The organism is Nocardioides sp. CCNWLW216, assembly GCF_037120545.1.
GTDB lineage: Bacteria > Actinomycetota > Actinomycetes > Propionibacteriales > Nocardioidaceae > Nocardioides > Nocardioides lianchengensis.
This window is the reverse complement of record NZ_JBBBBJ010000007.1, coordinates 115,344-173,014: the sequence shown is the minus strand read 5'-3', so window position 1 is coordinate 173,014 and position 57,671 is coordinate 115,344. Positions and strand designations below refer to the sequence as shown.

The window sequence follows — 57,671 nt, the reverse complement described above, 5'->3', positions numbered from 1 at the left end:
GAGAGGAATTGCGCGAGATCAATCCCCTCTCGGGCCATCGCGTCAACGCCGCACTAGATGCTCTGGCCCCGGTCATAGTGGAACGGTCGGGCGAGGGCCGGCTCCGCATCTACCACGAGTCCTTCGGTCGGTTTCTGCGCCAACGTATGCAGGACGACGCCGAAGCGCTTGATGCGGTACTTGGTTCAGTCGCTATTTGGCTCCAGGGCCGTGGGCTGTTCCAGGAGACCCGTGCTTTCCGGCACCTGCTTCCCCTTCTGGCCCGGGCGGGACGACATCAGGAGGCTGTGGCCCTCGTTGACGACGATTTCGTCGTCAACGCCGTCGCGGCCGCGTTCCCGGCCTCGGCGATCAAATCATGCCTGGCGACAGCTGCGACGAGTGCGGTGCGCTGCGGTGACTGGGCCTCGGCGGTTCGCTGTGTGGAACTTGGACGTGCGGCGGAGACGTTGCAGGAGGAACGGTTCGAGTCGACCGTTGTCCCGTTCGCTGATGTGGTCGTCGACTTGGTTGGCGCCGATGCGGTCTCGGATCGGCTGCTGCACGACGGGCGAACCGTCATGGCCGGGCGGGCGGGCCTGCAGATGTGTGCTGCCGTGGACCGGCTCGGCGCAGTGCCACCCTGGCGCGAGTACATGGGCGCCTACTTGTTGGAGTCCGAGACGGACAACACCAGTTACGGCGCGGATTCCGACCGGGCGGTCGACCTGGCGTGGTTACGTGGCCGACTCAGACTGTCCTTCGCGGCATCGGCTCCCCGGCCTCAGATATCGGCCTCCGGCCACCCGGCGCCGGTAGGGCAAGATGACTTGGACGGGCCCATCCGCTGGGAGGCGGTGGCCGAGGGGTACGAGGACCAGCAGCTCGCACCAGGGAAGCTCCTGCGGCTCATCAGCGACATCTACGGAACCTCAGAGGCGGAGTCCTTTATGGACCTGCTGGACCGTCCCGGCCCCTATTGTCTCGCCATGGCCGAGGCCGTGGCCGCCGGGCGAGTCACCGGGTCATCGTGCACCGCTAGAACGTGGGCGTGGGCATCGGTCGGTCACGGGTTACCGGATGGCGTGCTGGCGCGTGTCATCGATCTGGGGCTGGCAGCGGATGACCTAGACGTCGCGGCCCTTCACAACCGGCAGGAATTACTGGATCTAACCCGCGAGGTGCAACAGCGCTCGGTGAGGTGGGAAGACGCGGTCCTGCCTACGTGGTTGGACAGGCTCACTTCGGCAGCGCGGGTCGACCTCGGGGGCCTGAACGTTGTTGAGGCGCTCATCGTTGGTCCTGGCTGGTACCGATGCTGGTTACGCTTCTGCGTCTCCCTTGCCAGGGCCAGGAACGTTGATGCGGCTGAGCGCGACGATGCGGTCACGAGCGCGCTGGATCTGCTGACTGTCGACGTGCGGCCGTTCGCTGGCGACCCGCGAGCCTGCGACCTCTACCCGATCCATGGACTCGTGCAGGCCACCGTGCGTGACGCCGTGCGCCTCATCTCCGACGACGACGTGTGGGAACGCGCGGTCGGCCTGATTCGCAGGGTGGGTGCGGACATCTCCACAACCCTGTCCGGCGAGCTCGGCGGCCCGCTGCCGTCTGACTGGGTCATCAACATGACGATAAGGACAGCGCCCACATCGAAAGGTGCCTACGTTCGGTCGCTGGTACGTGCACGGACTGCGGAAACGGAGGCGACGTTCTACAGCGACATCGCCGAGACGCGGCTTGTTGCGGCACGAATCGAGCTGGCCGCCGGTGAACGCGACGCGGCCGGTGGCACGTGGACCCAGGCATGCCGCTTGCTGGCTGCCTACGGCTGGCGCAAGGACGTGACGGTTTACGAGCTTCTTGACCCGTTCCCGGCACTCATCGACGCTGACCCACGACGGGCACGAGCGCGGCTGCCTGCGTTGCAGGAGATCTGCGAGCACGTGATCATGCACACCGACGGCAAGGGAACTAGCGGGGCGCCCGGTCGATGGTGGGACCTGCTGGCTGCGGCCGACCCTTCAGGGCTCGTTTCGCTAGTCGCACCCGCGCTACATGCCAGTTGCAACGATCCTGACGACGTCCTGCAGGAGGGCCTCACGGAGGTCTGGCGCAGGTGGGCTGCGCATGCCGATCCGATCGTTGCCGGCGCGTTGCGTCTGACGATCAGCCCTGCCCTCGACAGTGCAGATCCCGGCTCCATGGCAAAGATTGCCCAGGCAGCATCGACGGACCCGGGCGCCCGCCGGATCCTGGCTTCCTGCCTCGCACGACTCGACGAACGGCCGCCCCGATACTCATACACCAACAGCGACGACCTCGTGACGTCGGACAACTTGGCCGTCGCGGCCGTCAATGACGCCGTCGGGGCAGCCCGCGCCATCGTGAATCCGATGCCCGCTGTGACCACGCCAGCGAAGGGAGGCGCAGGATCGGGGACCAGGGCGACGACGCAGGGGCGCGGGCAGGCCGAGAATTTGGCCTCAATGATCCTGCCGGCCTTCCCGGACGGCCCAATCGGGATGGCACGCGCTGTCCGCGCTTGGCAGACGCGGCCCTACTCCGAGGCCTCCGAGGCCTGGGTCATCGACCGGGCAACGAACGTGCTTGGGTTCCGGATTCTCGAGATGGCCCAGGACAGGCGCCACGATGAGGCAGCGGTCTATCTCCGACAGATCGCTGACGGCAACGGCCTCGGACGCGAAAGCGACGTTCTCGCCGCGCTGGCCGACGGGCTCGAACTGCGAGGCGAACCCACCCTTGCTGCGATCGCAGGCACCCTCGCATGGACCCGGGCACGCGGCCGTGGTGGCTGGCTCGCCTTCGGAGGCGCAACTCACCTGGAATCCCTACGCAAGGCGACGTTGGCTGACTCCGACACGGTCCTGATGGTCGTCGGCGACGAGGTGGCCCGAGCCATCCGGAGCGATCGCAGTGCAACCTGGGGGATCACCCAGGCACTCGTCCTTGCCTTCGTCGAAGATGCGCTGGACCAGGCTGGAGCAGGCTCATACGACATCGCCTTCGAGTGCTTTGACGCCGCCCTGGGCGTGGTGGCCGCCCGGACCCCCCGCATCCATAACCACGACGACCCGGACCTCCCCTACGACCCGCCGTCACCGGATGACGGCCAAACCGTGCCCGGCGACATCGACGCCGTGTTCGCCGCAGCGACGATTGCGGGCCTGGCCCGGCCCGAGCGCGAGGCCAAGCGCCGGGCAATGCTTGCGACCGAATATCTCCTGATCGAGCGGCCCAACACCGCAGCCGACGGCATCGGGTACGCACTTGGCCACCTCTCCGACCCGGCCACCCTCACGTGGCTCCTTTGCCTGCTCACCCGGCACACGACCCCCGGATCGCCGGTCCTGGCCCCGAGCAGGGACGCGCTGACCGCCCTGGCCGATGGTCCGCAACTGACCGTTCGTGTACTCGCCCGCAGCCTCCTCTACCCGCCACCTGCACCGGGTGCCCCGGAGCCGGCCGACCCCGAACTCCTCGGCACACCCCCCGGCTTGTGGACACCCTCCGGTGCGCGTGTGGAGGCGCGCGGTGACGACGGTGCGGCCCTGGAGATCGTCAATCAGGTCGCCGGCGCGCGCCTGACAGCTGCCGAGGCACTCCTGCCCGGCCTGGGGGCGGCGGTTGTCCGCCGGGTAGCGGCCGCCTTCGACGAGGAGCCGCTCGTCCGCCGGATGCGACGTCAACTCCGCGCCCTGCAAGCCGACCGCGGCAGGACGGGTACTTGGCCGGACGCATGGCTGGCCATCAACGAGGCAACCGAGGCCGCGCTCCAAGGCGTCGCGGCCGGTGTCAGATCAGCAGATCTTCGCCAAAGCCGCCTGCGCGAACCCGCGTCGCGGGAGTCTGAACTCGCTGAGGCTCTCCTTGATCGGCCGACGCTCGCGCTTGAGCTAGAGGCGACCCGGCAACCTCGGCCACCGATCGTCGCGCCGCCGAGTCACCTCGACCCGGTGTGGAACGAGATCTTCGCGGCTATCCCGGCTCCCGAGGCTGGCGATGCCCAGACCGCCGCCGAAGCGCATGGGCTGCGCGGCACGACCAACACGAGGCTGATCACTCGTTTCGACGAGCTCGACGACTTCGGCGACGGCTGGCGCATCCTAGGTTGTGCCGAGGTTCTCCGCTCGTCGGAGGGCCGCAGCGCCGACGACGGGGAGGTGCTGGTAGTCCGCTACAGCGGGCTCGAGGTCCGTGAGGCGGGTGAGCGGGCGGGCTTGGACTACCCGCCGTTCGCCAGTGCGGGCCTGGGGCACTGGCACCGGGACTGGTCAATGATGGCTGCGACACCCGGCGCTGCCGCACCCCTGGTGGGTCTGGATATGCACGTGGGCGCCGACTCGGACAGTCGGGAGGGGCTCGGGGTGCCGGAACGCGTAGCCACCCCCAGTGCAGTGTTGCTAACTGCGTTGAAGGCCGCAGTAGATCATGGTGGACGGTTCGCGCTTCACGACGGTGCAGGAGCCATCGCCGCGCTCAGGACGTGGCGGTCGCTCTACGAGACGAGCGACTACCACCAGCCTTGGCCGCGGCTCACTGGGACCGCGCTCGTCATCAGGGAGCGCGGCTTTGCCCTGCTTGCTGCTGCGATGCCCCGGCTGGTGCTGAGGGACTTCATCAGCCGCGGCGATCTGTGAGTCGGAGGCTGAGGCGCAACCCATGACCAGCGCGCAGCCGACCGACGGCACCAGCACCTACAGCTGGAGGTGCTGGTGAACGCGACTGCGAGGAAGACGTTGACACGGCCGCCGAGATCATCCAACGGTTGCCGACGGCGACCTGGCCAACCTTCTCCAGCTTCGCTCCGCCGCGGTCGGCGCGCTGACCTCCACCTGCTCGATGAACCCAGTGCCCCTTCGAGGGCGACGGGCACCAGCTGGAGCACGCCGACGTGATGAGTCAGGTCACCGATCAGGCGCTGCGCCGGCTGTCGACGGTCGTCCCGGACCAGGAAATCTTTGACTTTCGTCACTCCGCCAGGAAGAGCCTGACAGGATCTTGCTCGCCAGAGATTCCAAGCGTGAGGTGGGCCCATGTCGGGCAAGCAGCGGACCGTGTACTTCTTCGAACCAGTGGTGATCGACAAGAAGGGCAACGCCAAGTCGATCGCGGCCGGCTTCTGGAAGGACATCCACACTCACATCGGCACCTTGGATGAGGACGACCGTCGGACGATCTACCGCGGACGGAAGCTCGAGGGTGAGGCGACTTTCACGAAGAGTCCCGCGGCGGAATACCTCTACATCGCAAAGCTTCGACCCGGAGCCGACTGGCCTGATGTCCGGGGCGTCGACGGCACCCACGGGACCTTGGCCTCCACCGGTGCCGTCGGTGCGCTTCTGGAGCCGGCGTACCTCGTCGAGGTCAGCAACACCAAATACTGCGCCGTTCTACGGTCGTCCGGCGGCCCCTCGTTCTCTGCCCTAGAGTCATGGCTCAGCATGGCCGGCGGGTACACCGCGACTGACTCGACGCTGGAGCTTCGTCCCTTTGTACGAGAGGACCAACTGGAGCGGCTCGCCGTGGCGCAGGGTGCCACGAAGATCCGGTTGCGAGTCGAGCCGCACGCTCTCGAAGATGCTGAGCCGACCAGCGACCTGGGGCGTGCGATGGCAGATGCTCAGCAGGCCGTAGGTGGCGGCGTTTCCGTCGAGATGACGGTCAGCTTCGGGCACGTCAGGCCCGATGGTCCAGCCGCAAGGCAGCTCACCGACGCGGTCAGCGACATCCTCAGGGAGGGCGGTGTCAAGCACGCATCAGCGACACTCCTCGTCCCGGGTGAGGACGGTGAGCTCGAACGCGACAAGATCGACTTCGTCCGGGACCGTGTCACGTTCATCGAGGAGGTGGGCGAGTCGGAAGACGAAGAGCCGTCGGCACCTGTTGTGATGGCAGCCATGGCCGAGGCTATTCAGGAGTTCAAGAAGCAGCTGTAGAGTCGACCGGGCGGGGGTCTGGAGGTGTGGCAAGTGCGTAGGACGCTGCACGACCATCCGTTCAGCATCGACATACTCCTAGTCGGATTCGTCACGCTTCACTGGCTGGTGACCGTCCCGCCGATCCTGTCGAAGTTGAACATCTCGCGCGTCCCAAGCCCGTGGTCATCCCTGGCGGGGACCAACGACTCCTCGGTCCGAGACCTCTACATCGCCATGTTCGGTCCGTCCGCCATTGTCGCCGGATTTGCCGGCGTCGTGGTGGTCTTCGGACTCAGCAGCGACGCCCCGCGCTTCAGGAAATTCCGCGCCGACGCTGGGGATTCTCTCAAGCGCACGTGGGTGTCGAGCAGCCTGTCGGGCTTCGTTGCCGGGTTTGCTTTTGTCGCAGCCACGGTTGTCAATTTCGCTGGAGCTGAGCCTTCCGCGCCGTTCCTGTTCGAGTTTGGCCTTCTCGTTCTTGTTCATGGTGCAGCCCGACTTCTCTGGATCCTGCGGGCCCTAATTGGTATCAAAGCCACTGACGACCTCGTCGCGGTGGCGAAGGACGACGAAGTGCCGCTCGACGACATGCCCTGGAGACGGACAGGCTGAGGCGGTCTCTTGATGGTCGGCGGCCTCTCCAATTGACCTCAGGAGCGAGTTTCTCTCCCGGGTTGCCGCGGGCATGATCGCTCTCGTGACCGATGACTCGGGCTGGCTGACCTGGACGCAGGCCGCTGAGCTGGCGGGCTGCCCGGTCTCGACGGTCGAGCACTACGCCCGCATCGGGCGCATCGAGCGCCGGCAGGTCCGCGGTCGGGGCCGGGGAAGTCTCGAGCGCAGGTCCGTGGAGGCGTTCGCGTCCTGGTGGCGCGAGGAGGTCGCGCGTCGGAAGCGGCGTCGGGCAGACCATGAGAGCCGGCGCATTCGGCCTCCGGAGCCTCAGGGTTGGATTCAGGCCACCGAAGCGGCCGAGCAGCTCGGCTTCGCCCACAGCGACCACGTAGTCTGGCTGGCCCGCCAGGGACGGCTAGAGGCCCGCAAGGTCAGCACCCGCTGGTGGGTCCGCCAGGCCGAGGTCGCGGCGTACGCCGGCGAGCGGCAACAGTGGGTCTCCTGGATGAAGGCCGCGATGATGGTCGGTTGCAGCCACGAGACCATCCGCAGAGCCGTCGCGGCCGGACGCATCGAGAAGCGCGACGTGCACCGGACGCGGGCTTCCCTCTCCCTGAGCTCGGTGCTGGAATTCCGAGAGACCTTCAGCCGGTAGAGCGAGCTGATCTGCGATCGGCCAGCGATACAACGTCGCCGCCTCCTGATAAAAGGTCGTCCCACCCCCGGCAGCGCTGCAGGTGGGAGCTACCCAGGCGCTCGCTCGCAACTGCGATCGCGACGGGGTCGACCGCCCGCCAGCGTGTTTCTCGAGCGCCCCGACGAACCAGATCGGCTTCTCGTTTGAGACAAGCACTGGCTCGCCGGTGTTGCAGCCGCGCTTCGAGATCTGCTTGTGGAGAGCGGTGGCCTGGTCCGCCTCGTTGACGCCGGGGTGTTGGAACCGCACGACCAGGGCTTCAATGCTGATGCCCCAGTTGCGCTTTAGCTGACTGAGCGTGTTCAGGGTGACCCGGCCGCCAAACGCTTCGAGATCTTCGACGATTGGACCAGCTGGCGCGAGGAAGGCCGCGGCGAACCGGTGTGCCTGCCGCTCAATCCTGCGGCATCATCTGCAGTCGCCAGCCGGGGTTAGCTTGCAGGGCAAGGTGCCAAGTTGATGGACGACTGTGAACCGTTGGCGGTCGCCGGGCACCCCTCCGCGACGGATCGGGCTGTTCGGTCTCCGCCCCTAGCCGCCTACGATTGTCATGGCATTCATATGACTGTGAAACCAATCACGGCGTAGTCTGAGACGTATGTACTTCAACCAGCCCTTCGGTGGAGTGATGCCGGGTGCTCGTGGAGCGGTACTCGCGGTTCTGCTGCGCACTGGTGAGCCGCTGACCGGCCGGCAGATTCACGGCATCGTCAGTGACGAGCACAGCTTGTGGTCAGTTCAGGAGGCGTTGAAGGCACTCACCGACCTCGGTCTGGTCACTTCCCGCACGGTGGGTAGGGCCGGCATTCACGAGATCAACGAGGCGCACGCATCGGTGGCGCCGTTGCGGGCGCTTCTTGATCCAATAGCGTCGCTACGTGCAGCCGTCTCCGAGGCGGTTGGCTCGGAGGTGGAGGCCGTGCTGCTCTTCGGGTCCATCGCCCGTGGGGAAGCCACGGAGGCCAGCGACGTCGACCTCGCGGTGATCGCCGCTGCCAGTTGGGGCGGGCGCGTCGAGCTCGAGGACACCGTGCGAGCGCGACTAGGCAATGACTGCGACGTCCTCGTGTTCACCCCGGCCGAGTTCGCAGAGAGGGCGCAGGAGGCTGAGCCGGTGGTGGCCGACATCGTGCGCGACGGCGTCGCCTTGGTGGGTCGGAAGCCGGTCCTCAGCCGTGGCGCCGCCTGATGGCGACGGCTGAGCAACGCAACCACGCCAGGAACTACTTGAAGAAGGCCGAGGAGTACGTCGCGTCCGCTGCGGCCAATCTCGCGGCCGGGCGGTACACGCCAGCTGCCGGTGACTCGATCCACGCCGGCATCTGCGCGAAAGATGCCATCGTCACGGTGCTGACCGGTTCCACTCGCAAGGGCACCGACCACGCCACAGCAGCCAAGGAGCTACGACGAGCGCTGGGTGCCCGACCCGCCGCATCGACTGCCGAGCGCGCCTTACGCGAGCTGCTCGCGGTCAAGGGTGACGTCGAGTACGGCACCAACCTCATCACCGGCGCAAAGGCCGAGCCGCTGGTACGGAGGGCCGACTCGTTGGTCGAGCTGGCAACCGAGATCGTCCGGCTCGGCGGATAGAAGAACCACGTCACGGAAGGCTCGCGGACGATGAGTTCTCCGTTCATCCGGACTCTGGGGCCAGTGCGAGCAGTCGTCGTGAGTCGGCGGGCCTCCCCCGCGCAACCCCGGATTGCCGGCGTCCATCGCGGTCACCGCCGAGCCGAGGGGATGCGCCGCAACGCGGCTTCGAGTTCGTCGAGTCGCAGCCGGATGGAGCGGCGCCCGCATTGGTAGGCGGGGATGGTGCCGTCGCTGATGCGGCGGCGGATGGTCCGGGTGGACAGGGACATGATCTCCGCGGCTTCGTCGAGGCTGACGTAGACGGGGAGTTCTCGCTTTCTAGTCACGGGGCTTCTCCTGGCTGGGCGTGTGAATCGAGCGGCTGCTCGTGGTGGCGGAGCTGAGGAATCGGCGGGTCTCGGCGACCGTGACGTAGAGGCGGCCGCAGCCGTTGAAGCGGGCCCAGCGGGGGCCGACGCCGCGTTGGCGCCAGTCGCGGACGGTGCGTTGGGGGGTGCGGATGAGGTCGCAGAACTCTTCGAAGGTGAGGAGTCCCCGGTCGTCCCAGTCGTCGGGAATCTGGATGGGGTGCATGAACTTCCTTCCGAGAGAAGGGATGTCGTCCTGGCGATCGAGTGGGCGGTGCGCGACGTCGCGGCTCGGGGGTGGACAGGAAGGTGCTCAGGCTGCCTCAAGGACCTCACCAGTTTCGTACCCCTGGCGTGGTGAGCGGGAGGGGGTACGCACTGTTTGTGCAGGTCAGGGCGCGTACCCCCGAAAGTTTGAATTGATTCTGGACAGATGCCGCTCCCAGGCTTTTCAGAAGCCGATCCCGGGTTCGCTGCCGGGGCGCTCCGTGTGGTGAGCGGGGTGGTGAGCGGGGTGGTGAGCGGGGTGGTGAGCGGGATACCACGGCCGGCGCGTGCGGTTGTCGGACTCGTCGCGGTGTTGCCGGAAGGCGGCGGCCTGGACTGCTGCTCGGGGTCCGTAGCGGTCAATGTCGTCGGCGGCGCGGGTGGCCGCGTGGGCGGGTCCGAGGTCGGCGCGGTCGCGGTTGAAGACGTTGATCCATTGGGCGCGGGCGTCGGCGGCGGATTCGGCAACGATGTGGGCGGTGTTGCTGTGGCGGCCGCGGGTCATGCCGACGTACGCCGACGCGGCGCCCGTGGTCTCGCCGATGAGCAGGTGCGCGTGGTCGACGGTGTCGCCCTGGGCGCCGTGCACGGTGGTGGCGAAGGCGAGCTCGACGTGGCGTCGGGCGTACTCGGCGGGCAGCCTCCGCTCGCCGCACCGGCCGCGGACGAGGAGGGAGCCGTCGTCGCCCACGGCTGCGACGGTCCAGGTGTCGCGGTTGGCGACGCCCAGGTCGCGGTCGTTGCGGCGGGTGGCGACGCGGTCCCATTCGCTGAGTTGTTCGCCGGCGGACGTTGTCAGGGTCGCCGCTTCGGCTGACTCGACCGCGCCCTCGTCGGCGAGCCGTAGGTCGCGGATGGCGGCGTTGAGCAGACCCACCTGCTCGCGGGTGTCGGCGATGAGCAAGGGAGCCGCGCGGAGGTCGCCGGCGGCTGCCTGTGTGACGGCCGCGAGGCACTCGACGTCGGTCGGGTGGATGACGATCTCGCCGCGGTTGACGAGAGTGTCGAAGACGTCGCCGCTGCGTTCGCCGGTGCGCATCTGGAGGGTGAGGTCGGCGTAGGTGTCGTCGACGAAGCGGTGGACGGTGTCGAGCTCGACGCAGGCTTCGTCGGCGGTCCAACGGATGGCGAGGTCGAAGGCACCGCCGCGGCCGACGGCGGGCAGCTGGTGTCGGTCGCCGACGAGGGCGACGCGGGCGCCGGAGTCGTCGGCGACGGTGAGCAGTGCGCACATGACGTCCTGGTCGAGCATGCCGGCTTCGTCGACGAGCAGGACGTCACCCGGGACGAGCCGCGCGAGTGCGTTCGGGCTCGGGTGGTCGTCGGGGTCGAGACGGTGCCAGCGTCCGTCGTCGTCCCAACGAAAGCCGTGCTGGTGCACGAGCCAGGCGGCTGAGAAGGCGTCGCACCCGACCTGCTCCCCCGCGACCTGCGCGGCCTTGAGGGTCGGGGTGACCACGACCAGTCGGTGCCCTTCGCTGTCGAGACCCTCGCTGGCCGCCGCGAGGGTGGTGGTCTTGCCGGTGCCGGCCGCGCCCTCGACGACGACGAGTCGACCTGTGCCGAGGAGTGCGCCGACGACTGCTCGTTGGCCTTGGTCGAGCTGTCGCCGGGCGATGGCGGATCCGATCTGGGCTGGTGTCCCGGGGTCCTCGGAGCGGGCGACCAGGCGGGCGACGATGTCGGACTCGACTGCGAGGACCTCACGCGAGGTGAGCGCGCGGACGTGGTCGGGTACGTCGTCGCGCTGCAGGAGCGGACGCGACGCGGCGACCGCGCGAGCGGTGAGGTCCTCCCCCAGCTCGCGTCGTACGACGCCGTCGACGATCACCCCGACATCGGCGACGATCCGCTCGCACTCGCCACGGAGGTCGGCGGCGTTCCAGCTGGAGCGTCGAGCTCCGAGCCGCGCCAGCGCGAGCTCGGCCACGGCGTCGCGATTGATGCACGCGATCGGTGTCGCGGCCGGGATGTCCGCGACCAGGTCGGTGGGTGGCGTCGGTGGATCGAAGCCGAGGCCGCGCAGCTCGTCGACCCACCGCTGCGCGAGGTCGGCGCCGGATAACGGCACGACCTTGTCGGGACGCGCCTCCGCCCATGCTCGGCGATCCCATGCCTGTCGCTGGCGTGGTCCCGGATCGTGGCCGGGGTGGTCCGCGCGCCACGCGGCTTCGTACTTGTCGACGTTGCGGTTGATCTGCGCGGCGCGGGCGCTGAACCTGCCGGCGTACGGCGCGAGCTCGGTGATCTCGCCGGAGCTGGCGTCGAGGGTGTAGCCGTGCGCGGCGAGGGCGCGCCGAAACTCGGGGTCACAGGCCACGGCGGCATGCCCGATCCCGTTGATCGCCTCGATGCTGTCGACGACGCCGACTGAGTGCAGTCCGCGCCATGCGCCGTGGGCGAACACGCGCGCGTTGATCTGCAGGTGGAGGTGGCGGTGTGGGTCGCCGGCCCGGGAGGTGTGGTGTCGTACGACGGTTGCCTCGATCCGCTCGACCGGCACCTGCACCTGTCGTCCGCGCGGGCCGATGCGCGTCGTGGCGTGGTCGGCGACCCAGCTGATGATCTCGCCGGCGGCGCGTTCCTGGGCGGCGTCGTACGCGTCGGCGATCGCGGGGTGGATGGCTGCGGCGAGCGACCACGTCTTCGGCCCGTTGACTACGACCTCGACGAACCGGAGTCCGTGCTCGTCGGTGCGGAGCCGGCCCTTCGCAGCGCCGGTGGCGACGTCGTAGCCGGCGACCCATCGTTCGTAGCTGTCGCCGTCGAGTGTTCCCGCAACCTCGGCGCCGGCGTCGGCAGTCGGTGTAGCGACGTAGTGGGTGGCGAGTCCGGTGCCCTCTGCCAGGTAGTAGTCGTCGACGCGTGACCGGTCAGCCTCGACGTAGGAGCGTGCGGCCGCAGCGACGCCGCGGTAGAACTTCACCCCGCCGTGCACTCCGTCACTCACCGCCCGTCACTGGTCGTCACTTAGCCTCGAAATGGCGCTCGGCCCGTCCCAGGGGGAACGGGCCGAGCTTGTGATCTACGGACCTTGGTAGCATGCGTGCCGCAGAGTTCCTAGAGGCTTAAATGCCTTCAGGAGCTTGACGCCTCGGGTCCGTCATCGCTCGTCACTGACGGTGTGGTGTCCGGCCAATTTCTGAGATGTCGTGGTCGAGACGCTGTGCGTTCTCTTGCGACTGAAGCACTGTTCCCGACGATGAGCGCATGCGTCTGCGGCACGCCGGTACCTGTCGATTGTGTGCGCGCGAGCTCCCTGTCGCGTGCCGGGGCAGACAAGAGTCTCAACAGACCCCACACGCGACGGGGTGCCCTCGGGGCTGGGCTGTGGGTCTTAGGCGACGGTGACGTCGGGCAGGGCGTGCGTTCTGACGTCGTCGAGAATGGCCACGATGTCGTCGACCTGATCGTCAGTGAAGAGCGTGTCCGGACCGTGTGGGGCATGGTCGGTGAACGGCGACTCGTAGAGCCGCGCCACCTCCATCATCCCGTTGGCGGTCAGGTGCTCCACGATCAACTGGATGAAGCGAAGTTGGTTGGTCGAGAACGAGGTCTCGGAGAGGTAGCGGTCGAACGCAGCGGTCGCGGCTTCACGGTCCAGCCCTACTAGGGACCGGACGAAAAGGCCAAGACCGTGAGCTTCCTCGCGGGCCATGGCGATGTCGGTCTCGGTGCCCGCACCGGACTCCAGCAGCATCGCTTCTAAGGAGGTGAGGTCATCCTCGGTGAGCTGGAGGTTGCGGCGCAGCCGCTGCAACGCGAGGTGGTCCTCGTGATCGCGCAGGTAGGCCCGTGCCTTGGCGCGGAAACGTTCCCAATTGGTGCCGGGCACGACCCCCGGGAGGTCGACGATGCTGGAGTCGCCGAGCTCATCCTCGAAGTTGGAGTAGATGATGGCCCGCTTGGTCGAGTCGACGAACCGCACCAAGCCCCGGACTCGCCGTCGAGCCAGCTCGAGCATCGGCAGGGTCGCATCGACCCACCACTCGTCGCCCGCGAGTTCGTCGAGGAGCTGTTCCTGAGCCTTGACCGACGGGATGGTGGTCTGGCCGAGCAGGGCCGAGCTGATGTCTTGGACCTGCTTGCGCAGGCGTTCGTACGTGAGGGCGTCGCTCTCCAGTCGAGCGAGTTGGAGACGCAGGAGGATTAGGTCGAAGCGCTTTGCGTCCTCGTCCTCGTCGCGGTGTGCGGAGGGCAGCCCGGCTAGGTGGCGGGCGATGTCGCCGGCCTTGTCGGTGTCGAGGCGCTTCCACGAGGGCCACTCCGCGTAGGTCGCGACCCACTCCCGAGCTGGGCGGACCAAGAAGTTGTCGACGTTCATGCCGGCGACCACCTCGTGGAGCGACCAGGCGATGTCGACGCGTAGCCCGCGCTCCGACGTCTCGCCCTCCCCTACCTCCGGATCGTCCTCGGTGTCACCGGGGGTGTGGTCGAGGGCCGCGACCAGGCCGAGGCGGGCCTCGAAGAGGCGCTCGGCAAGGGACTTCTGCACCGAGCCGCCGACTTCGGGGAGGTCTTGGCTGAAGTACTCCAGGTTGCCGCAGACGTCGAAGACGTAGAAGTTCTTCTTGTCCTCACCAGGCCCGTACAGGTCGGGGCACAGGCGGGTGCCGCGACCGATCATCTGCCAGAACTTGCTCTTGGACCGGACGGCTTTGAAGAAGACGAGGTTGACGACCTCAGGGACGTCGATGCCGGTGTCGAGCATGTCGACCGAGATCGCGATGTGCGGCGCGTTGTCCTTGATCGAGAAGTCGTCGATCAGGGACTGGGCGTAGGTGACGGAGTGGGTGATCACTCGGGCGAAGGCGCCGCCGTGGTGGGGGTAGGCGAGGTTGAAGCGCTGCTCGATGAACTCGGCGTGCTTCTGGTTCTTGGCGAAGATGATGGTCTTGCCCAGGCGGTCGCCTCCGGCGACCTTGTGGCCGTCCTTCATTACGGCCGCCAGGACCTTGTCCACGGTGTCGGCGTTGAAGAGGAACCGGTTCAGCTCTTCGGCGGTGATGGCGTCGGGGATCTCACCGTCTTCGCTCCACTCGTAGGAGTCCCAGTCGTCCTTCTCCTCCTCGGAGAGCTCGTCGTAGCGGATGCCCTGGCGTAGGAACTTGGTGGACATGGACACCCCGACCGGGGGCACGAGGTTGCCCTCGGCTACGGCCTCGTCGAGGCTGTAGGCGTCGGTGGGGACGCCGTCCTCGAGGTTGAACAGGCCGTAGGTGTTGCGGTCGACCTCGTCCTTCGGCGTCGCGGTCAGGCCCACCAGGAGCGAGTCGAACCAGGAGAAGATCGCGCCGTACTTCTGGTAGACCGACCGGTGGGCCTCATCGATCACGACGAGGTCGAAGTAGCCGGGTCCGAACAGGCGTCGGCCGCTGTCGATGTCGTTGATGAGGTTGAGCATCGTGGGGTAGGTCGAGACGTAGACGCGGCCGTCGTTGTTCTTCTCGGTGACCAGGTTGACGGTCGTGACGTTGGGGAGATGGGTCTTGAACGCATTGGCCGCTTGACGGACCAAGGCGGTGCGGTCGGCTAGGAAAAGCACTCGCTTCACCCAGCCGGCTCGCATGAGCTGGTCGACCAGCGCGATGGTGACGCGGGTCTTTCCCGACCCGGTGGCCATCACTAGCAGAGCATCGCGCTGCTTGGCGGTGAACGCGTCCCCGACGGCGCGGATGGCGCGCTGTTGGTAGTGCCGCCCGACGATCTCCTTGGTGATCGTCGCGGTGGCCAGTGGCAGTCGAACGGTGCGGCGTCCCACCATGAGCTCGAGCTCGGCGGCGGTGAAGAAGCCCTCGACCTTGCGGGGTGGATAGCCGCTGGCGTCGTCCCAGAGCCAGGTCTGGTAGCCGTTGGTGTAGAAGATCACCGGGCGTCGGCCGGTCATCTGCTCGAGGCAATCGGCGTAGAGCTTGGCCTGCTGCTGGCCGACGGCCGGCTCGACCGTGGTGCGCTTGGCCTCGACTACAGCCAGTGGAAGACCGTCTGCGCCCCAGAGCACGTAGTCGACGTACCCGGTGTTCTTGTCGTTCGGCATGCCGATGACCTCGAACTCGCGGTCCCGGTCGTCGGTGAGGAGCCACCCCTCCTCGCGGAGCAGTTCGTCGATGATCAGCTCGCGGGTCTTGGCCTCGGAGTAGTCGCGCGTGTCCGGCAACGCGTTCGCGGCCTGAGCCGCCTTGATCTGCGTACGCAGCTTCTCGATCTCGGCGTCCTTGGCCGCGGCAAGGTCGTCGCGCTCAGCCAGCGCCTTGGTGTGCGCGTCGTCCTGAGCCTTGAACTTCTCTGCGAGCTTGACGACGTCGGCGCGGCTCAGCGGAGCGTTCTTGCCCGCCACCGACGGGTCGAACACTGCGCCGGTGGGGACGGAGGCGGGATCCGTGGAGTAGCGGAAGGCAGTCCACAACACGATGTGGTGAAGCTCCCTCAGGACGTCGACCGCTGCCTTCGCCGGGATCGGCTGGGTGTCGTGCACAGCCTTGTTGCCCAAGCTACGGATTAGGTTGAGCTTCTGCCCGATCCCCACACCGACCCGGTTGCGGAACTCTGCCTGGTTGATCCGAGCGGCCAGATCGTTCTTGTACGGCCCCGGCAGGCTATCCACGTCGTAGATCAGCCCGACCAGCTGCTCAGCAGCACGCCGCGCGTAGATGCACGCCGTGCGGGGGTCCGAGGCGAGGTACCCCTCTGCGCGCACGCAGTCCTGATGGACATGCGGCCACTCGGCCCTGACAAAGTCGAAGTTGCTGGTCACGGCTCTCCCCCGCATGAGTCGAGGCCCATCATGCACGTCAGCAGCGGTTGAAGCGGGGACATCTGGCAGATCTAAGACCACGATCCACGCACCCCGCTGCTCGCCCTCCCGGCCTGACGCTTGGACGCCGATCCGATCGACGCGTACGTCGTCAGCCTCCGCCCGGGCATCGATGTCCGACCGCTCGCAAGCACCCCCTCAGGGCCCCCACAGTGGACTTGATCAGGTCGTCCAGGTACGGCGCTGCCCGACGCCCTTGATCGGGCCAGGTCATGAAATCGAACTCCACCTGCACCCGGCACCGAGCCGGCGAAACGCACCCGGAGAACGACTCCCGGACCGGTCGCTTCCAGGACAGTTCGTTCGCGCCGACGAAGTAGCCGGTGGGCCGGCCCACCCCAGTGCATGCGGACGCGGAGAGAGGTTTGGACGCTGGATGAGGACCGACCCCTTTGACGCATGGGGCCTGAGACGATCGGACCCGCTTCATCCCTGGTCGCTGTCGAGGTCGAAGTGTTCAGCGAGTTGCTCGAGGGTGAACTCCTGGCGGAGCTTGCACGCGCTGTGCTGGCTGGCGAACATGCCTTTCTCCCAGAACCCAGCCTCAAGGGGCCGAGCATCGAGCCACTCGACCGCCACGACCCACTCGGCGTTGTCATCATCGGTCGCCGGGTCACCCGAGTAGGTGCCTTCCAACGGTTGGGTATCCAGCGGCGCCCAGTCGCCGGCCACCCGAACCTGGGCGTCCTCGAAACGCGAGGCGGGAGTCAATACCCGCCCTACCGCCACATAGCGCATCGGCGGCACGTTGACCCAGATGCGCGCGTCCTTCGGCAAGGAGCGCATGTCCTGCGACCACATCTTCCCGCCGCCCCCTGAGACGAAGCCGTACTGGCACGCGTCATTCCATACGCGGTCGCCGCCGCCGAAGGAGACGTACCAGTCCTGGCCGTTCCACGCGGCGCGCTTGCTCTTCTTGCTTCCCGTGGTCGCGGTCGGTGTCTCATCGTCCGACGCGGTCAGCCAGGAGCGGGCCAGGTAGCGACGGCCGTCGTCCTCGAGGTAGGAGAAGAAGACCGCGTTGACTGGCACACCGAAGTCACGAAGGTAGTTGACGATCCGCTCGGAGCTGGCGTCGAGTTCGGCAGCCACGATGGTGAGGCTGAGGTCGCCGTTCAGCTCGTCGGGCGGCGCGCTTCCGAAGACGTCCTCGAAGGCGGCCTCGAACGGCTGGTCGAGATGCTTAGTGGCCATGTCGATGATGTCGTCGCGGGACAGAGTCGAGGCCCACGAGCCGTAATCGAGCACCTGGGCAACGACCTCTCGTGGAGTCTTGTCGCGCTTGAGCTCCAGCAAGTTGAGATTGCCCTCGGCGTCGATCGCCAACAGGTCGAGACGTGACCCGTACGGCGTGATCACTTCGCTGCCGATGACAAGCAGGCGCTCCCCCAGCAGCGAAGGGTCGCGCTTGAGGAACTCGTGCAAGTCCTTCTCTGCGGGGAGCACCGAGGTCGTCAACGGCTTCGGCTCGTCGCCGTCGATGCGCCACATCCTCATCTCAACGGGCATCGGTCACAGTTCTCCTTTGAAAGCACGGGACTGGAGGGAGGCGAAGAGCTCTTCCATCTCGGCCAGTTCCCGCGTCGCTGCGGAACGCTGAGTCTCAAGCGCCGAGGTCGTTGCGTGAAGGCGAGAAAGGGCAGGGGGAGAAGGAACATGGATGGGATAGTTGCGCAGCTCGACTGGCGAAATGTGCGGGATCGTTGTCTCAGTCGGCCGGCAATGGCGTTGGAAGCTTGGGCTAGAGAGCGCGGCCCAGATCAGTCCTTGGAACTCCTCAGAGGATGCCCGGATGCGTGCGACGCGTTGAACCAGGAGCGATGGCAGATCAACTTTGGAGACGCGAGCCATCTTCTGACCTTCCGTGATCCATGGGCGGTCGAGTGCGAGCACGATGTCCCCCTCCGACAAAGCGAACCGGTCAAGCCCTCTGACTTCGTCGCTAGACCAGCACCGGAGATCACTCCAGTCGAGGCGTCCGGGAAGAACGTTGGCGCCGCGGCATAGGCGAACGCCTTCAGCGACGAACCTCGCGCTTGGGAAGGCGAACCCTGTGAGAACGTCCGCAATGTCACCGAGCACGGCATCAGAAGACTCGGCGAGCACGGGGCTTAGTGCCTCCGATGCGATCGACCTAGTAAGAGAGTCAAGGTGGGCGAGGCATTGGCGGCGCTTGGCGCGTAGGGCGTCGGCCTGGTCCAGGATCGCGGCGATGCGGCGCTGCTGGTCGAGGGGTGGGAGGGGCAGCGTGAGTGCCCTGAGCTTGGCGAGGTAGATCCCCGCCTGCGACGACTGATTGGTCGATCGCCGCATCTGCTCTTGAAAGTCACGGGACTGAGTGACATGGAGCAGGTAACGCCCGTCCAGGCGGGTCGCGCTAGGCCTGATGACCGCAACGCTTCGCTGGAAAACCGCCGACGGCCGTTCATCGAGTATCGCTGCTCGACCAATTGTCCCCACAATCGTCAGCAATACGTCACCTTTTTGCGGCGTCACACGCTTCTCGAAAGCGGACAACTCGGCCTCAGACGTGAAGCGATTCGTCTGCGTCAGCAGCCGGCCGCCTTTGACATTTTGGGCGCTCAGAACTGGGACTCCGGTCGGGGTTCTCAACGGCGACGCGTGAGTGCCGTCTGTGATGAGATCCGTAACCTCTCCCAGCGTCGCAACATTCACGAGAGCATGGCCCTTAGGTCAGCGATGCCCTGCTGGATCTCGGCGTCAATCTTTTCGAGGTCGGCGATGATGTCGAGGGGCGCCCGGTGTTCGATCTCGTTGTGGACGACCTCCTTGTACCGGTTTAGGGACAGGTCGTACCCCTGGGTGGCGATGTCGGCCTTGTGCACGCAGAAGCTCTGTTCGGTCCGGGCTCGGTCCCGTTCGTCGCCATCACGCTTCGCCCAGCGCGCAAGCACGTCGGGGAGGTTGTTAGCTTCGATCGGGTTGCGCTTGTCGTCCAGACTGAAGCCGTCTGCCTGGACGTCGTAGAACCAGACGTGGTCGGTGCCGCCGGAGTTGGTCTTGGTGAAGAACAGGATCGCGGTGGAGACCCCGGCATACGGCCTGAAGACGCCAGATGGGAGCTTGACGACGGCGTCGAGCTTCTGGTCCTCGACGAGGATGCGCCGCAACGCCTTGTGTGCCGTTGAAGACCCGAAAAGCACCCCGTCCGGAACGATGACGGCCGCGCGACCACCCGGCTTGAGCAGCCGGAGGAAGAGTGCGAGGAACAAGAGTTCCGTCTTCTTGGTCTTGACGACCCGCTGGAGGTCCTTGGAGGTGGACTCATAGTCGAGGCTGCCGGCGAACGGCGGGTTCGCGAGGATCAGGGAGTAGGTCCCCTCCTCCCCCGACGCCCCCTCGGAGAGCGAGTCGCGGTAGCGGATGTCCGGCTGCTCGACTCCATGGAGAAGCATGTTCATGCTGCCGATGCGCAACATGGTGGAGTCGAAGTCGTAGCCGTGGAACATGCTGTGGTGGAAGTGCTGACGCTGGACCGCGTCGGTCATCACGGAGGGGTGATGCTCGCGGACGTACTGAGCCGCCGAGACCAAGAACCCCGACGTGCCCGCGGCTGGGTCGCAGATCTCGTCGGTGGGTTGCGGGGAGGTCATCGCCACCATGAGGTCGATGATGTGGCGCGGCGTCCGGAACTGGCCGTTAGTGCCAGCGGTCGCGATCCTGCTAAGCATGTACTCGTACAAATCGCCACTGGTGTCGCGGTTGTTGATCGGCAGGTCATCCAGCAGATCAACGACCTTCGACAACAGAGCCGGTGTCGGGATGGTGTAGCGAGCGTCCTTCATGTGCGCCGAGTAGGTCGAGCCGTCACCGCCGAGCCTGCGCAGGAACGGGAAGACGCCCTCCCCTACGACCTGGTGCATGACCCCGGGCTCGAGGTCCTTGAACCTCGACCACCGCAGGTCGGCCTGCCCCGGCTGGAAGAGCGGGCTCTCGATTGGCTGGCCGGTCCGGTTGGCCTTCTTCTCTGCCAGCGTCTGAAGGTCGTCGAGGCGTCGAAGGAAGAGGAGGTAGGTGATCTGCTCGATCACCTCGAGCGGGTTCGCGATGCCGCCGGACCAGAACGCGTTCCAGATGTTGTCGATCTTGCTCTTGAGCTCCCCGGTGATCACACCGGAACTCTAGGCGGCGTCTCGGAGCCCTGCAGACGCAGCACGAGAGCCGCCCCGACTGGTGTCGGAGCGGCTCTCGTTCAAGAGGGCTGGCTCTCGGTGGCGTGACCAGCGCGACCGGCAATTCGGCGAAGATCTGCGCTGAATTCTGCGAAGACCTCCGACGGTGGAAGAGGTAAATCGAACCCACGTCCCACATGGGGTCACTTCTAGAGACCTCTGGGCGTCGGGCCGTACGACGCTCGGAGTTCATATCCGACACGGACGGTTGCCCTGGCCCGGGACACTGTGGCCATCAGGTGCAACTCATGACCAATTGGCAGGTCAGGAACTGCTCGGGTCGCTGTCTTTACCCCGGCGCGTCCGAAGCTGTGCTGCCCGGCTGCGCAGGTTGCCACCAGCGGCTCGGGCCCAGTCGGCGCCGTTCACTCCAACACGCATGGCCGACTTCACTCCGCCAGCGCCCTTCTCGAGCGCCTGAGATCGCACATCCGCGGCAGCCTCCGTCCATCGTCTGGCCTCGACAACGTCTCGGCCCTGCTCGACCGCGAGACGGGTCGTACAGGTCTTGGACCGACAGCGCAACAGCGTTGCTCGATGTAACGATCCTGCGCGAGGTACGCGGGTGGAGGAGCACCTTGCCGTTGGTGGTCGCCATGCCGGCTGCGGCGTCCATGCGTGCCGTCAGCTGCTCAGTGCTGTCGACGATGAGATTGGTCCGGTTCTGCCTGGCGGTATGGAGGGCCAACCGATGACGGTCGAGCTCGTCGGGGGCTGCGTCAAGCACTCGGTCCAGCTCGAGCACCGCGACGGCGTCATGCAACTGGAAGCACTTGGCCAAGACGGCCAGCCACTCCTCGTCCGTGATCTCTGCCCGCTTCGCAGCGTCGGCGACCACGTCAGTGTCGCGCTCGAGATTCGTCGCGAGCGCGTCGGAGCTGTCGCAAGGCGTATGCCTGAGTACTTGCGATCGTCAAGGTCGTTGCCTGCACTTTCGACCAGGTCGCCTCCGACACCCGACCAACCTGCCGTCGGATCATCAGCGCCTCCAGTACGACAAAGTCGACCCCGGCCATGTCAGCGTGCACAGCGACACTTCAATGTTCCCTGAATGTTCCCCGTCAGGGATTCGATTTGAGAAACATGCCTCTGACCTGCGGAAACGGGGTGGGCGATACTGGGTTCGAACCAGTGACCTCTTCGGTGTGAACGAAGCGCGCTACCACTGCGCCAATCGCCCCTGTGGTGCGGCGGGAACTCTAGCCCATCCCGGCCCGGCGCTCCCAAACGGGGGCGAACCGATCGGCGCTCCCGTGCGTCACAGGGATCATGACCTCCGCTGTCTCTGTGAGCCACGACGTGCTGTTGCGCTGCGCGACCCCGTCCGGCCGTCGTACGACGCTCGCCGCCACGCTGGCCTACGCCGAGCTCGACCCCTACGCCGTGCGGGTCGTCTTCCACAGTCCCCACGACGACGTCGCCTGGCTGGTCGACCGCGAGCTGCTCGTCGAGGGCCTGGAGGTGGTGGCCGGGGACGGGGACGTCCGGGCGCGGCCCGTGGCGGCGGGGATGATCGAGCTCCGGTTCCGCTCCCCCGCGGGCAGCCTGGTGGCACTGCTCTCCCGGACCGATCTGGACGTCTTCCTGGCTCGGACCCTCCATCTGGTCCCGCTGGGCGAGGAGCGGATCGACGCCGACGAGCTGCTGGTGGCCCTGCTCGCCTCAGAGGCCGAGTAGCTCCGGCTCCCGCGCCGCCCAGACCCGCCTCACCTCGCGGGTGACCGGGGCGGGCGCGGGCAGCTCGCGGTCGTCCCAGCGGCTCACGCCCTGAATGTCGCGGACCGTGCCGGCGAGGAAGACCTCGCTGGCCCGCTCGCGCACGTGGTCGAGCGGCTCGTCGAGCTCGCGGGCGCCGTACCACTCGAGGACCAGGGCCCGGGTCACGCCCGGGAGGCAGCCGGTCGCGAGCGAGGGGGTGCGGAGCTCGCCGTCGACGACGTAGAACACGTTGGCGGTGGTGCCCTCGCAGAGGTGGCCGGCCAGGTCGGCCAGCACCGCCTCCCCCGCGCCGCGCTCGCGGGCGTGGGCGAGCGCGAGGACGTTGTCGGCGTACGCCGTGGCCTTGAGCCCGGCCAGCGTGCTCCGCTGGTTGCGCGGCCACGGCGCAGTCACGACCGTCGTCGTGGCGGCCTGCTCCCCCATCGCTGCCGCGGTCACCGCCGTCTCGCCGGCCCCGGTGCAGGTGATCCGCAGCCGCCCCCGTTCGAGGTGCTCGGCGGCGAGGGCCGCGGCGACCTGGCGTCGTACGGCGTCCGCGTCGAGCGGGAGGCCCACCGCGGCCGCCCCGCGGGCCAGCCGCTGCAGGTGAAGGTCGAGCGCGAACGGCCGTCCCCCGACGACCTTGACCGCCTCGAAGACCCCGTCGCCCGCCGCGACCTGCCTGTTCACACCCGTCACTCTAGGAGTCAGGACGCCCTCCCTTCGGCCGGTGGCAACACATCCGTAACCCGGATTTGGCACGCCCCAGAGCGTGGGCTACTGTTCTCACGCACTCAGGGCCACGGCCCAGGGAGCAAGCGGACATAGCTCAGTTGGTAGAGCGCAACCTTGCCAAGGTTGAGGTCGCGAGTTCGAGTCTCGTTGTCCGCTCGGAGAGGTCTCTCTCTTGGTTTGACCTCCTAACGGTGGAGTGGCCGAGAGGCGAGGCAACGGACTGCAAATCCGTCTACACGGGTTCAAATCCCGTCTCCACCTCGGGCGATTGGCGCAGTGGTAGCGCGCTTCCTTGACACGGAAGAGGTCACTGGTTCAAACCCAGTATCGCCCACCAGAGATCGAAGGCTCCTGAGCTGCGAAGACGCAGATCAGGAGCCTTTTGCATGTGGACCACAGCGGTCCGAGTCATCGTCACGACTCGGTCGTCCCCGCGTCGGTACTCATGAGTCGTGCTCGTCGCGGTCCCTCTTCTGATCGATACCCGCACCGATGGCCACTCCGAGCGCGACGCCCGCCCCCATGAAGGCGACGTTGTCCAACAGCAGCCACCAGGCGACACCGATCGCGACGCCGATACTCATGCCGGTCCAGGCTGCATTCGAGTTCATCGCCGATCCCTACCCAGCGGCGCGGATCCTCATGAACACGAGAGCGCCCGCGTCGGCCTCCCCCTGCCGAAGCGGGCGCGCTCTCGCATGCCGGGGTCAGAAGCGATCCGCGAGTGGCGCGCGACGCAGGCGGCGATCAGTGTCGCGGTCGTCGGACCGGGGTATACGAGCACGGGTGACGCACAGCACTCTGGGAAGCGACCGGCTCGTTCTCCGCACTCCGCACGGCGAAGGCCTTCTCCTGCGGCACCTGCTGACGCGAGACGGGTTCGCGATCGAGGGCCCGTCGCCGTCGCCCGCCAATCGCCTCTCCATGCTTCACGTGGCGGTCGAGAGCGAGGGTCGGGCCGCCCGCGTGCGAGAGCTCGTCAGCCGTTGGGCCCCTGGGACCACCTACGTCGTCGAGGGCGTCGCTACGGGCGCCGCCTGACGGACGACCGACGAGTCCGGGTGGGCGGGGAGTCCGCCCCGCCCAGCTCGGACCGGGCCGAGGCTCCGCCGGTCACGAAGAAGCTAGGTCAGGTCCTTGCGCAGGTGCACGTCCCGGACGCCCGCTCCTTCGTCGAGGAAGGTACGACGGGCGCCGGCATCGTGGCCGTACACCCGCAGGTGCACGTCGCGGACCCCCAGTTCGTGCACGTGCCGCCGCAGCGCTCCGAGGAACGACGGCGTCAGCCGCTGGCCGCGGTGCTCGGGGAACAGGTCGAGGGTGTTGCCGTAGAAGTCCAACGCGCCGTCGCGCTCGACCAGCGTCGCCCAGGCCCGTCCCACGGCGACCCCGTCGACGGTGCCGGTGATCAGCAGCTCGCCCGGGGGCGGCGGCACGTCGCTCAACCGGACCAGGCGGGCCTCCATCTCGCCCAGGCGCGAGCTCTCTCGATCGACGACACCAGCGCGCGCCATCCCGGCCCGCAGCTGCTCGGCCACGTCCGCGACGAACACCGCCCGCTCGTCGTCGTCCATCGGGCGTACGGCGACCCGCCGGTCCTCCTGTAGCTCGACCGCGGAGGCGGGGTCGAGCCGCTTGCCCACGGTCGTCATCGTCGCCCGGAAGCCGGCGGCGCCAAACACGCTCGCCAGCTCGGGCGCGACCGCGGTCGTCAGCGTGGTGACGCCCCGGGCGCGCACGTGCGCCTCGAGGGCGGCGATCGCCGCCGCCCACGGTCCAGGGGCGTCGCGGAGGAGGGTCGTCTGCAGGACCCGGACCGCGCAGCGACGCCGACCTGCCTCGTCGGCGTACTCGAGCAGGGCACCGCCGACGCGGACCTCGTCGACCGTCAGCGTGACGGCCTCGAGCTCGGTCGGCCCGGACGGCTCCGGCAGGGGTGTGCCGGACGCCGCCCGGGACGCGCGCCACTCGTCCAGCTCGGTCCCGGGCATCGGATCAACCCGGGCGGTGCTCACCGGAGCCGGCGCGCGTTCGACTTCGAGGCCGTCACGCGCAGGCTGGAGAGCAGCTTCACGTAGTAGCGGGTCACCTGGCTGCCGTTGCGGTCGCGGACGCTCAGCGAGGTGTCGCCGTCGTCGTTGAGCCGGAGGGTCTTGACCGGGCGCCAGCTCCCGCCGCTGGACCGGGCGAAGACCCGGACCCGCTCGCCCGCCACCGACGGCGGGCCGCTGATGCGCAGCCGGTCGGCCCGGGCGCCGTTGCCCGACCCGGCGAGCCGGAGCTTTGCGGTGCCCTTGCCCGAGCCGAAATCGGCGGTCGCGTCGACCCTGTCCGCGAGGCCACGAGCGGCGACGCGCAGCTGGCCGCCGGTCTCGGTGGGCCGGCCGCGCTCCGCGAGGTCGTCGACGGTCACGGCGAAGGTGCCGTCGGTGTCGGTCGTCACCGCACCGGAGAGCCTGCGCGCGCCGTCGAGGAGCAGCGCGGCGTCGGCCTGCGCGCCGGGGACGAGCTCGGTCCCGCGTGTGTAGCCGAGGTCGACCGTGCGGCGGGCCAGCGGCTCGCCCTCGACGGACAGGGTGCCGGCGTACCTGATCTCGGCGCCGGAGGCGGCCCGGCCCTTCACGGGCGTGAGGCCGAGCACGGCGTCACCGGCCACGAAGGTCACCGGCTCGACGGGCTGGCCGCCCGCGCTGGCCGGGGTGGTGAAGGCGAGGGTGTACTCACCGTCGGTGCCGCTCGGGTCGAACGGTACGACGAGCCTGCCGTTCGCGTCCGTGCTGCCCTGGGCAAGGGCCGGCGGCTCCTGACCGGTCCGGAACAGGCGGTACTCCAACTCCTCGGCGGCCGCCATCGGGCTGCCCTCCTGGTCGAGGACCTGGAGCGCGATGTCCCCGGCGGCGTACTCCCGGACGTCGAAGACGGGACCGTCGGCGAGCACCGCCCGCGTGCTGGTCGCGACCGGCTCGTACGCCGGGGTCTCGACCGGCGCCGAGACGACGTCGACCCCCTCCTCGAAGGCGTCGACGTCGGTGCTGTTGGCGTAGTAGGTGGCCGCCGAGCTGTTCGGCTGGGTGACGGTGACCTCGCCGGCGGCATCGGTGTAGCCGACCAGCGAGCCGTCGGAGCTGCGGCGCACCTCGGCGCCGGCGATCCGGTCCTCGTCCTGGTCGCCGACCGCCAGGGTGAACGTCGTGGCCTGCGAGGAGGTCGAGAACACCGACGCGAGGAAGACCTGGCTGATGGTCTGCGCCCTCAGGACGACGGGCTTGACGTCGTCGCTGTCACGCTCGGCCCGCACGGCCAGCGTGTCGCCGGCCTCGGCGTCGAACGCGGTGATGTCGAGGACGCCGTCGAACTCGCCGCCCGGGAAGATCTGGTTGCCGGTCCCGGGGATCTTGACCGGGGTGGCCTCGACGGCGGCCGCGATCTGACCGCGGAAGGCGCCGTCCGCCGAGTGCCACACCGACAGCTCGACCGCTCCGTCGTTCGCCGACGTGGTGCCGTCAATGCGCAGCGTCGTCGGGAGCGGCGTCGACGTGGTGTACGGCGGCGCGAAGAAGTTCGCGTCGGTCGTGCTGCTGGAGCCGGTCTGGAGGCCGACGCTGTTGACCCCGGATCCGGGGCCGCTGAGCTCCACGGAGTTGCGGGTCGAGTACGTCACCGTCGGGCCGCCCGCGGTCTCCGTCGTCGCCACGGCGCGCAGCGCGATGACCTTGTCCACCTGCTCGGGAGCCGGGGCCCACAGCAGCGTCTCGTAGCCTGACTCGCTCGTCGCCGTGCCGGTGACCTGGACCCACCCGGGGTCGAGGTCGCCGGCCGCGGGGTCGGCGTTGTACTCGAACGTCACGGCGGCCTGCTGGTCGACCTTCTCGGCCGTGAGCGCGATGGTGCCGTCGGCGGCCCCGTCGGACCGGGTGGACGCGACCGCGTCGTACTGGCTGAGCAGCCGCACCCCGGGTCCGTCAGCGGCGAGGGCCGGCGGGGCCGTCACCGCGAGTCCCGTGATCGCGAGTGCGCTGACCGCGCTGATCGCCAGTCCCTGACCGAGCTTGCTGAGCTGCATCGTCACCCTCTGGTGCTCCGTGCCCGTGTCTCCGGTGACCGGGCAGCCCGGCCGACCCTAGGCGTCCGTCGACCGGCGCGCGGACGAATCGAAGAACCCCACCCCTTCGGGGCCGCCGGCCCGACGGGCTCGCGGAGGGTCTCGGTCGTCAGCGGAGCTCCCGACGAATGACCGGTGGGTCGGCCGGGCACCGATGTCGCATGCTCTCCCTCACCTACCTGAGCTCCTCGACCCACCTGATGTCGTCGGCGCAGCTCGTGGAGATGCTCGAGGCGATCCGCCCGCGCAACGTCGAGCGCGGCCTGACCGGAATGCTGCTCTACAGCGGCGGCAACATCATCCAGACCCTCGAGGGTCCGGACGAGACCGTCCTGAGGACGTACGACGCGATCAAGGCCGACCGGCGCCACTCGGGAATCCTCGAGGTGCTCCGCGACACGATCGACGAGCGGGCGTTCCCGGACTGGTCGATGGGCTTCACCGACCTGAGCGGGGTCGACGTGGCCGAGCTGGACGGGTTCAACGACTACCTGCAGCTGCCGACCGACCGGCCCGACGTCGGCGAGCGCCAGGTCGAGACGATGCTGCGGGTGTTCAAGCAGCACAACCGCTTCTGAAGGTCCTGGAGCGGGTGCTGCGGTCTCAGCTCGGGCCCCACGGGGAGAGAACCGTCCGGGACCGCAGCTGGCCCCGACCTGGAGCACCGGGAAGTCGCCCGGGCGCGACGCTCCTCCGGGCCCGCGCCCACTCCCCCTGCTCCGGAACCGGTCCGGGCCGACGCTGATCCTAGACAGCGCCTGGGAAGAGCCCCTCGCCGACGCCGGTCGTCCACGCCGCGGGACGACACCGTCAGACCCAGGTGAACCGGCGGCCCTCGACCGCGTCCGGGACCAGCTCGACCACCTCGGAGGCCACCTCCAACACCCACGGCCGCGCCTCGGGTACGTCGGGCGGCCGCTCGGCCGGCTCCAGCCAGCGCAGGTGGCCGCGCACCACCACCGACCAGGCCTCGTGCTCGCCGCGCCAGTCGATCTCGAGCGCGACGTCGGAGCCCAGGGCCGCGGCCAGCAGCTTGTTCCCGGATTGAGTGCGCACGTGGACGACCCGACCGGACGTCGCGTAGTCGATCGGGACGATGTGCACCTCGTCGACCAGCCGGTAGGCGAGCCGCCCGAACGACTCGTCCTCCAGCGGCGCCCAGCACTCCTCGGCCGTCATCGTCCCGGCCTCGCCCAGGACGTTCACTTCCGCACCCCGCCCGCGCCCTCCAGCACCAGCCCCGGGACGACGGCCGACCGACCGGGCGGCACCACCCGGACCGGGCAGGCGGACTCGCGCAGCACGGTGCGAGCCGTCGAGCCCAGGTGCACCGCGGCCGGGAACCCGTGAGCGCGCCGGACCAGGACCAGCTCGTCGACCTCCTGGGACGCAGCCACCAGAGCGTGGGCCGGCTGGTCGTGGACCACCCGCAGCTCGACCACGACGTCCGGGTACGACGTCCGCCACTCGGCGACGGCGACCTCCAGCTCGCGGCGGGCCCGGGCGTCCCACCCGTCGACCGCGGGACGGCCGGCGACGCCGTCGTCGTCGTACTCGCTGGGGAGCCGCCAGGCATGCAGCACCAGGAGGCGGCTGCCCCGGGCCTGCGCCACGGAGAACGCCTCGCCGAGCAGGTCGAGCGCCTGCGCGGGCTTCTTGACCGCGGCCAGCACCACCCTGTGCCCGGCGCCGGACCAGCCCTCGGGCACGGAGACGACCGGCGTGGCCGCGGCGGCCGCGACCCCGGTCGAGGTGTTGCCCGTGAGCAGCCGGCCGAGCAGCGGGCGCCGGTCGGCGCCGACGACCAGCAGCCGGGCGCCGCGGGCATCGGCGACCAGGGACGCGACCCGGGTGCCGTGCCGCAGCACGGTCCGCACCGGACCCTCGTCGACCCCGGCCTGCGTCAGCGCCGAGCGGAGCACCGCCCGGCCGCCGTCGGTGATCTCCTGCAGGGGCAGCGGGTACGCCGCAGCCACGTGGTCCGGCAGCACGTGCACCACCCGCAGCGTGCCCTCCGTGCGCCGGGCCTCGGTCCGCGCGTAGCGCAGCGCGTCGATGCTGGCCGCCGAGCCGTCGACGCCGACCACGACGTCCCTGCTCCCGACCTTGGTGTCCGCCGTGCCGGCGATCATGTTCGTGGTCATGTCGACCTCCCGGATCCGCACGAGGAGGGTTCCTCGTCCCTCCATCGTCCGGCTATCTGACCGTCCGGGTCAGGGCCGGACGCCACCGGTCGGCAGGCCCTTGGGCCCGGTCCGGGAAGGTCCGGGGACGTGCACCGGACCGAGGCGCGACCCTCCGGGCGGAGCGGCTCGTGCCGCCCCAGGACCACCAGGTCGGCGCCCGCGGACGCCTCGATCAGGGCCTCCCCCGCGCACGGGCGAGCGGGCGCTGGCCGAGGTGGTCGCCCGCACCGTCCCGAGCGTGGTGGAGGTGCGGGCCGGGCGAGGCTCAGGAGATGACGGCGTCGATCGTCTTCTTCAGCGCACTCGGCTGGGCCGGGGTGCGCGGCGCCTTCTCGCGCGCGGCCGCCATCTCGGCCCCGATCTCCTGGAGCACCTTCCGCCCGAGGGCCTCGCGGACCTGGGGGAACCACTCCTCCTCTTCCTCCTCGATGTGGTGCCGGACGTTCTCGATGAGCACGGTGGTCTTGGCCGTGAACCGCTCGTCCTGCGGCGACATCGCGACCAGCTCCATGACGAGCACGTCCGCCACGTGGTGCTCCTCGTAGGACTCCAGGACGTCGTCCTCCAGCTCGGGGACCAGCTCGCGGACCCGCGGGTACATGACTTCGTTCTCAAGGTAGGTGTGGACGGTGAGCAGCTCGACGATGCGGTCGACCAGCTTGCCCTTGGCGGCGTGGGCGCCCGCGCCGGCGGCCTCGAACTCGCGGAAGGTGCGGAGGATGACCCGATGGTCGTCCTTCAGCATCACGATGGCGTCAGTGCTCATGGGCGTTCTCCTGGGAGGTGGGACGGGCGTCGGCCGAGCGGGAGCGCCGGGCGCGGAGGTAGGCCGGCTCGCGGAGCCGGGTGACGGAGGGGTACTGCCGCAGGCCGGGGACCTGACGGCGGACCGGGTCGAAGGACGGGGTCGTCCCGTCGTCGAGCGGACCGGCCAGCCGGAGCACCCCGAAGGTCACCCAGTCGCCCGCCGGCCGGGACCACGAGATCGAGTACGTGTCCGCCCCGATCGCCTCGGCGCCCAGCAGGACGGGGCCGGAGTCGGTGTCGTAGGGCAGCAGGGTGGTCAGCGGACGGCGCAGCGGTGAGCGGCTCGCCGTCAGCATGAACCGGGTCAGCCGACCGAAGCCGGTGCTGGCCAGCAGCAGGTCGGCGTCCCCGTCGGCGGCGTGCACCCGGATCGCCAGGCCGTGGATGTCCGGCAGCGCCGCGGGCAGGCCGATCGCGCGGGACAGCCGTACGTCGACGTCGTCCTCGCCGACCTGGTCGATCCAGGCCACGCCGGTCGGCTCGATCGAGCCGCTGCGGAACACCCGGCCCGCGCGCACCACGCCCCGGGGGTGCAGCGGCTTGCGGGCCGGACGCAGCGCGGCGACCGCCCGGGTGGCCGTGGCCAGGACCGCCCCGCCTGCGGACGCGGTCCTGGCCGCGGCACTCACGCGAGCACCGAGCCGAACCGCTCCCAGACCCGGTGCGCGCCCAGGGCGGTGACGACCTCGGCCAGCACCTCCGTGGGCTCGTCCCCGGCGAACACCCCGGGGGCGCCGTCGACGCCGACCGTCGCCAGCGCCTCGACGCCGGCACCCCAGGCCCCGATCGCCTTGGCGTGCCGGAAACCCTCCTGGAGCAGCAGCACCACGCGGGGGTCGAGCCCCGGACCGGCGGAGTCGCCGGCCTTGCTGTCCCGCGCGGTGAGGGCGTCGGGCGCCGGGACCGGGCTGCCGGCCAGCAGCAGCGCGTCGTACTCGACCGAGCGGGTGGCCGCGAAGGTGCGCTGGACGACAGTGCCGTCGGCGAGCACGCCGCCGTGCGGCGCGACGACCAGCGGCACCATGCCGGCCGCCGAGACGGCGGAGATCACGTCCGCGACCCCCGTCAGGTCGCCGTCGGGGTCGACCACGATGCCGATCAGGCGGCCGTCGGTCGGCCAGGTGCTCCCGAGCTGCGACAGCGCGGCGCTGGGGTCGAGGTCGACCAGCGGGATGGTCGGCTCCGGGGCGGGCAGTCCCAGGCCGGCGGCGACCTGGGCGCAGAGGTCCGGGTCGATGTTGGCCAGCGCGAGGAGCTGACGCTCCTTGACGACCTGCTCGAAGCACTTGGCGAGCTCGAAGGTGTAGGCCGCGACGATGTGCTCCCGCTCGACCGGGGTCATGCTCAGCCAGAACTGGCGGGTCTGGCTGTAGTGGTCGTCGTACGACGCGGGGTTGGCGCGGACCTTGGTCGACTCCGCCACCCGGGCCGCGACCTCCTCGAACGCGCCGTCGTCCGCACCCGCGAAGAACGGGCACCCGCCGTCGAGCGTGTTCGGCTGGTACGGCGCGACGCCCCCGTGGACGCCGTCCTGGTGGAAGCCGTCGCGCAGCATGTCGTTGACCGGCGCGTGCGGCCGGTTGATCGGGATCTGGTGGAAGTTCGGGCCGCCGAGTCGCGTCAGCTGGGTGTCCAGGTAGGAGAACAGCCGGGCCTGGAGGAGCGGGTCGTCCGTGACGTCGATGCCGGGCACCAGGTTGCCGAGGTGGAAGGCGACCTGCTCGGTCTCGGCGAAGTAGTTCGTCGGGTTGTGGGTCAGCGTGAGCAGGCCGATCGGCTGGACCGGTGCGAGCTCCTCGGGGACCAGCTTGGTCGGGTCGAGCAGATCGATCCCGTCGAAGGTCTGCTCGGGGGTGTCCTCGAAGACCTGGACGCCGAGCTCCCACTGCGGGAGGGCGCCGGACTCGATCGCGTCGGCGAGGTCGCGGCGGTGGAAGTCGGGGTCGGTGCCGCCGAGCAGCTGCGCCTCCTCCCAGGTCAGCGAGTGCACGCCGAGTCGCGGCTTCCAGTGGAACTTGACCAGTGACGTGCCGCCCGCGGCGTCGACGCAGCGGAAGGTGTGGACGCCGAAGCCCTCCATGGTCCGGTACGAGCGCGGGATGCCGCGGTCGGACATGTTCCACATCGTGTGGTGCTGAGCCTCAGTGTGCAGCGAGGCGAAGTCCCAGAAGCTGTCGTGCGCGCTCTGGGCCTGCGGGATCTCCCGGTCCGGGTGCGGCTTGGCCGCGTGCACCACGTCCGGGAACTTGATCCCGTCCTGGATGAAGAAGACGGGGATGTTGTTGCCGACCAGGTCGAAGGTGCCCTCGCTCGTGTAGAACTTCGTCGCGAAGCCGCGGGTGTCGCGGGCGGTGTCGGCCGAGCCGCGGGAGCCGAGCACGGTCGAGAAGCGGACGAACACGGGGGTCTCGACGTTCTTGCCGAGGAAGCCGGCCTTGGTCACCCCGCCGGCGTTGCCGTAGCCGACGAACGTGCCGTGCGCGCCGGCGCCACGCGCGTGGACGACCCGCTCCGGGATCCGCTCGTGGTCGAAGTGGGTGATCTTCTCGCGCAGGTGGTGGTCCTGGAGCAGCGTCGGACCGCGCTCCCCCGCCTTCAGGGAGTGGTCGGTGTCGCGCAGTCGCGCGCCCTGAGACGTCGTGAGGAACGCGCCCTGGCCGGAGACGGCCTCGGCGTCCACGTCGGTCGCGGCACCGGTCGCCGTACGACGCTCCGGGCCGGCCTGGTCCGGCTTGGGCGGGAGCGGGCCCTGCGGCTCGGTCGGCTCCGCGAGGGTGGGGGTGCCGGAGCCCGGCGTACCGGGGATGTCGGGCCGGTCGAGCTGGGCCAGCTTCTCGGCGACCTTCGCGGCGGCCCCTTCGACGGTGTCCTTGACGGCCTTCGTGACCTTGCCGGGGGTGGTGCGAGCCATGCGGCCTCCTGGGTAGACCTATGGGTACCCGGAGGGGTAGCACCCCGACGCCACCCCGACGGGTGACGGCGCGCCTCTAACGGGTGAGGACGGCCTCCCGGAGCCGACCGGAGGGGTAGCGCCGCAGCCCGGGCACCTGACGGCGCACCGGGTCGAACGGCAGCGGCTCGGCGTCGCGGACCCCGTCGAGACGGAGCACGGCGAAGGCGTGCCAGGCGCCGGCGGGTCGACGCCAGGACAGCACGTGCGTGTTCGGGCCGAGCGGCTCGGCCCCGAGCACGACCGGCCCGGTGTCGGTCTCGTAGGGCACCGGCGTGGCCAGCACCCTCGACCGACGGGTGGAGACCAGGACCACGTCGCCGTCGCCCGCGGACGCGTGCACCCGCACCCCCAGGACCCGACGGAGCAGTCGGCTCCGGAACACCCGTGCGTCCGCGACGTCCTCACCCTCCTCGTCGAGCCACGCCACTCCGGTCGGCTCAGCCGAGCCGCCGCGGATGAGCCGGCCCTTCCGGGTCCGGTCGGTGGTGCGGGGATCCATGACTGCCTCCTGGGTCGCGAGCGGGGCCGCCGGGGTACCCCGGTCGCGCTGGACCGACCCTCCTCCCTGGGGAGGAGACGGACCACCCGGTTCGAACACATGTTCTATCGTTCGTCCATGCGGGACCGCGTCACGGGCACCAGGGGCTACACCGTGCCCCAGCACGTCTGGGTGTGCGTGACCGGCCGCTGGGCCGAGCGCTCCCCCGGCCTGCTGCTGGAGTGGCGTCGCCGGGGCCACGACTGGGAGGCGCTGGCGGTCTGGGTCAGCGGCGGCGGCGTCCGTGCCTGGGACGTCCGGCAGGGCTGGGTCTCCTCCGCCCACGTACGGCGGCGCGAGTGACGATCCCCCCGCGGGGTGATACGTCGGGCCGAGGTCCGGCGTACCGTCGATGACATCGGTGCGTCCAGCGCCGCACGTGGCCGGAGGTCACATTGCTCCTCGTCCAATCCCCCGACGTCCCACCCGTCGCCCACTTCTCCCTCAGCGGTGACCTGGACGTCTTCGGCGCCCTGGCCCTGCGCCGCAGCCTGAACCGGGCCGCCCACCTGACCTGCACCGACCTGCGCGTCGACCTGAGTGGGGTCGAGTTCGTCGACGCCTCCGCCCTGGGGGTCATGGCCCGCACCTGGCACGACCTGGAGTCGGAGGCCGGCACAACCGTCAGCCTGGTCCGCACCAACCGCCAGGTCCGGGAGCTGCGGGCCGCAACCGGTCTGGGCAGCCGACTTCCCGACGTCGCGCGGAGCGCACTGCCGCAGCACGCCTGAGCCTCACGCCGCAGGCAGGGTCAGCTCGAAGACCGTGCCTCGGCCGGCGGGGTTGTCGCGGGCCCGGATGGTGCCACCGTGCCGGGTGACGATCCGGCGGCAGATGGCCAGGCCGAGCCCGCTGCCGTCGTACTCGCGGTGGTGGGCGCGGTGGAACTCGGTGAAGACCAGCTCGTGCTCCCCTGCCGGCAGGCCGATGCCGTTGTCGGCGACCGCGATCCGGACCAGGTCGCCCTCCCGCTCGCCTGACACCTGGACCTCGGGGACGGTGCCGGGGGCGACGTACTTCAGGGCGTTGCCCAGCAGGTTGTCGAGGAGCTGTCGGACCAGGACCGGGTCGACGCACACCCTCGGCACCGCCCCGCGGCAGGAGATCCGGTCGTCGGCTCCGCGCGCACGGGCGACCTCGCCCACGACCTCGGCCAGGTCGACCGGGACCACCTTCAGCTCGCGGTCGCGCGACTCGGCATGGGCGAGCAGGTCGTCGATCAGGTCGCGCATCCGCGCCGAGGACGAGCGCACCCGGGCCACGAACTGTCGGCTCAGGTCGAGCTCGAGCTCCTCGCGCTCGAGGTGCTCGTCGATCAGGTCGGTCCAGCCATCGATCGCGGCCAGCGGGTTGCGGAGGTCGTGGGCGACGACCCCGGCGAAGGCCAGCAGCTCGACCCGCTGGTCGTGCTCGGTCGTGGCGTCCCGGAACAGCACCAGGACCCGCCCCCGGTCGCGGCGGTCGTCGCGCGGCAGCGGGGTCGCGGACACCTCCAGGATCCGCTCGCCGTCCGTGCCGACCACGAGCTCGAGCCCGCGGACCAGGTCGCCCCCGAGGGCGCGCCGCACCGCGTCGCGCAGCCGCGAGGCGACCTCGCCCTCCGCTCCGAGGACCGGCCCGTCGCCGATCACCGCGGCGGCGGCCTCGTTGCGGAACCGAATCTCGCCCACGTCGTCGACCACCGCGATGCCGGAGTCGATGGTGGCGACCACCGCGTCGAGGAGCCGCGCCTGGTAGACGGCGTCGGCCTCGGCCGTCCGCAGCTCGTCGGTGAGCCGCCGGCTCTCGTCCCGCCCGGTGGCGAGGGCCAGGCCGATCACGATCGTCGAGACGACGTACAGCTGGGCGAGCAGCGCGGGGACACCCGGCTCGTCGACGGCCACGAACGGGCCGATGTCGTCGAGGGTCGCCACCACGACCGCGATCCCGGCCAGACCCGTCTGGACCGCGAGGACCAGGGTCGGGAACCGGGTGCCGAACCAGACCGTGGCGGCCACCAGCACGAAGGCCAGCGACAGCTCGCCGAAGCCGAAGGTCACGGCGTGCACGACGACCGTGAAGACCGAGGCGACCACCAGCTCGGCCGGACCGCCGGAGCCACCCGCCAGCACGGGCGGGCGCGGCCGCGGACGGGCCAGCCGCTCGGCCACGAGCAGGCCCGGTGCGGTCACCACCAGCGCCCCGCACAGGTTGCGCCCGAACCACAGCGCCAGCGTCACCGGCTCCGGGTCACGCCCCAGGACGGCCAGGCCGAGGGTCCCCACCCCTGCGCCCGCGGCCATCGCGAGCGCGATCGCCGCGACCAGGAGGGCGAGCATCCGCGGGCTGTCGAGCGGCCGGGTCCCGCCCGCGCCGTACAGGTCCGGGCACCAGCGGCGCAGCAGCGCGGCGGCCAGCAGGGTCTGCCCGACGGTCGTCGCCGTCACGAGCGCCGTCTCGGGTCCACCCGTGCCGGTGAGCGCGAGCACGGTCGCCGCGGCCACCGCGAGCAGCGGCACGTCGATGCTCCGCACGCTCACCCGGCGGAGCAGGAACCACAGCAACGGCAGTCCCGCCGCCGGCCAGACCAGCGACAGCGACGTCCCCTCGACAAGGAGGGCCCGGCCGAGGAGCCCGGCGGCGACGTACAGCACCGCGCAGCCGACGGCCACGGCGGACGATCGCACCCGGCCCGACGTCATGCTCCCCCTGAGATCCTCCCGAGACCCCAACGCCGTACGAGCTGCTGCGAGACGACCCTAGCCGTCGTCGGCGGCGAGGTCCTCGCCGTGGGTGCCCGGGCGGGGCGCCCAGGGCAGCTCCTTCGCCGGGCGTACGACGACCAGCCGGTCGCCGCGCGCGAGCAGGGTGACCACCGGGTCGAAGTAGCGGTAGACCTTCTCGTCGCGCACGACGGCGATGACCTGGTCGGGCAGCGACTGCGGCTGCTTGCCGACCTCGGAGACCAGCAGGTCGCGCTCGGCGACCTCGAGCCCCTCGCCGTACGTCAGCAGGTCCTCCATGACCGACCCCAGGGTCGGCGAGAGGGAGGAGAGGCCGAGCAGCCGGCCGACCGCGTCCGAGGAGGTGATCACCGAGTTGGCGCCGGACTGCTTCATCAGCGGCGCGTTCTCCTGCTCGCGCACCGCGGCCACGATCCAGGCGTCCGGGTTGAGCTGGCGCACGGTCAGCGTGGCGAGCACGTTCGAGGCGTCGCTGTCGGTGGTGATGATCACCTGGTCGGAGTCGGCGACGCCGGCGCGGCGCAGCACCTCGCGGCGGGTGGCGTCGCCGGTGACCACGGCCAGCCCGTCGGCGTGGGCCTCCTGCAGCGCGACCCCGCTCGGGTCGACGATGACGACCGACTCGCGCTCGAGACCGTTGTTGACCAGCGTCTCGACGGCACTGCGGCCCTTGGTGCCGTAGCCGATGACGACGACGTGGTGACCCATCTTCTTCCTCCAACGAGCGACGCGGAACATCTCCCGTCCCTGCGAGGCGAGGACCTCCAGGGTGGTCCCGATCAGGAGGACCAGGAAGGCGATGCGGGCAGGGGTGACGATGAACGCGTTGATCAGCCGGGCGCGGTCGCTGACGGGCGCGATGTCGCCGTACCCGGTCGTGCTGAGCGTGACGGTCGTGTAGTAGATCGAGTCGATCAGGTTGACCGAGCCGTCGGCGTTGTCGCCGTACCCGTCGCGGTCGAAGTAGACCAGCAGCACGGTGCCGACCAGGATCGCCAGCGCGGCGAGCAGCCGGCGACCGAGCTCCCACCACGGCGACCGGGCCCGGTCCGGGAGGGCGACGAGGCCGACGCGCCCGGTCGGGGCTTCGGCGGAGACGGAGGGCACGCTGCGCAACCTACCGGTCGCGCGTCGTCAGGTGACGCAGGCGCTGCACCAGCTCCAGGCGCGCCTTCATCGTGGAGCTCTGCGGGAAGACCGTGTCGAAGGCGGCGTTGACCGCGGCGCCGATGAGGACCGACAGCGAGACGATGTAGAGCCACAGCAGGACGGCGATCGGTGCGGCCAGCGGGCCGTAGATCGATCGCGAGTCGGCGGCGGTCGCCTGGAGCACCCAGCGCAGCACGTAGGACCCGACCACCCAGGCCACCAGCGAGAAGGTCGCGCCGGGCAGGTTGAACGACCAGTTCGTCCGGACCGGCACGGACACGTGGTAGAGCGTGGCGAGGAAGCAGATGCACAGCACCACCACGACCGGCCAGTAGAAGAACAGCACCGCGTCGGCCCGGTCGGGCACCCAGTGCTCCAGCAGCGAGGGGCCGATGACCATCAGCGGGATGGCCACGATGCCGGTCACCAGGGCCAGGACGTAGAGCACGAACGACAGCGCCCGGGTGCGGATGATCCCGCGCTCGCCGCCCAGCCCGTGCATGATCGTGATGGTGTCGACGAAGACGTTGAGCGCCCGCGAGCCCGACCACAGGGCCAGCACGAAGCCCAGCGAGATCACGTCGAACCGGCCGCCGCGCAGCACGTCGTTGAGCGTCGGCCGGATGACCTCCTGGACGGCCCGCTCGGTCAGCGCCCGGGACGAGAGGTCGAGCACGGCCTGCCGGATGTTCTCGATCTCGGTCGGGCTGAACTGCTGGGTGACGTAGCCGATCGCTCCGGCCAGCGCGAAGACCAGCGGCGGCACCGACAGCACCGCGAAGAACGCCCCCTCGGCCGCCAGCCCGGTCACCCGGTAGCGCAGGCAGGACCCCACCGTCGCCACGACGAGGCGCCACAGGGTCTGCCCGAACCGGTGCCACCAGGTCCTCCCGGTCGCCGGCGGCGCCGTGCTGTCGGGGGTGGCCATGCCGCTTACGGTAGTTCCATGGCTACGTCGAACCTCGGCTCGCGCGCCGCGATCCGCACCGTCACCAACCAGGCCCCGCCGCTGGTCGGGCACAACGTGGTCACCGCCGACCGGGCCCTCACCGAGGCGGTCGTGCGGCACGGGTCGGCCGAGGTGGTCGACGACCTGGTCGGGCTGGGCGCGGAGGCCGGCTCGGCGGAGGCCCGCGAGCACGGCCGGCTGGCCAACGAGCACCACCCGCGGCTGACGCCGTACGACCGGTTCGGGAACCGGATCGACGAGGTCGAGTTCCACCCGTCGTGGCACTGGCTGATGGGCCGGTCGGTGGGTCACGGGCTCGCCGCGGCGCCCTGGGAGGACGACTCCCCGCACGCCCACGTACGACGCGCCGCCGGCTTCATGGCCTGGTCGCACACCGAGCCGGGGCACGGCTGCCCGGTCTCGATGACCTACGCCGCGGTCCCGGCGCTGCGCGCCGACGACGCGATCGCCAAGGAGTGGACCCCGCTGCTCGCGTCGCGCAGCTACGACCCGGGCCTGCGGCCCGCTTCGGAGAAGCTCGGCGCGCTGGCCGGCATGGGGATGACCGAGAAGCAGGGTGGCTCGGACGTCCGGGCCAACATCACGCTCGCCCGGCCCACCTCGACCGACGGCGAGTACACGCTGCACGGGCACAAGTGGTTCACCTCCGCGCCGATGAACGACGTGTTCCTGGTGCTGGCCCAGGCGGCCGGCGGGGTGACCTGCTTCGTCGTCCCGCGGGTGCTGCCCGACGGGACCCGCAACCAGCTCGACGTCGTACGTCTGAAGGACAAGCTGGGCAACCGCTCCAACGCCTCCTCCGAGCTCGAGCTCGACGGGACCGTCGCCGTCCGCCTCGGCGACGAGGGACGCGGCGTGCGGACGATCATCGAGATGGTGGCCGCGACCCGGCTGGACTGCGTGCTGGGCTCGACGTCGCTGATGCGGCGCGCGGTCTCGGAGGCCTCCTGGCACGCGGCCCACCGCTCGGCCTTCGGGTCGACGCTGGCCGACAAGCCGCTGATGCAGAACGTGCTGGCCGACCTGGCCGTCGAGGCCGAGGCGGCCACGGCGCTCGCCGTACGACTGGCGGCCGCGGTCGACCGCCGGAACGACCCGCACGAGGCGGCGCTGCGCCGAATCGCGCTGCCGCTGGCTAAGTTCTGGGTCTGCAAGCGCACGCCCGCGATGGTCGGCGAGGCGCTGGAGTGCCTGGGCGGGAACGGGTACGTCGAGGAGTCGGTCATGCCGCTCCTCTACCGCGAGGCGCCCCTCAACTCGGTCTGGGAGGGCTCCGGCAACGTCAACGCCCTCGACGTGCTGCGCGCGCTCGGTCGCGAGCCCGAGGCCCTCGACGCCTGGATCACCGAGGTCGGCCAGGCCCGCGGCGGCGACGCCCGCCTCGACCGCGCGGTCGACGACACCCTGGCCCTGCTCGGCTCGCTGCTCGGCGACCCGGCCCAGCTGGAGACCCAGGCCCGCCGGCTGGCCGGCCGGATGGCCGCCGTCCTCCAGGCCTCGCTGCTCGTCCGCTTCGCCCCCGCCGAGGTCGCCGACGTCTTCTGCGCCTCGCGGCTCGGCTCGTCGTACGACGGCACCTTCGGCGCGCTCGACGGCGGCGACCTGCGCGCGATCGTGGAGCGGACGACGCCGGTCGTCTGAGCGTCGGCGCGCAGCTCCCGCGAACAGCGCAATTGCGCCGGCTACGGGCGAGTAAGTGGCTAGCGCTCCGGCGAACAGCGCAATTGCGCCGTTCGTGGGACGCGCTGCTGATAACCGGTCGCGCACGAACGGCCCGCCCAGGCAGGGTCGACGCATGACCAGCAGCGAGGTGTGGGACGAGGAGTCCGCCCGGACGTACGACGACGACTGCGCGGGGATGTTCGCGCCCAAGGTGCTCGGACCGGCGGTGGGCCTGCTGGCCGAGCTGGCGGGTGGGGGCCGCGCCCTGGAGCTCGCGCCGGGCACCGGGCGGGTCGCCGTACCCCTGAGCGAGCGGGGCGTGCCGCTGAGCGGCATCGAGCTGTCCGAGCCGATGGCGGCTCGGCTGCGCGCGAAGACCGACGCCGTACCGGTCGTGATCGGCGACATGGCGACGACCCGGGTGCCGGGGATCTTCGCACTCGTCTACCTGGTCTTCAACACCATCTCCAACCTGCGCACCCAGGACGAGCAGGTGGCCTGCTTCGAGAACGCGGCGGCGCACCTGGAGCCCGGCGGGCGGTTCGTGATCGAGCTGGGCGTCCCGCCGCTGCGCCGACTGCCGCCCGGCCAGCTCGCCGCGCCGTTCGACGTGTCCGACGGGCACCTGGGCTTCGACACCTTCGACCTGGTGACCCAGGAGTGCGTGTCGCACCACTACACGCGCGACGGCGACACGGTCCGGTACGGCGCGGGCCGGTTCCGCTACGCCTGGCCGGCCGAGCTCGACCGATGGCGCGGATCGCCGGCCTCCGCCTGGAGGCGCGGTACGCCGACTGGCGGCGCTCGCCGTACACCTCCGACAGCGAGGCGCACGTCTCGGTCTGGCGCAAGCCCGTCGAGTGATGCGAGATGGCTCCTCCCGGGGTCCGGAAGGAGCCATCTGGCGTCGCTCGACGAGGCGGGGCTAGGCGCGCACCTGCTCCCGCTCGGCGTCCTGGTACGGCGTCTCCTCCGGGTCGTCGTCGACCATCGTGGTCTCGTCGAACGGGTCGTCGCCGGCGAGCACCCGGTCGAGCTGGGGCCGGTCGAGGCCCTTCGTGAGGTGACCGATCAGGACGGTGGCGATCGCGTTGCCGGCGAAGTTGGTGACCGCGCGGGCCTCCGACATGAAACGGTCGATGCCGACGATCAGACCGACGCCGTCGAGCAGCTCCGGGCGGTGCGAGGACAGGCCGCCGGCCAGGGTGGCGAGGCCGGCACCCGTGACGCCGGCCGCCCCCTTGGAGGCGATCATCATGAAGACCAGCAGCGAGACCTGCTCGCCGATGGACAGCGGGTCACCGAGCGCCTCGGCGATGAAGATCGAGGCCATCGTGAGGTAGATGGCGGTGCCGTCGAGGTTGAACGAGTAGCCGGTCGGGACCACGATGCCGACGGTCGGCTTGTCGACGCCGGCGTGCTCCATCTTGGCGATCAGGCGGGGCAGTGCGGACTCGGACGACGAGGTCGAGACGATGAGCAGGAACTCTCGGCCGAGGTACTTCAACAGCTTGAAGACGTTGACCCCGGTGACGGCCTTCAGCAGCGAGCCGAGGACCAGGAAGACGAACAGCGCGCAGGTGATGTAGAAGCCGAGCATCAGGATGGCCAGGCTCTTCAGCGCCTCCCAGCCGGTCTCGCCGACGACGGCCGCGATGGCGCCGAACGCGCCGATCGGGGCGACCCACATGATCATCGCGAGCACCCGGAAGACCAGCTTCTGGGCCTGCTCGACGACCTTCAGGATGGGCTTTCCGCTCGGGCCCATCGCCTGCAGCGCGAAGCCGATCAGCAGGGCGACCAGCAGCGTCTGCAGCACCTCGCCCGAGGTCAGGCTGGAGAAGAACGAGTCCGGGATGATCCCGAGCAGGAAGTCGGCCGTGCTGCCGTGCCCCTCGGCGGCGGCCTTCTCGGCGGCCGCCGAGCCGGACTCGGAGATGTTGAGGCCATCGCCCGGGTGCAGCAGGTTGCCGACCACCATGCCGATCGCGAGGGCGAAGGTCGACATGCCGACGAAGTAGGCCAGCGCCAGGCCGCCGACCGCCCCGACCCGGGCCGCGCTGGCCACCGAACCGACACCGACCACGATCGTGCAGAAGATGACCGGCTGGATCATCATCTTGATCAGGGCCACGAAGCCCTCGCCGAGCGGCTTGAGGTCCATCGCGAAGCTCGGCCAGATGATGCCGACCGCGATGCCGAGGGCGACGGCCACGATCACCGCGATGTAGAGGTAGTGGCTGCGGTTGGGCGGCGGGGTCGCCGGCTTCACCGGATCCACGGTTGTCGTGCTGCTCATCAGGTTCCTCCGCTACGTGGCCGGGTGGCGCCCGGCGGTCGGGCCTCACTCTCGAACGACCTGTGACGCGGGTCACCGTTCTGGTCGTTGTGTTCGCGAAGTACCCCTCGCGGTGGGGCACAATCCGTCCATGCGCAGGCTGGGCGGACTCTCGGTCGCCCGTCAGGTGCTGGCGCTGCAGGTGCTCGTGGTCCTGGTGCTGGTCGTCGCCGCGCTCGCGATGGCGGCGTACGACGCCCGCCGCGACGCCCGGGCGACCGCGACCGAGCGGGCCGTGGCCGTCGCCCGCACCCTCGCCGACTCCCCCGCGCTGGCCGACGCCGTCGACGACCCCGACCCCAGCCGGACGATCCAGCCGCTGGCCGAGGAGGTCCGCGCCGACGCCGAGGTCGACTTCATCACCGTGATGTCGCTGGACCGGATCCGCTTCAGCCACCCCGACCCCGCCGAGATCGGCAAGCGGTTCGTCGGCGAGGTCGGCGACGCCCCGCAGGGCGGCACCTTCACCCAGCAGTACGCCGGCACCCTCGGCCCGTCGATGCGCGCGGTCGTGCCGGTGCGCGACCCCGACGGCGCGGTGGTCGCGCTGGTGTCGGTCGGCATCACCATCGACCGGATCGACCGTCAGGTACGCGACGACCTGCTCCCGCTGGCGGTCGCCGCGGGCGTCGTACTCCTGGTCGGGCTGGGCGGGACCGTGCTGGTCGGGCGCCGCCTGCGCCGGCAGACCCACGGGCTGGGCGAGCGGGAGATCACCCGGATGTACGAGTACTACTCCGCCGTCCTGCACGCCGTCCGCGAGGGACTGCTGCTGGTCGACCCGGACGGCCGGGTCCAGCTCGCCAACGACGAGGCCCGGCGCCTGCTCGACCTGCCCGAGGACGTCGTGGGCCGCTCGCTCGGCGACATCGGCCTCGCCCCCGGGCTGGTGGCGGCCGCCCGGGCCGGGACCGCCGCCGACGACGACGTCTACCTCGCCGGCGACCGCGTGCTGGTCGTCAGCTCCGCCCCCGCAGCCTGGGAGGGCCGTGACGTCGGTGCCGTGGTGACCCTGCGCGACCAGTCCGAGCTGCGGGCGGTCACCGGCGAGCTCGACGTCGTCCGCGGGCTCACCGAGTCCCTGCGCGCCCAGAACCACGAGGCCGCCAACCGGCTGCACACCATCGTGTCCCTCATCGAGATGGGCCGCACCGAGGAGGCCGTCGACTTCGCGACCGAGGAGCTCCAGGTCGCCCAGCTGCTGACGGACCGCGTCGTGCACGCCGTCGGCGACCCGGTCGTCGCCGCGCTGCTGCTCGGCAAGAGCACCGAGGCCGCCGAGCGCGGCGTCGACCTCCGGATCAGCGGTGAGGTCCCGCCCGGCTCCGCCGTACCGCCTCGGGACCTGGTGACCGTCCTCGGCAACCTGGTCGACAACGCCCTCGACGCCGTCGCGGACGCGTCCGTACGCCGGGTCGCGGTGACCCTCGATGGCCGGGCCGGCCGGCTCCGGGTGGTCGTCGGCGACAGCGGGCCGGGGCTCTCCGGAGAGGCGGCCGCGCACGTCCTCGAGCGCGGGTGGACGACCAAGGCCACCGACGGCGGCCGCGGGGTCGGCCTGGCGCTGGTCGGCCAGGTGGCGCGCCGCCACGGCGGCGCCGTGACGATCGGCCGCTCCGAGCTGGGCGGCGCGGAGTTCGCGGTGGACCTGGGGGCGGCCCCGTGACGGTCCGGGTGCTCGTCGTGGAGGACGAGGAGGTCGCTGCCGCCGCGCACGCGTCGTACGTCGGCCGCGTCGAGGGGTTCGAGGTCGCCGGGGTCGCCCGCTCGGCCGGAGAGGCGATGCGTCTGCTCGACCGCGACCGCTCCGTCGACCTGCTGCTCCTCGACATGCACCTGCCCGACGGCCACGGCCTCGGCCTGCTGCAGCGGCTCCGCGCCGCCGGCCACCTCTGCGACGTCGTCGCCGTCACCTCGGCCCGCGACCCCGACGTGGTCCGGCACGCCGTCGCCCAGGGCGTGGTGCTCTACCTCCTCAAGCCGTTCACCTTCGCGACCTTCCGCGACAAGCTCGGCCAGTACGCCGCCTACCGCGAGCGGCTGGCCGCCGCGCCCGCCGAGGTCGTGCAGGACGAGGTCGACCGGCTCTTCGGCACCCTGCGCCCGGCCGGCCCCACCGCCCTGCCCAAGGGGATGAGCGCCGAGACCCTCCGCGACGTCACCTGCGCCCTGCGTGACGCCGGTGTCGGCCTGTCCGCCACCGAGGTCGCCGCCCTCGTCGGCGCCTCCCGTGTCACCGTGCGCCGCTACCTCGAGCACCTCGCCGACAGCGGCCTCGCTGAGCGGCACCCGCGCTACGGCGGGTCCGGGCGCCCCGAGGTCGAATACCGCTGGCGCTGAGACTGCCGCCCACTCCCCCCGGGGGGGTCTTGACGGCTGCCGAACGGGCGCGCACAGTCGGCAGACCGGGACGTGATCTCGGCACCTACGTGGCGCCGAGCTCCGCGTCCCTGCATGGGGGGCCACATGTCACAGCCATTCGATCGCCAGAAGATCCTGGGCGACATCACGCAGCGCGCCGCGCACCTGCTGATCCTGCTCGAGACCTACCGTCGTTCGGGAGACCCCCGGCTGCGGGAGGCATACGACGACGCGCACGACCTGATCTCCGACCTGGCCGGGCTGGCCGCGGTGGTCCTGCTGGAGCGCCCGGCCAGCGAGGACGACCCCGGCCCGCCGCTGACCGCCGCCTGCTGACGTCGGGGGCGGTCAGGCGAGGTCGAGACCCGGGTAGAGCGGGTGCTTGTCCAGCATCTCGCCCGAGGAGTCCTTGACCTTGTCGGCCACCCCGTCGGCAAGGACGTACGACGCCTTCGACGGCGCGCCCGCCTTCGTGGTGCCGGGCTGGGTGTTCTGCAGGACGTGCACGATCAGCTCGGCGACGTTGTCGAACTCGTCGTGCCCGAAGCCGCGGGTGGTCAGCGCGGGGGTGCCGAGCCGGACGCCGGAGGTGTACCAGGCGCCGTTCGGGTCCGAGGGCACCGAGTTGCGGTTGGTGACCACACCGGCGTCGAGCAGGGCCGACTCGGCCTGGCGGCCGGTGAGGCCGAACGACGACACGTCGAGCAGGACCAGGTGGTTGTCGGTGCCGTCGGTGACCAGCTTGGCGCCGCGGCTCTTGAACCCCTCGGCCAGCGACTGGGCGTTGTCGGCGACCTGCTGGGCGTAGGTCCGGAATGCCGGCTGCCGGGCCTCGGCGAGCGCGACGGCCTTGGCCGCCATCACGTGCGACAGCGGACCACCGAGCACCATCGGGCAGCCGCGGTCGACGCTCGGGGCGTACTCCTCGGTGGCCAGCACCATGCCGCCGCGCGGGCCGCGCAGCGACTTGTGGGTGGTGGTGGTGACGACGTGGGCGTGCGGGACCGGGTCCTCGTCGCCGGTGAAGACCTTGCCGGCGACCAGACCGGCGAAGTGGGCCATGTCGACCATCAGGGTCGCGCCGACCTCGTCGGCGATCTCGCGCATCTTGGCGAAGTTCACGCGGCGCGGGTACGCCGAGTAGCCCGCGACCAGGATCAGCGGCTTGAACTCCTTCGCCTTGGCCCGGACGACGTCGTAGTCGAGCAGGCCGGTCTCGGGGTCGGTGCCGTACTGCTGCTGGTGGAACATCTTCCCGCTGATGTTCGGGCGGAAGCCGTGGGTGAGGTGGCCGCCGGCGTCCAGGCTCATCCCGAGCAGGCGCTGGTTGCCGAGCTCCTTGCGCAGCGACTCCCAGTCGGCGTCGGTGAGCTCGTTGACGTTCTTCTTCTCCGCCTTCTCCAGCCACGGACCCTCGACCCGGTGGGCGAGGATCGACCAGAAGGCGACCAGGTTGGCGTCGATGCCGGAGTGCGGCTGCGCGTAGGCGTACTCGGCGCCGAACAGCTCGCGGGCGTGCTCGGCGGCGAGCGTCTCCACGGTGTCGACGTTCTGGCAGCCAGCGTAGAAGCGGTGGCCGACGGTGCCCTCGGCGTACTTGTCGCTGAACCAGGTCCCCATCGTCAGCAGCACGGCCGGCGACGCGTAGTTCTCGCTGGCGATCAGCTTCAGCGAGCCCCGCTGGTCGGCCAGCTCCTTGCGGGTCGCGTCGGCGATCCGGGGCTCCACCGAGGCGATGACCTCGAGAGCTTGGGAGTAGGCGCTGCTGGTGAGGGCGTCGAGGTCACTCATGGCGCTCAGCCTACGGCTCCCGGCAGGGGCACCCGCATCACGGACGACTGCGTCCCGGTGTGACCTGGGCCGCATCGACGCCTGCCCCCAGGCGGCACCGCCGCACGGCGTCTCACATGGTGGAGTGCAGTCTCACATCATGAGAAGCGCGCTTGTGGGCAGGCGGTCCGGGGACTGAGACTCCTTGACATGGTCTCCGCTGCTACCCATGCGTTCCTCGTGGTCCGACGCCACGTGGACCTCGGTCGCACGCGCAGCTCGATGTGTTGGCGCTGAGCCAGGCCCCGTCTCCACGACCCGCCCCGCGCGCCGACATCGCGCGCCTCCTCAGCGAAGGACGCACTTCTTCATGCCCGACCTCCGGTTCAAGCCCCAGCCGCCGCAGCACACCGAGATCCCCCGCCCCAAGAAGGGCGAGGGCCAGTGGGCGCTCGGCTACACGGAGCCGCTGAACAAGAACGAGCAGTCCAAGAAGGACGACGACCCGCTCAACGTGCAGGCGCGGATCCTGCACATCTACTCCAAGCGCGGCTTCGACTCCATCGACCCGGCCGACCTGCGCGGTCGCTTCCGCTGGATGGGCCTCTACACCCAGCGCGCCCCGGGCTTCGACGGCGGCAAGACCGCGATGCTCGAGGAGGAGGAGCTGGACGACCGCTACTTCATGATGCGGGTCCGCTCCGACGGCAAGCTCCTGGACGCGGCGACCGTGCGGGCCCTCGGCACCATCGGGCGCGACTACGCACGCGACACCGCCGACGTCACCGACCGCGAGAACATCCAGTACCACTGGATCCGCATCGAGGACGTGCCCGCGATCTGGGAGGTCCTAGAGAGCGCCGGTCTGAGCACCCTCGAGGCCTGCGGCGACTCGCCGCGACCCTTCCTCGGCTCCCCCGTCGCGGGTGTCGCCAAGGACGAGATCATCGACGGCACCTCGGCGCTCGACGAGATCTACCGCCGCTTCATCGGCAGCCCCGAGTTCTCGAACTTCCCCCGGAAGTTCAAGACCGCGCTGACCGGCCACCCCGGCCACGACGTCTCGCCGGAGACCAACGACATCTCCTTCGTCGGCACCGTGCACCCCGAGCACGGCCCGGGCTTCGACCTGTGGGTCGGCGGCGGCCTGTCGACCAACCCGATGCTGGCCAAGAAGCTCGGCGTCTGGATCCCTCTGGACGAGGTCGCCGACGCCTGGGAGGGCGTGGCCGGCATCTTCCGCGACTACGGCTACCGCCGGCTGCGCTCGCGCGCCCGGCTGAAGTTCCTGGTCCAGGACTGGGGCGTCGAGAAGTTCCGCGAGGTCCTCGAGAAGGAGTACCTCGGGCGCGAGCTCGTCTCCTGCGAGTCCCCCGCCTCCCCCGTCGGCCACCGCGACCACATCGGCGTCCACGAGCAGCAGGACGGCAAGCGGTACGTCGGCGTCGCGCCGACCGCGGGCCGCGTCTCCGGCACCCTGCTGCTGCAGCTCGCCGACCTGATCGAGGAGTACGGCGTCGCCGGCGCGCGGCTCACGCCGTACCAGAAGATCGTGCTGATCGGCGTCGACCCCGAGAAGGTCGAGGAGCTGGTCGTCCGGCTCGACGAGATCGGCCTCTCGGCCCGCCCGTCGAACTGGCGCCGCAACACGATGGCCTGCACCGGTATCGAGTTCTGCAAGCTGGCCATCGTCGACACCAAGAACCGCGCCCGTGACCTGGTCGCCGAGCTGGAGCGTCGCTTCCCCGAGCTCGACGTGCCGATCACGGTCAACGTCAACGGCTGCCCCAACGCCTGCGCCCGCACCCAGGTCGCCGACATCGGTCTCAAGGGCCAGCTGGTGATGGCCGACGGCGAGCAGGTCGAGGGCTTCCAGGTCCACCTGGGCGGCGCGACCGGCCTGCAGGCCAACTTCGGCCGCAAGCTGCGCGCCCACAAGGTCACCAGCGCGGGCCTCGACGACTACGTCACCAACGTGGTCACCGCGTTCCTCGCCGACCGCGCCGACGGCGAGTCGTTCACCGAGTGGGTCCAGCGCGCCGACGAGGACCTGCTGCGCGGCGAGAAGTCGCTGGAGTCGATCCCGTCATGAGAACTCCCCACGTGAACACTCGCTTCGCTCGGTTCCCGCGGGGGCCCCGAAATGACTGAGCGCGCCGTGCCGTTCCACTGCCCGTTCTGCGGCGAGCAGGACCTGCGCCCGCACGAGGTCGTCTCGGATGCTGGCGAGGTCAGCTCCCCTCACGGTTCCTGGGAATGCCGCGGCTGCCTGCGCGCCTTCCACCTGAAGATGCTCGGCTTGATCCGACCTTCCCAGGGAGTGAACCGATGACCGCCGCGACCACCACGACCGCCCGCAACGCCCGCGGGGTGCAGACCGAGGGCCGCTCGCCCGAGGAGCTGCGCGAGCTGGTGTCCCACTGGGGCGCCGAGCTGGAGCTGGCGCCGGCCGAGGTCATCGTCGAGTGGGCGGCCGCGACCTTCGGGGAGCGGTTCTGCGTGACGTCGTCGATGGGCGACGCCGCGCTGGCGCACCTGGTCTCCCAGGTCGTGCCCGGGGTCGACGTGCTGTTCCTCGACACCGGCTACCACTTCATCGAGACCGTGGGCACCCGCGACGCCGTCGAGGCCACCATGAACCTCAACCTGATCTCGATCACGCCGGTGCAGAGCGTGGCCGAGCAGGACGCGGCGTACGGCAAGGACCTCTACAAGACCGACCCCGACCTGTGCTGCAAGCTCCGCAAGGTGCAGCCGCTGGCCGATCGGCTCGAGAACTACGACGCCTGGGCCACCGGGCTCCGCCGCGCCGAGACCCACAACCGCGTCATCGCGCCGGTCATCGGCTGGGACGCCAAGAAGGGCAAGGTCAAGGTCTCGCCCCTGGCGCGCTGGTCCGACGAGCAGATGGAGCGCTACATCGCCGAGAACGGCGTGCTCGTCAATCCGCTCGTCTACGACGGCTACCCGTCGATCGGCTGCGCCCCGTGCACCCGACGCGTCGCCCCCGGCGAGGACCCGCGCTCGGGCCGCTGGGCCGGCACCAACAAGACCGAGTGCGGGATCCACTCGTGACCCGCGCGCTGCCATCCCCCATCGCGGACAACGTGGTCCGTCGTACCCCTGCACACCCGAGGAGGCTGCCCTGATGGCTGCTCCCGCCCTGGTGGCCCTGGCTCACGGCTCCCGTGACCCGCGGTCCGCCCGCACCATCACCGCCCTGGTCGACGAGGTCCGCGCGATGCGCCCGGACCTGCGCGTCGAGCAGGCGTTCCTGGAGCTGTCGAAGCCGTCGTTCCAGACGGTCGTCGACCGGCTCGTGAAGGCCGGGCACGACGAGATCGTCGTCGTGCCGCTGCTGCTGACGGAGGCCTACCACGCCAAGGTCGACGTCCCGTCCGCCGTGGCCGCCGCCGGTGCCCGGCACCCGGGCCTGCGCATCCGCGCGACCTCGATCCTCGGCCTCGAGGCCTGCTTCCTGGAGGTCCTCGACGTCCGACTGCGCGAGGCGCTGCGGGTCGCCCGGGTCCGCGAGCTCGACGCCCTGGTGCTGGCCGCCGCCGGCTCCAGCGACGCGCTCGCCAACCAGGCCGTCGCCCGGCTCGCCCGCGTCTGGGGCTCCCACCACAAGCTCCCCGTGACCGCGGCGTTCGCGTCCAGCTCCCCGCCCGCCACGGGCGAGGCCGTGCGCGCCTTCCGGGCCGAGGGCCGCCGCCACATCGCGGTCGCCTCGCTGTTCCTGGCGCCCGGCTTCCTCCCGGACCGAGCCGCCGAGCTCGCCGTCGAGGCGGGCGCGATCGCCGTGTCGGAGCCGCTCGGCGCGCACCCCGAGGTCGCCCGCACCATCCTGGCCCGCTACGCCGTCGGCGCCGTCGAGCTCGTCCCCGTCTGACCCGGTCCTTCCCGCCGAGTCAGCACCAGTGGTGGGCCGAGTCAGCACCACTGGTGCCGACTCGGCGCGCAGTTTCTGCTGACTCGGCCTATCCGACCAGGTGGTCGCGGAGGCGGGTGAGGTCGGCGGCGGGATCCGCGGTGATGCCCCCGTGCACCGGGCCGGGCTGCAGGACGGTGCTCTTAGGCGCCTTCAGGAAGCCGAAGCGCTGGCTGGTGGGCTTCCCGGCCGCGGCTCCCCCACGCCGGTCGCCCGCGCAGACGCCCGCGACGAAGTCGAGCGCGTCGCAGACCCGGTCGAGGTCCAGGCCCGGGGCGAACGCCGCGAGCCGGTCGCGGTCGACCTCCCACGCGACGTCGAGGAAGTCGGTCGCCTGGCAGTAGAGCACCACGCCGACGTTGAGGAACTCCTCGCGGTCGACGCGCGGGACGCAGCGCAGCACGACGTACTGATAGGACAGCGAGGTCACGCGACGACCTCCGGCAGCCACTGGCGGGTGGCGAGGCGAGCGGCCAGGAACTCGACGTACGACGCCCGCACGGCGTCCGGGGTCTCCGCCCCCGGGACCGGCTCCAGCCACTCGTCCGGAACGAGGGACAGCACCTCCGGGAGGTCGTCGGCCGAGAGCCGCTCCCGCACCTCGGCATCGGCCGCGGGCACGCCGCCGGCGTACCGCTCGAGGACGTGGTCGGTGAGGTCCCACGGCTGCGCGGCGAAGCGTGCCGCGGCGCCCTCCTTGGTCAACGACCCGCCCGGCCATGCGTGGTGGAAGTAGAGCGAGGCACCGTGGTCGATCACCCAGAGGTCTCCGTGCCACACCAGCAGGTTCGGGTTGCGCCAGGACCGGTCGACGTTCGCGCAGAACGCGTCGAGCCACAGGACCCGCGCAGCGACGTCCGGGCCCGTCGGGACCTCTCCGTCGTACCCGAAGGAGCCCGGGAGGAAGTCCACCCCGAGGTTAAGGCCGATGCTCGCCCGGAGCAGGTCCTGGACCTCCTCGTCGGCCTCGTAGCGCGCGATCTCGGCGCCCAGCTCCAGCGCGACCAGGCGCGGGGTCCGCAGCCCGATGCGCCGGGCGAGCTCGGCCACGATCGTCTCGGCGACCAGCACCCGGAGGCCCTGCCCGGCCCCCCGGAACTTGCAGACGTAGGTCCCGAGGTCGGCCGCCTCGACGATGCCCGGGAGGCTGCCGCCCTCGCGCAGCGGGGTGACGTAGCGGGTCACTGGCACGGTCGGAATCACGGCGCAACCCTAGGTGAGTGTCGAACTGCGTAAGAAGTCCGTTTAGGGGGCGTCTTCCGGAGGTAAAGAACTGTCGGCGGCTCGGGACGCCGCCTCCTCCCAGACTCGTAGAACGGACACACCCTTGCGCGTACGTCGTCTTCTCGCCGCCGTCGTCACGACCGGCCTGATCGCCCCCACCGCTGTCATCGTCGCCTCCACGGCGCCCGCTTCCGCAGCCACCGCCACCTCGATCGTCAGCGGCAGCCAGGGCCGCGGCTGGATCAAGGTCAACGACTACTCCTCCCAGGCCGGCGCGCCCGTGGCCGGCACCGACCAGGTGTCGTTCTCGATCAACGTGAAGGGTGCCGACGGCAAGCAGGTCTACGACGGCAGCCTCGTCGTGCAGCAGCTGGCGGCCGGTTCCCGCTCGTGGCAGACGATCGCCACGTCGTCGAGCGCCTACCTGTACAAGTCGGTCGACATCAAGATCTCGGCGCAGTACCGCGTCTTCTACTCCGGCACGGCCGAGTACGCCCCGACCGGTGCGTCCGTCGGCACCGTGAAGGCCCAGCGCAAGCTGACCATCAACGGGATGAGCGGCAAGCGCGCCGGCTTCAAGGGCAAGGTCGCCCCGAAGGCGAAGATCAAGATCATCGTCCAGAAGAAGGTCGGCAAGAAGTTCAAGAAGTACAAGACCGTCCGCAGCAACCGGAAGGGCCGCTTCACCGTCGTCCTCCCCGCTCCGAGCCGCGGCAAGTTCGTCTGGAAGATCACCTTCAAGGGCAGCAAGGGCTACACGAGCAGCGTCATCAAGGGCTCGACGTACCGTCGCTGACCTCGCTCAGCACTGACTGACTGACCGAACGGGTCAGGCGATCGGCTCCTCGCCGGTCAGCCTGGCCCGTTCGTGCGTCACGTCGAAGTCGGCCGACGGCCACTGCGGGTCCAGGCCGCGCAGCGCCTCGAGGAGCAAGCGGCCGACGGCCAGGTCGCGGTACCACTTGCGGTCGGCCGGGACGACGTACCACGGCGCCGCCTCGGTGCTGGTGCGCTCCAGGGCGATCTCGTAGGCCTCCCGGTAGGCGGGCCAGTGCGCGCGCTCGTCGATGTCGCCGGGGTTGAACTTCCAGTGCTTGGCCGGGTCGTCGAGCCGGGCCAGCAGCCGCTCCTTCTGCTCGTCGGCCGAGATGTGCAGCATCACCTTCACCAGCGTGGTGCCCGACTCGACCAGCCGGCGCTCGAAGTCGACGATGGCGTCGTAGCGGCGCTCCAGCTCCTCCGCCGGTGCGAGCCCGTGCACCCGCGCGATCAGCACGTCCTCGTAGTGGGAGCGGTCGAAGACCCCGAGGTAGCCCGCTCCGGGCACCGCCCGCTCGATGCGCCACAGGAAGTCATGGGCCCGCTCCTCCGCGGTCGGGGCCTTGAACGAGGTGATCCGGACGCCCTGGGGGTCGACCAGCCCCACGGTGCGCCGCAGGGTGCCGCCCTTGCCGGAGGTGTCCATCCCCTGCAGCACCAGCAGCACCCGGCGCGACCCGCCCGAGCGGCCCTCGGCGAAGAGCCGCTCCTGCAGGTCCGCCAGCTCCTCGCCGAGCTCGGCCAGCGCCGCCTGCCCGGCGGACTTGCCGTGCGCGAAGCCCGGCGTCGCGTCGGTCGCGACCGCGGACAGGTCGACGGCACCCGTCGGGACGCGCAGCAGGTCGCCGGTCGTCGGCGTGCCGGCCATCAGTGGGCCTGCCCGCCGCGTCGGTCGACGAGCGGCGGCTCGGACGACCAGGGGAAGTTGATCCACCGGTCGGTACGGCGCCAGACGTAGTCGGCGCTCACGACGGTCCACGGCTTCTCGTAGATGACGGCGGTCCGCGCCTCGGCGACGTGGTCGGCGCAGAACTCCTGCACGATCTCCAGGGTCTTGCCCGAGTCGGCGACGTCGTCGGCGATCAGCACCTTGAGCCCCGAGAGGTCGACGGCCTGCGGCGTCGGCGGCAGCATGATCGGGACGTCGAGGCGCTGGTCGACGCCGGTGTAGAACTCCACGTTGACCGCGGAGAGGTTCTTCACGTCCAACGCGTAGCCGAGGCCCATGCCCAGGCCCAGTCCCCCTCGCGCGATCGAAAGCACCAGGTCGGGCTCATAGCCGGAGTCGACGACCTGTTGGGCCAGGTCGCGGACGGCCGTGCCGAACAGCTCGTAGGTCAGGATCTCGCGCTCGTCGTCAGCCACGAGAGCATTCTGGCCCCCGACAGCGGTCAGTCGTCCAGCGCATCCCTTCCCGCCTGGGCCAGTTCGTCCCTGACCACCGCGAACGCGAGCCCCGAGCCGTAGCCCTTGCGGGCCAGCATCCCGACCAGGCGACGGGTGGCGACAACGTCGTCGACGCGGGTGAGGGTGCGCAGCTTCTTGCGCACCAGCGCCCGCGCGGCCTGCTCCTCGTCGTCGGGGTCGATCTCGTCGAGGGCCTCGCGGGCCACCTCGTCGTCGATCCCCTTGCGCCGCAGCTCCTGGGCGAGGGCCCGCTTGGCGAGCGCCCGACCGCCGCCGGCGCCCCGGCTGGCCACCCAAGAGCGGGCGAAGGCCCCGTCGTCGACCAGGCCGACCTCCTCGAAGCGGTCGAGGAGGCGGGTCGCCACGTCGGTCGGGACGTTCTTGGCCGCCAGCTTGTCGCTGAGCTGCTGGCGGCTGCGGGCCTGGCCGGTGAGCTGATCGAGCAGGATCTTGCGGGCCACCGACTCGGGGTCGGCGTCCGGGCCGGCCGCCACCGGGTCGGGCGGCGGAGGTGACGCCGGGGTGGACGCGCGGCGGGTCCACGCGTCCACCCCGACGGAGACGTCGCCGGCCCATGAGGGGGCGGGTCGGTCGTCGTGCATGCCGTCTCTCCCGTCGTACGACGCAGCGCGCACGGCGCTGCTTCTCGGCTCACCGGGTTTCGAGGCTCGGGCCTAGCGGCCCTCACACCTCAACCACCGCACGAGGCTCGGGCCTAGCGGCCCTCACACCTCAACCACCGCACGAGGCTCGGGCCTAGCGGCCCTCACACCTCAACCGGCGGGACCTCAGAAGTCGTCGACGCCGACCGGCTCGTCGGACAGGGCCTCGGCGGGCGCGTCGGCCTGGGGGCCGACGCCGAGCTTCTCGAGGATCTTCTTCTCCAGCTCGTTGGCCAGGTCGGGGTTGTCCTTGAGGAACTTGCGCGAGTTCTCCTTGCCCTGGCCGAGCTGGTCGCCGTCGTAGGTGTACCAGGCGCCGGCCTTGCGGACGATGCCCGCCTCGACGCCGACGTCGATCAGGCCGCCTTCGCGACTGATGCCCTTGCCGTACATGATGTCGAACTCGGCCTGCTTGAACGGCGGCGCGACCTTGTTCTTGACGACCTTGACCCGGGTCCGGTTGCCGACCATGTCGGTGCCGTCCTTGAGCGTCTCGATGCGGCGCACGTCGAGACGGACCGAGGAGTAGAACTTCAGCGCCCGGCCACCGGTCGTGGTCTCCGGGGAGCCGAACATCACGCCGATCTTCTCGCGCAGCTGGTTGATGAAGATCGCGGTGGTCTTGGAGTTGTTGAGCGCACCGGTCATCTTGCGCAGCGCCTGGCTCATCAGCCGGGCCTGGAGGCCGACGTGGCTGTCGCCCATCTCGCCCTCGATCTCGGCCCGGGGCACCAGCGCCGCGACGGAGTCGATGACGATCAGGTCGAGCGCACCCGAGCGGATCAGCATGTCGGCGATCTCGAGCGCCTGCTCACCGGAGTCGGGCTGCGAGACCAGCAGCGCGTCGGTGTCGACGCCGAGGGCCTTGGCGTAGTCGGGGTCGAGCGCGTGCTCGGCGTCGATGAAGGCCACGATGCCGCCGGCGGCCTGGGCGTTGGCCACCGCGTGCAGCGCGACCGTCGTCTTGCCGGAAGACTCCGGACCGTAGACCTCGACCACCCGGCCGCGGGGCAGGCCACCGAGGCCCAGCGCGACGTCGAGCGCGATCGATCCGGTCGGGATGACCTCCAGGGGGGCGCGCGTCTCGTCGCCGAGGCGCATCACCGAGCCCTTGCCGAACGACTTCTCGATGTTCAGCAGGGCGGCGTCGAGGGCCTTGTCGCGATCTCCAGCCATGGCCGGACCTTCTTTCCTAGCTCGTCGGGTGTCAGGCACGTCGGCGACGCTAGAGCGGTCCACCGACAACGCCTGATCAGCGCTGCCGAGGCTGTGGAGAACCCGTTCCGGCGTCATGCCTGTGGACACAACCTAGCCCGAACACGTGTTCGATCGCGACACCGACACGCGCGTGTCGCCCGGGGTTCAGCGATCGCGCTCCGGCAGCCCGAGCGCCGCCCAGACCGCGGCCCAGACCTCCTTGGGCGGCACCCCGGCGTCCAGCGCCTCCTGCGCGGTGCGACCACCGAGGGCGCCCATGACGAACTGGCTCGCCCACGAGGGGGCGTACGACGCGCCCAGCGCGTCCTCCATCCGGGACCAGAACTCCGTGTGCCTCACGCCGGTGAAGCGTACGGCGCCCCGCCGACTCAGCGACGCCGGGCCAGCAGGTCCAGCCAGCGCTCGCCGCGCGAGCCGGTGCCGTATCCGCGCTGCTCGACGTGCCAGCCCGCTGCCTCGACGACGGCCGTGAGCCCGTTCTCGGACCAGTAGGTGAACCGGCGCGGGGCCGTGACGCTGCCGTGGGTCGACCAGCCCTCTCCCGTGCCCTCCTTGACCGCCAGGTGCAGCACACCGCCGTCCCGGGTCGCCGCCGCCAGCCGGCGCAGCACCACCGGCAGGTCCCCTCGCGCGACGTGCAGGAGCGAGGCGCTCGCCCACACCCCGTCGTACGGCGTGCCGGGACGGACGGGGTCATCGAGCCCGTCGGTCAGCGGGTCCAGGACGTCGGCCTCGTGGCCCTCGGCGCGCAGCAGCTCGACGAAGCCGGTGCTGACGTCGGTGCGCCGCACGCTCAGCCCGACCGCCTCCAGCGCCGCGGCGTCGCGACCCGGCCCGCTGCCGATCTCGAGCACTCGCGCGCCCCTGCCGACGGCAGCCGCGAACCGCTCGCGGAGGTGGGCCACCGCGTCGTCGAGATCGGCGGTGGCGACGCCGTAGGCGGCCGCGTGGGCGTCGTACGCCGCCCGGGTCGCCCGGGCGGCCGCGTCCCGGACGTCGTGCGCGTGGTGCACGAGGTCGTGCAGGTGGTAGCGCCCGAGGGTCTCGACGGTGAAGACCGCACCGTTGCTGCGCCGCCCGGAGCGGGACCAGGCGTCGGTGGGCACGGCGTCGTACTGGTCGGCGACGGTCTCGGCGGCCGCGACCAGCTCGCCGGCGACGACAGCGGGGTCCTGGAGGTCGTAGCGCTCGGCGACGGCGGTCTCGTCCTGGTCCCAGTTGGCGAAGAGCGGGTCGTCCTGGTCGAGCATCAGCGCGAGGCGCTCGCTGAAGACACGCTGCACGTCGCGCACGTGGCAGGCGTACTCCAGCACCGACCAGACGTCCGGGCCGGGGCGGGCCGCCGCGTCCGGCGCGGCCAGGAGCACCGGCCAGAGCGCGGCGTTGCCCCGGACCAGGTCGCCCAGCTCCGTGCGGTCGGGGTCCTCGGCGACGTAGCCGCACTCCGGGCAGGGGTGCTGCAGGACCCAGGTCCAGTCCTTGGTGTCGGGCTCGATCGCGCTCATGGGGAGATCCTCGCGGTCCTCGAGGAGGAGGGCCACGGACTTCCTGCCAACCTCCGTCGGGAAGCCGCCAGGATCAGGCGCCCGCCCCGTCGTCCTCGGCGTGCGCACGCCAGCGCCGTCGTACGGCGACCTCGCGCGCGACCTGCTCGACGAGCTCGGCGGCCCGCTCGGCGGCGGCGCGCGGCAGCTTCAGGGCGTACGGGTCCTCCCGGAGCGGCAGACCCGAGCGGGCGCCGACGACCAGCACCCGGAACACCGGCCGGCCCTTGCGGGTGTGGACCAGCTCGGCCCCGACCAGGTCGTCCCAGAGGACCTCCTGGACCGGCTCGACCCCGCGCCGGGCGGCGCCGGCCACCGAGCGGGTGAAGGTGAGGCCCTCGAGCGTCACGTCGATGCGGGCGCTACGACCCGCGAGGTGAGTGACCGGCACGACCTGAGTCCAGCACATCCAGGTGAACGACTCCTC

49 protein-coding genes, 4 tRNA genes and 1 pseudogene (1 of these 54 only partly in view) are annotated in these 57,671 nt (G+C 70.3%); 22 read left to right on the top strand and 32 right to left on the bottom strand.

The genetic code is table 11. The features are described 5' to 3' along the window. The 6 genes from V7S47_RS17025 to V7S47_RS17000 all read left to right on the top strand — a co-directional run. Window positions 1–4,640 carry the 3' portion of a hypothetical protein gene (locus V7S47_RS17025; RefSeq protein WP_336562687.1) on the top strand. The gene continues 1,744 nt to the left of window position 1, outside the view, so 4,640 of the gene's 6,384 nt are visible here — the last part of the coding sequence; its start codon lies off the left edge, out of view; it ends in the stop codon at window positions 4,638–4,640. Between the two features lie 396 nt (window positions 4,641–5,036). Further along, a complete protein-coding gene (locus V7S47_RS17020; protein WP_336562686.1) occupies window positions 5,037–5,939 on the top strand; it encodes a hypothetical protein in 903 nt (300 codons plus the stop codon). Window positions 5,940–5,972: 33 nt separating this feature from the next. Next, window positions 5,973–6,533, top strand: a complete 561-nt coding sequence (locus tag V7S47_RS17015) for a hypothetical protein (protein ID WP_336562685.1) — start codon at window positions 5,973–5,975, stop codon at window positions 6,531–6,533. 85 nt (window positions 6,534–6,618) lie between these two features. Then, window positions 6,619–7,191, top strand: coding sequence for a hypothetical protein (locus tag V7S47_RS17010; protein WP_336562684.1), 573 nt, complete (start codon window positions 6,619–6,621; stop codon window positions 7,189–7,191). Between the two features lie 640 nt (window positions 7,192–7,831). Next, window positions 7,832–8,422, top strand: coding sequence for a nucleotidyltransferase domain-containing protein (locus V7S47_RS17005; RefSeq protein WP_336562683.1), 591 nt, complete (start codon window positions 7,832–7,834; stop codon window positions 8,420–8,422). A gap of 38 nt (window positions 8,423–8,460) precedes the next feature. Beyond that, window positions 8,461–8,823: a hypothetical protein gene (locus V7S47_RS17000; RefSeq protein WP_336562682.1), complete on the top strand. Its 363-nt coding sequence runs from the start codon at window positions 8,461–8,463 to the stop codon at window positions 8,821–8,823. A gap of 131 nt (window positions 8,824–8,954) precedes the next feature. On the opposite strand, the gene V7S47_RS16995 is transcribed toward V7S47_RS17000, so the two are convergent. The 8 genes from V7S47_RS16995 to V7S47_RS16960 all read right to left on the bottom strand — a co-directional run bounded on the left by V7S47_RS16995 (window position 8,955) and on the right by V7S47_RS16960 (window position 21,627). Beyond that, window positions 8,955–9,152: a helix-turn-helix transcriptional regulator gene (locus tag V7S47_RS16995; RefSeq protein WP_336562681.1), complete on the bottom strand. Its 198-nt coding sequence runs from the start codon at window positions 9,150–9,152 to the stop codon at window positions 8,955–8,957. After that, window positions 9,145–9,399 (bottom strand): hypothetical protein, encoded by a 255-nt coding sequence (locus tag V7S47_RS16990; protein ID WP_336562680.1) that lies wholly within the window; start codon window positions 9,397–9,399, stop codon window positions 9,145–9,147. Before V7S47_RS16990 ends, V7S47_RS16995 begins: the two co-directional genes overlap by 8 nt. A 225-nt stretch (window positions 9,400–9,624) precedes the next feature. Then, window positions 9,625–12,390 (bottom strand): MobF family relaxase, encoded by a 2,766-nt coding sequence (mobF, locus tag V7S47_RS16985; RefSeq protein WP_336562679.1) that lies wholly within the window; start codon window positions 12,388–12,390, stop codon window positions 9,625–9,627. A gap of 387 nt (window positions 12,391–12,777) precedes the next feature. Continuing rightward, the gene (locus tag V7S47_RS16980; RefSeq protein ID WP_336562678.1) at window positions 12,778–16,194 is read right to left on the bottom strand and encodes a DEAD/DEAH box helicase family protein; all 3,417 of its coding nucleotides are present in this window, start codon (window positions 16,192–16,194) and stop codon (window positions 12,778–12,780) included. A 486-nt stretch (window positions 16,195–16,680) separates the two neighbouring features. After that, complete coding sequence (locus V7S47_RS16975; protein ID WP_336562677.1) at window positions 16,681–17,745, bottom strand: hypothetical protein; 1,065 nt, start codon at window positions 17,743–17,745, stop codon at window positions 16,681–16,683. Window positions 17,746–17,766: 21 nt separating this feature from the next. Beyond that, a complete protein-coding gene (locus V7S47_RS16970; RefSeq protein ID WP_336562676.1) occupies window positions 17,767–18,930 on the bottom strand; it encodes a restriction endonuclease subunit S in 1,164 nt (387 codons plus the stop codon). Then, entirely contained in the window at window positions 18,927–20,387 is a 1,461-nt protein-coding gene (locus V7S47_RS16965; protein WP_336562675.1) for a class I SAM-dependent DNA methyltransferase, read from the bottom strand. Before V7S47_RS16965 ends, V7S47_RS16970 begins: the two co-directional genes overlap by 4 nt. A gap of 1,168 nt (window positions 20,388–21,555) precedes the next feature. Next, window positions 21,556–21,627: transfer RNA gene (locus V7S47_RS16960), tRNA-Val, on the bottom strand. Window positions 21,628–21,734: 107 nt separating this feature from the next. Here V7S47_RS16960 and V7S47_RS16955 point away from each other — a divergent pair. Next, the gene (locus V7S47_RS16955; RefSeq protein WP_336562674.1) at window positions 21,735–22,124 is read left to right on the top strand and encodes an SsgA family sporulation/cell division regulator; all 390 of its coding nucleotides are present in this window, start codon (window positions 21,735–21,737) and stop codon (window positions 22,122–22,124) included. Here the strand turns inward: V7S47_RS16955 and V7S47_RS16950 are convergent. Beyond that, entirely contained in the window at window positions 22,110–22,835 is a 726-nt protein-coding gene (locus V7S47_RS16950) for an aminotransferase class IV (protein ID WP_336562673.1), read from the bottom strand. The two genes, V7S47_RS16955 and V7S47_RS16950, sit on opposite strands and share 15 nt — an antisense overlap. 128 nt (window positions 22,836–22,963) lie before the next feature. On the opposite strand from V7S47_RS16950, the gene V7S47_RS16945 reads away from it, so the two are divergent. The 3 genes from V7S47_RS16945 (at window position 22,964) to V7S47_RS16935 (ending at window position 23,217) form a co-directional block, all read left to right on the top strand. Then, window positions 22,964–23,036: transfer RNA gene (locus V7S47_RS16945), tRNA-Gly, on the top strand. 34 nt (window positions 23,037–23,070) lie between these two features. Beyond that, a tRNA-Cys gene (locus V7S47_RS16940) sits at window positions 23,071–23,141 on the top strand. Between the two features lies 1 nt (window position 23,142). Beyond that, window positions 23,143–23,217: transfer RNA gene (locus tag V7S47_RS16935), tRNA-Val, on the top strand. Window positions 23,218–23,323: 106 nt separating this feature from the next. Here the strand turns inward: V7S47_RS16935 and V7S47_RS16930 are convergent. From V7S47_RS16930 to V7S47_RS16920, 3 genes are all read right to left on the bottom strand, one after another. Further along, complete coding sequence (locus tag V7S47_RS16930) at window positions 23,324–23,464, bottom strand: hypothetical protein (RefSeq protein WP_336562672.1); 141 nt, start codon at window positions 23,462–23,464, stop codon at window positions 23,324–23,326. A gap of 540 nt (window positions 23,465–24,004) precedes the next feature. Continuing rightward, complete coding sequence (locus V7S47_RS16925; protein ID WP_336562671.1) at window positions 24,005–24,871, bottom strand: hypothetical protein; 867 nt, start codon at window positions 24,869–24,871, stop codon at window positions 24,005–24,007. Window positions 24,872–24,891: 20 nt separating this feature from the next. Further along, window positions 24,892–26,949 (bottom strand): hypothetical protein, encoded by a 2,058-nt coding sequence (locus V7S47_RS16920; protein WP_336562670.1) that lies wholly within the window; start codon window positions 26,947–26,949, stop codon window positions 24,892–24,894. Between the two features lie 194 nt (window positions 26,950–27,143). Here V7S47_RS16920 and V7S47_RS16915 point away from each other — a divergent pair, with 194 nt between their 5' ends. Then, window positions 27,144–27,560: a BLUF domain-containing protein gene (locus V7S47_RS16915; RefSeq protein ID WP_170867169.1), complete on the top strand. Its 417-nt coding sequence runs from the start codon at window positions 27,144–27,146 to the stop codon at window positions 27,558–27,560. Between the two features lie 232 nt (window positions 27,561–27,792). Here V7S47_RS16915 and V7S47_RS16910 read toward each other — a convergent pair whose 3' ends face one another. From V7S47_RS16910 to V7S47_RS16885, 6 genes are all read right to left on the bottom strand, one after another. After that, window positions 27,793–28,188 (bottom strand): pyridoxamine 5'-phosphate oxidase family protein, encoded by a 396-nt coding sequence (locus V7S47_RS16910; protein WP_336562669.1) that lies wholly within the window; start codon window positions 28,186–28,188, stop codon window positions 27,793–27,795. Beyond that, window positions 28,185–29,147, bottom strand: coding sequence for a universal stress protein (locus V7S47_RS16905; RefSeq protein ID WP_336562668.1), 963 nt, complete (start codon window positions 29,145–29,147; stop codon window positions 28,185–28,187). The genes V7S47_RS16910 and V7S47_RS16905 overlap by 4 nt, the downstream gene beginning before the upstream one ends. A gap of 286 nt (window positions 29,148–29,433) precedes the next feature. Further along, window positions 29,434–29,934, bottom strand: a complete 501-nt coding sequence (locus V7S47_RS16900; RefSeq protein WP_336562667.1) for a hemerythrin domain-containing protein — start codon at window positions 29,932–29,934, stop codon at window positions 29,434–29,436. Then, complete coding sequence (locus V7S47_RS16895; protein WP_336562666.1) at window positions 29,924–30,604, bottom strand: hypothetical protein; 681 nt, start codon at window positions 30,602–30,604, stop codon at window positions 29,924–29,926. The genes V7S47_RS16900 and V7S47_RS16895 overlap by 11 nt, the downstream gene beginning before the upstream one ends. Then, the gene (locus V7S47_RS16890) at window positions 30,601–32,886 is read right to left on the bottom strand and encodes a catalase (protein ID WP_336562665.1); all 2,286 of its coding nucleotides are present in this window, start codon (window positions 32,884–32,886) and stop codon (window positions 30,601–30,603) included. The genes V7S47_RS16895 and V7S47_RS16890 overlap by 4 nt, the downstream gene beginning before the upstream one ends. 76 nt (window positions 32,887–32,962) lie before the next feature. Beyond that, entirely contained in the window at window positions 32,963–33,427 is a 465-nt protein-coding gene (locus V7S47_RS16885) for a hypothetical protein (protein WP_336562664.1), read from the bottom strand. A gap of 117 nt (window positions 33,428–33,544) precedes the next feature. Between V7S47_RS16885 and V7S47_RS16880 the strand changes: the two genes are divergently transcribed. Next, on the top strand, window positions 33,545–33,769 hold the full coding sequence (locus tag V7S47_RS16880) for a hypothetical protein (RefSeq protein WP_170867171.1): 225 nt from the start codon (window positions 33,545–33,547) through the stop codon (window positions 33,767–33,769). Between the two features lie 92 nt (window positions 33,770–33,861). Continuing rightward, window positions 33,862–34,197 carry an STAS domain-containing protein gene (locus V7S47_RS16875; RefSeq protein WP_336562663.1) on the top strand — a complete coding sequence of 112 codons (336 nt, stop codon included), beginning with the start codon at window positions 33,862–33,864 and terminating at the stop codon, window positions 34,195–34,197. A 3-nt stretch (window positions 34,198–34,200) separates the two neighbouring features. Here the strand turns inward: V7S47_RS16875 and V7S47_RS16870 are convergent, their stop codons facing one another. From V7S47_RS16870 to V7S47_RS16860, 3 genes are read right to left on the bottom strand one after another with little or no spacing between them, the layout of a single operon-like run. Next, window positions 34,201–36,147: an ATP-binding protein gene (locus V7S47_RS16870; RefSeq protein ID WP_336562662.1), complete on the bottom strand. Its 1,947-nt coding sequence runs from the start codon at window positions 36,145–36,147 to the stop codon at window positions 34,201–34,203. 57 nt (window positions 36,148–36,204) lie between these two features. Then, entirely contained in the window at window positions 36,205–37,296 is a 1,092-nt protein-coding gene (locus V7S47_RS16865; RefSeq protein WP_090860100.1) for a potassium channel family protein, read from the bottom strand. A gap of 10 nt (window positions 37,297–37,306) precedes the next feature. Continuing rightward, window positions 37,307–38,266 carry a YihY/virulence factor BrkB family protein gene (locus V7S47_RS16860; RefSeq protein WP_336562661.1) on the bottom strand — a complete coding sequence of 320 codons (960 nt, stop codon included), beginning with the start codon at window positions 38,264–38,266 and terminating at the stop codon, window positions 37,307–37,309. Between the two features lie 18 nt (window positions 38,267–38,284). Here V7S47_RS16860 and V7S47_RS16855 point away from each other — a divergent pair, with 18 nt between their 5' ends. Together V7S47_RS16855 and V7S47_RS16850 are read left to right on the top strand one after the other, a co-directional pair. Further along, a complete protein-coding gene (locus V7S47_RS16855) occupies window positions 38,285–39,949 on the top strand; it encodes an acyl-CoA dehydrogenase family protein (RefSeq protein WP_336562660.1) in 1,665 nt (554 codons plus the stop codon). A 154-nt stretch (window positions 39,950–40,103) separates the two neighbouring features. Beyond that, a pseudogene (locus V7S47_RS16850) lies at window positions 40,104–40,460 on the top strand (SAM-dependent methyltransferase); the annotation flags it as partial. Between the two features lie 435 nt (window positions 40,461–40,895). Here V7S47_RS16850 and V7S47_RS16845 read toward each other — a convergent pair. Next, the gene (locus V7S47_RS16845; protein WP_336562659.1) at window positions 40,896–42,269 is read right to left on the bottom strand and encodes a cation:dicarboxylate symporter family transporter; all 1,374 of its coding nucleotides are present in this window, start codon (window positions 42,267–42,269) and stop codon (window positions 40,896–40,898) included. 130 nt (window positions 42,270–42,399) lie between these two features. Here V7S47_RS16845 and V7S47_RS16840 point away from each other — a divergent pair, with 130 nt between their 5' ends. From V7S47_RS16840 to V7S47_RS16830, 3 genes are all read left to right on the top strand, one after another. Continuing rightward, window positions 42,400–43,974 (top strand): sensor histidine kinase, encoded by a 1,575-nt coding sequence (locus V7S47_RS16840; RefSeq protein WP_336562658.1) that lies wholly within the window; start codon window positions 42,400–42,402, stop codon window positions 43,972–43,974. Further along, window positions 43,971–44,648, top strand: a complete 678-nt coding sequence (locus V7S47_RS16835) for a response regulator (RefSeq protein WP_336562657.1) — start codon at window positions 43,971–43,973, stop codon at window positions 44,646–44,648. The genes V7S47_RS16840 and V7S47_RS16835 overlap by 4 nt, the downstream gene beginning before the upstream one ends. A gap of 126 nt (window positions 44,649–44,774) precedes the next feature. Further along, window positions 44,775–45,005 (top strand): hypothetical protein, encoded by a 231-nt coding sequence (locus V7S47_RS16830; protein ID WP_336562656.1) that lies wholly within the window; start codon window positions 44,775–44,777, stop codon window positions 45,003–45,005. A gap of 12 nt (window positions 45,006–45,017) precedes the next feature. Here V7S47_RS16830 and V7S47_RS16825 read toward each other — a convergent pair whose 3' ends face one another. Further along, window positions 45,018–46,460, bottom strand: coding sequence for a glycine hydroxymethyltransferase (locus tag V7S47_RS16825; protein WP_336562655.1), 1,443 nt, complete (start codon window positions 46,458–46,460; stop codon window positions 45,018–45,020). A 349-nt stretch (window positions 46,461–46,809) separates the two neighbouring features. Here V7S47_RS16825 and V7S47_RS16820 point away from each other — a divergent pair, with 349 nt between their 5' ends. The 3 genes from V7S47_RS16820 (at window position 46,810) to V7S47_RS16810 (ending at window position 50,331) form a co-directional block, all read left to right on the top strand. After that, on the top strand, window positions 46,810–48,531 hold the full coding sequence (locus tag V7S47_RS16820) for a nitrite/sulfite reductase (protein ID WP_336562654.1): 1,722 nt from the start codon (window positions 46,810–46,812) through the stop codon (window positions 48,529–48,531). 236 nt (window positions 48,532–48,767) lie between these two features. After that, entirely contained in the window at window positions 48,768–49,514 is a 747-nt protein-coding gene (locus V7S47_RS16815; protein ID WP_336562653.1) for a phosphoadenylyl-sulfate reductase, read from the top strand. Window positions 49,515–49,587: 73 nt separating this feature from the next. Further along, complete coding sequence (locus V7S47_RS16810; RefSeq protein ID WP_090860112.1) at window positions 49,588–50,331, top strand: sirohydrochlorin chelatase; 744 nt, start codon at window positions 49,588–49,590, stop codon at window positions 50,329–50,331. A gap of 88 nt (window positions 50,332–50,419) precedes the next feature. Here the strand turns inward: V7S47_RS16810 and V7S47_RS16805 are convergent, their stop codons facing one another. Next, a complete protein-coding gene (locus V7S47_RS16805; protein WP_336562652.1) occupies window positions 50,420–50,800 on the bottom strand; it encodes a DUF3037 domain-containing protein in 381 nt (126 codons plus the stop codon). Then, window positions 50,797–51,573, bottom strand: a complete 777-nt coding sequence (locus tag V7S47_RS16800) for a HipA family kinase (protein ID WP_336562651.1) — start codon at window positions 51,571–51,573, stop codon at window positions 50,797–50,799. The genes V7S47_RS16805 and V7S47_RS16800 overlap by 4 nt, the downstream gene beginning before the upstream one ends. Before the next feature lie 124 nt (window positions 51,574–51,697). On the opposite strand from V7S47_RS16800, the gene V7S47_RS16795 reads away from it, so the two are divergent. After that, a complete protein-coding gene (locus V7S47_RS16795) occupies window positions 51,698–52,390 on the top strand; it encodes a hypothetical protein (protein ID WP_336562650.1) in 693 nt (230 codons plus the stop codon). 33 nt (window positions 52,391–52,423) lie between these two features. On the opposite strand, the gene V7S47_RS16790 is transcribed toward V7S47_RS16795, so the two are convergent. From V7S47_RS16790 to V7S47_RS16760, 7 genes are all read right to left on the bottom strand, one after another. Continuing rightward, window positions 52,424–53,281, bottom strand: coding sequence for a polyphosphate kinase 2 family protein (locus tag V7S47_RS16790; protein ID WP_336562649.1), 858 nt, complete (start codon window positions 53,279–53,281; stop codon window positions 52,424–52,426). Further along, complete coding sequence (locus tag V7S47_RS16785; protein WP_336562648.1) at window positions 53,281–53,778, bottom strand: phosphoribosyltransferase; 498 nt, start codon at window positions 53,776–53,778, stop codon at window positions 53,281–53,283. Before V7S47_RS16785 ends, V7S47_RS16790 begins: the two co-directional genes overlap by 1 nt. Window positions 53,779–53,804: 26 nt before the next feature. Beyond that, the gene (locus V7S47_RS16780; protein WP_336562647.1) at window positions 53,805–54,422 is read right to left on the bottom strand and encodes a regulatory protein RecX; all 618 of its coding nucleotides are present in this window, start codon (window positions 54,420–54,422) and stop codon (window positions 53,805–53,807) included. Between the two features lie 186 nt (window positions 54,423–54,608). Next, the gene (gene recA, locus V7S47_RS16775; RefSeq protein WP_090860119.1) at window positions 54,609–55,658 is read right to left on the bottom strand and encodes a recombinase RecA; all 1,050 of its coding nucleotides are present in this window, start codon (window positions 55,656–55,658) and stop codon (window positions 54,609–54,611) included. 186 nt (window positions 55,659–55,844) lie between these two features. Then, entirely contained in the window at window positions 55,845–56,039 is a 195-nt protein-coding gene (locus V7S47_RS16770) for a DUF3046 domain-containing protein (protein ID WP_336562646.1), read from the bottom strand. 29 nt (window positions 56,040–56,068) lie between these two features. Continuing rightward, the gene (locus V7S47_RS16765; protein WP_336562645.1) at window positions 56,069–57,205 is read right to left on the bottom strand and encodes a methyltransferase domain-containing protein; all 1,137 of its coding nucleotides are present in this window, start codon (window positions 57,203–57,205) and stop codon (window positions 56,069–56,071) included. 73 nt (window positions 57,206–57,278) lie between these two features. Further along, window positions 57,279–57,635 (bottom strand): hypothetical protein, encoded by a 357-nt coding sequence (locus V7S47_RS16760; protein WP_336562644.1) that lies wholly within the window; start codon window positions 57,633–57,635, stop codon window positions 57,279–57,281. Between the last annotated feature and the right edge of the window lie 36 nt (window positions 57,636–57,671).

Bases quoted from the DNA above. Each gene is read 5' to 3' on its own strand.
- V7S47_RS17020 (WP_336562686.1), top strand. From the start codon at position 5,037: ATGTCGGGCAAGCAGCGGACCGTGTACTTCTTCGAACCAGTGGTGATC.
- V7S47_RS17005 (WP_336562683.1), top strand. From the start codon at position 7,832: ATGTACTTCAACCAGCCCTTCGGTGGAGTGATGCCGGGTGCTCGTGGA.
- V7S47_RS16990 (WP_336562680.1), bottom strand. From the start codon at position 9,399: ATGCACCCCATCCAGATTCCCGACGACTGGGACGACCGGGGACTCCTC.
- V7S47_RS16975 (WP_336562677.1), bottom strand. From the start codon at position 17,745: ATGTGGCGCATCGACGGCGACGAGCCGAAGCCGTTGACGACCTCGGTG.
- V7S47_RS16930 (WP_336562672.1), bottom strand. From the start codon at position 23,464: ATGAGTATCGGCGTCGCGATCGGTGTCGCCTGGTGGCTGCTGTTGGAC.
- V7S47_RS16925 (WP_336562671.1), bottom strand. From the start codon at position 24,871: ATGCCCGGGACCGAGCTGGACGAGTGGCGCGCGTCCCGGGCGGCGTCC.
- V7S47_RS16915 (WP_170867169.1), top strand. From the start codon at position 27,144: ATGCTCTCCCTCACCTACCTGAGCTCCTCGACCCACCTGATGTCGTCG.
- V7S47_RS16900 (WP_336562667.1), bottom strand. From the start codon at position 29,934: ATGAGCACTGACGCCATCGTGATGCTGAAGGACGACCATCGGGTCATC.
- V7S47_RS16890 (WP_336562665.1), bottom strand. From the start codon at position 32,886: ATGGCTCGCACCACCCCCGGCAAGGTCACGAAGGCCGTCAAGGACACC.
- V7S47_RS16885 (WP_336562664.1), bottom strand. From the start codon at position 33,427: ATGGATCCCCGCACCACCGACCGGACCCGGAAGGGCCGGCTCATCCGC.
- V7S47_RS16880 (WP_170867171.1), top strand. From the start codon at position 33,545: ATGCGGGACCGCGTCACGGGCACCAGGGGCTACACCGTGCCCCAGCAC.
- V7S47_RS16870 (WP_336562662.1), bottom strand. From the start codon at position 36,147: ATGACGTCGGGCCGGGTGCGATCGTCCGCCGTGGCCGTCGGCTGCGCG.
- V7S47_RS16860 (WP_336562661.1), bottom strand. From the start codon at position 38,266: ATGGCCACCCCCGACAGCACGGCGCCGCCGGCGACCGGGAGGACCTGG.
- V7S47_RS16855 (WP_336562660.1), top strand. From the start codon at position 38,285: ATGGCTACGTCGAACCTCGGCTCGCGCGCCGCGATCCGCACCGTCACC.
- V7S47_RS16845 (WP_336562659.1), bottom strand. From the start codon at position 42,269: ATGAGCAGCACGACAACCGTGGATCCGGTGAAGCCGGCGACCCCGCCG.
- V7S47_RS16840 (WP_336562658.1), top strand. From the start codon at position 42,400: ATGCGCAGGCTGGGCGGACTCTCGGTCGCCCGTCAGGTGCTGGCGCTG.
- V7S47_RS16830 (WP_336562656.1), top strand. From the start codon at position 44,775: ATGTCACAGCCATTCGATCGCCAGAAGATCCTGGGCGACATCACGCAG.
- V7S47_RS16825 (WP_336562655.1), bottom strand. From the start codon at position 46,460: ATGAGTGACCTCGACGCCCTCACCAGCAGCGCCTACTCCCAAGCTCTC.
- V7S47_RS16820 (WP_336562654.1), top strand. From the start codon at position 46,810: ATGCCCGACCTCCGGTTCAAGCCCCAGCCGCCGCAGCACACCGAGATC.
- V7S47_RS16815 (WP_336562653.1), top strand. From the start codon at position 48,768: ATGACCGCCGCGACCACCACGACCGCCCGCAACGCCCGCGGGGTGCAG.
- V7S47_RS16810 (WP_090860112.1), top strand. From the start codon at position 49,588: ATGGCTGCTCCCGCCCTGGTGGCCCTGGCTCACGGCTCCCGTGACCCG.
- V7S47_RS16790 (WP_336562649.1), bottom strand. From the start codon at position 53,281: ATGGCCGGCACGCCGACGACCGGCGACCTGCTGCGCGTCCCGACGGGT.
- V7S47_RS16780 (WP_336562647.1), bottom strand. From the start codon at position 54,422: ATGCACGACGACCGACCCGCCCCCTCATGGGCCGGCGACGTCTCCGTC.
- recA (WP_090860119.1), bottom strand. From the start codon at position 55,658: ATGGCTGGAGATCGCGACAAGGCCCTCGACGCCGCCCTGCTGAACATC.
- V7S47_RS16765 (WP_336562645.1), bottom strand. From the start codon at position 57,205: ATGAGCGCGATCGAGCCCGACACCAAGGACTGGACCTGGGTCCTGCAG.